Below are 57,671 nucleotides of genomic sequence, written 5' to 3'. Positions count from 1 at the left end.
TTTGATATTTCTCTGGCTCATTAAAAGCTCAGATGGATTTGGAGGGATAGGTCCTGAAGTGGCAACATCAAGATTAGGAATTCTCGTTTTATTGATAATCTGATCTATTCCTACTTCTCCGGTCAGGTAGTTTGAGATACCATATTTATTATCAATCTTAAAATCACCAAAGATTTTTGGTTTTCTAAGGTCCATACCCAACAGGATTGTTTTTTTATCACTTAATCCTATAACAGACGCCAAATTGATAGAAATATAGGTTTTTCCTTCTCCTCCAATGGATGATGTGATCAAAATAACTTTTCCTTTTTTATTTTCATTATCCATCAGGAATCTCATATTTGCTCTTATTCCCCTGAAGGCTTCTGAAACAGATGATTTTGGCTGATCCAGCACGGTAAGCATATTTTCATTGCTGTTATTCCCGATCACTCCAAGAAGCGGGATTTTGGTAGCACTCAGAAGTTCTTTGATATTTCTGATTTTATTATCAAACGCTTCACCAATAAAGATAAACAATAACGGAAGCAGCAGCATTCCTGAGATAATAGCTGTCTTAGCCAGCTTTACATTAGGTCCGATAGGCCTCTGTCCCAGATTTTTAGCAGGGTCAATCACTGTAATATCGGATTGATTGGTAGCCATTCTCATCTGAGTATCACTCTGTCTGCCCAGTAAGCTGTTGTATGTGGCCTCAATCATATTATATCCTCTCTCTGCATCGAGATATTTTCTTTCTTTTTCAGGATAAGAAGCTAAATCTGAGTTGGCTCCTGAAATCTCACGGTCAATTTTATTAATTTCGTCGTAATATCTGTTATAATAGCCTCTTAAACTATTGGATGAGCCCATTCTTGCTTCATCAATCAGTCTGTTGATTTCTCTCATAGGCTCTGATGAAGGCTTATAAATGGTAGCCATTTCCGCTTTTGGCATATAAAGCTTTAAGCTCTGAAACCGTTGCGGAGAATATTCCATCTTCAAAACCGGCAGCATTGGTTCCAATCATTTTATCAAAATTCTGAGACTGCAGTGTGTTCTTGATATTGTTCAGGGAATTGATTTTGCTTATAATATCTGCTTTCTTAGCTTCCAGCTCTTTTATTTTTTCAAGAGATTTTTCATCCCTGTCCTTAATATTATAAAGCTTTTCTGAAGTTTTCAAATAATTCAGCACATTCGCACTTGAATCAAGTTTTTTACGAATGTTGGCAAGATTTTCTTTTAAAAAGATATCTGTATTCTTATTGACAACATTTTTGTCAGCCAATCTCTTTTTTGTAGTTCTGCAACAGACTTATTAAGGAAATTAACTGTACTGTTAAGGTTATACCCTTGTTTAGTAATAATCATGATAGACCTGATTTCTTTATCAAAATCCACTCCTGTAGTAGAGATAATCTCATTCACACTCTCATTTACTGAGTTCAAACTTACAATGATATTGTCCAGTTGAATTTTAGTAGGAACAGGATTTTGGAGCAGCCTGAATCTCAGGTTAGGAGCATTGTACCACTCATTGACTTTAATAATTTTATCAGCCGGCCTGCTATAAGAGTTGATACTCTGAAAGCCTTCAACTTCATAATTATATAAATTGGTAGATTCTCCTTCTTCCGGTAAAACCACCTGATATGCCCCATTACCTTTTGGTATCAGGGTAATAGGATAATTGATCTGCTGAAGGTGTTTTTTATCAATCTGAAGAAAAACAGGTGAATCATTTTTATCCAGATAGGTAGATTTTATAAGTCCCTTTGTAGAATAGTTTACAAAAAGGTCTAGTTCTTTTACCAGAAATTCGTTATGTGTTCTGGATAAAAGCATTTTCTTCAGATAAAGACCATCCTGATTTCCGGTGTCTCCCCAAATAAAATTGATGGATTGGTTAGACTGTGTTGGTAGGAACTCAGAACCTTTACTGGAAGTACTTAAAGACAAATCAGATGCATAAATGTTCTGTGCATAGTATTTACTGTAAATCCATGCAATGGCATAGCCGATAAAAAACATGAGTACAAACCAGTACCAGTTTTTAAGGATTCTTCTTAAAAAGTGCTCTAAATCAAATAATGCAAACGACCCATACTTTTCTTTCTGAGAATTGCTCTTCTCTGCAGCGGTTACTCTTTCTGGAATCATGGCTAAAGATTTTTAAGAAGTAAATAAATAGACAATGCTGTAGTAATTACCGAAACTCCCGTAGTTAAAGTCTGAATAGGATCTTTTCCGAATCCATTCAAGCTTTTTGCTCTTGTGTTCAGATAGATTTCATCTCCGTTCTGTACATAATAGAAAGGAGAGTTCATAAGATCTTCACGGGTAAGGTCTATTTTAGCAATTTTGATTCCTTCCGGAAGTTTTCTGTGAATAACGATTTCTTTTCTGTCTATCGTTCTGTTCAGCCCGCCATTAATGGCTAAAGCTTCGGTAATGGTTAGTGTGTTTTTGTGAACTACTTTTTCTCCTGAAAGACCGGTAGTTTCCACATCACCAAGGATATAAAACGTAATACCATCTGTATTCAGACGTACTTCAGATTTACCTTCCTGGAAATTTTCATTTACTTTTTCCTGAATTTCTTTAGTAATATCATCTAATGTTCTTCCTTCGGCTTTTACATATCCGATACCAAAAACATTGATTTCACCATTGGCGTCAACTTTCAGACCATTGAAATAAAAATTTATATTCCCGCCTCTGCTTCCTCCGCCATTTCCGCTCACTCCTGTTGCACTACCTCCAGTTATTGCAGGGCTGGCTGCACCTCCACCTCCAATACCTCCGGAGGTATTGTAAGAGGAGTAAAATTGTGCGGCATCTCCTTTGGGAGTGGTCACAATATTAAGGTTAAGTATATCGTTTTTGGTAATCCTGTACACAGGGATGTTGTAGGGAACAAGACCTTCTTCATTAATTACAAGACTCTCACTCGGCTGCAAGTATCTTACATCCTTTGTGGTAATACATGAGGTAACTAAAAGAGGGAATATTAAAAATAAATATTTAAAGTTTTTCATCATATATAATATTATTTACAAAAGTAATATTTAATTGTTAATTTTTGTTATTTCTCAGTCGATATAGCAAATCCGGCAGATAAGCGCCCAAAAAGCCCAGTGAAAGCACTACCAATAATAAAATATTGACATTAATGTGTCTCAGATAATACGCTACGGCAACAATCATCAGATAGTAAAGAATAATATAAAAAGTAGACCTTCTGTGGGTAAGATTCAGCTTCAGCAGCTTATGGTGAATATGGTTTTTATCAGCATCAAACGGTGATTTTTTGTTGTAAAGCCTGATCATAATCACATTTAATGTATCTACAATCGGAAGGATGAGAATGGCAACTGCAACCACCGGAGCAGACTGAAGGTGATACCTTGGTACATCCACCAGATTTTTATCGATGAAAATATCTATAAAACAAATAGAGGTAAAGGCCAGCAAAAAGCCAAGCAGCATAGATCCGGTGTCACCCATAAATATTTTACGGGTCCGGTAATTTGACAAATTATAGTATAAAAATGCCAGTACAGTCCCGATAATAACAACAGACAGCACTACCAGCGGATAATTATATTCTCCTAAACGGTAGTAGCTTATTCCAAACAAAGCGCTGCAGATGACAGAATATCCGCCTGCCAGGCCGTCTATCCCGTCAATCAGGTTGAAAGCATTAATCAGGATAATAAACGTTATGATACTGAAGATCACACTTACAAAATATTCCAGCTCATACACTCCCAATATCCCAAATAAGCTTCTAATTCTGATATCTGATCCGATAACGATCAATGCAGATACAACAATCTGCGCTACAAGCTTTTTATAAGCCCTCATAACCACAATATCATCCATTACTCCGACATAAAGCAGAATAATTAGTGAGGCAAACAAAAACTTATAGAGATCAAATAACTCATAAGCAAAAATGGAAGCACAGATTCCTATGGAATAAAAAATGGCGATTCCTCCCAGATTGGGAATCTCTCTAAGATGCGAACTTCTTATTCCAGGCTCATCCATCAGGTTTTTTCTTCTGGAGATCTTGACAATGGTAGGAATAGAGAAAAATGTAATTAAAAAGGAGAAAACGAAACCCAGCCCTATTTTTACGTAGAAAATAGGTATTCCCGATCCGCTTAAGAACAATTCAAAGTTTTTCATTCTTTTCTTATTCAGCACTTGCATTTCTTCAATAAAACTTATAATGCAGGACTTATAAGGTCTTCATTATCATTTCTACTGGGCGAAATAACAGTACTTACATTTGTGTTTACTAAATTAATTTTCTTATCAACCTTTTCTGTCCGGCAAAAAATAACAGATAAAAAATCTTTTTCTTCAACGGCAAAGATAAAAGATAATTCTTACCAAAACGACTATACTTCAATATATCTTGAATTTTTATTTGTCTTTCCTTCATAAAAAGAGCCAATTGATCAGACATATTATAAAATATCCCTTCTTCTTTCACAAACGCCAGATAGGCCAGAAACGAATAAACCCCTTCAAAAATCTGAAAATTTTTCAATTCTTCTTTTTATGGGAATATGGGGATTCTCTGAATACCTTTTCTACGTCGGAGACTGCTTTAAGCATGTCAAGCCCTTTTTCCGTATGGGTTTTTGTAATGGAATCGGTACGTTCAAGGTACTGATAATGGAAATTCTGGGTTTGTGCTATGGTTTCACATTCCAGCAAAAGTTGCGGAATAAGCTGGATGTCTTCAAAATGAACGCCTTTTTTAAATCTTTTCTGTTTAAAAAGTTCTTTTTTGAACAGCTTGTTGCATGCAAAATAACTGATATCTGCAAATACTGAAAAGTTCTCTTCAAGAGCTATCTTTTCAGGCATATTGGGAAGCTGAGTGAGCTTTTGGACAACCTTGCCGTTCTCATCCACTTTCTGGATATTTGCGATCACCATTTTAGCATTATGCTTTTCTGCTAAAAGAAGCATTTCCTCAAACATAGTTTCAGTAACATAATCATCACTGTCTACAAAACCTATGTAATCACCTGTTGCTCTGTCGATCCCGAAATTACGGGCATCGCTTAAACCTCCGTTTTCCTTGGCATACGCTTTTATTTTCTCCGGATACTTTTGCGCATATCCTTCAATAATTTTTTCAGAGTTATCCTTACTTCCATCGTTCACTACAATAATTTCAATATCCGGAAGGCTCTGCTTCACCAGAGAGTCAAGACATTTTGTCAAATAATTTTCGACATTGTAAACGGGAACGATAATGGATACTCTTGAGGGAACATTTGTCATACATTAAATTTTCGTCAGTCTTGCATTCAGCCATCCTTTTTTAGCTTCATCAAAATCTTTTCTGGAACAGGGAATACAGTTTTCTATATTTTCATCATCACCAAAATACCATAAATTACTGAAAGTATCACGCTTGAATGCATATTGCCTGTCATCTATCAACACATAGAACAGCTCATAGTTCCTTTCTTTCGGATGGGAATGCTGGATATTGATCCCTTCAATCAGATACCATAACATTTGTGCTAAAAGCTGGTGATTCAGCTGGTTTTCCGAATAAATATTATAATTAAAAATTCCTACGGACTTCAGATTTTCACTCAATCCTATTTCTTTCATGTAGGCGCAGATTTCCCTTCTGTTCAATCCATTTACCTGCGGATTCATTGAGAAAGGTTCGCTAAAGCTTTCGATAGCGTCACAGTTTACAGTTACCAGATCTGCTTTTCTGAAGAAAGGCTCTGTCTTTTCTGTGGAATTCATCATTTCAGCCAGTCTGATAATATCAAATTCTACTTCTTTGATCAGCCTTACGGAATCCATTTCGTTCAGATGTTTCTGATAACCTAAGTGATGATAATTTTTAATGGAGAAATTTTTGGCTCCGAAAATTTTGCTTAAAAAGTATGCTCATTGATCGCTTCTCCCTGCTGAAGGGAAATGATGTTGCTGATCTGGGTATAATTGATACTTTTCTTGTGAAAATTCAATGCTGAAAATAGTGAAAAGGCAAAATCGTTGGACCCACCGATAATCACCGGAATAGCTCTTTTATAATGACATGCCGACAGAACTTCCTGTAAGATGTAATGGGTATCCTGAACAGACTTCCCGGATACCAGATCTCCAAGATCTACCACAGGAATTTCGAAATCCATCTGTGAAAGCTTATAAAATTCTTTTCTCACAGCCGTAAAATCCTGAACCTCAGCATCACCTCCGGCACCTCTGTAATCTGACACAAACAGAAGAACAATACTGTCTTCTCTGATATCTTTAGTAATCCGACTTCCTATCTGCCAGCTTTCGGTTTTGAAATTTCTTGGTGAAATGATAAAGTCTTCGAAATCCATATTTTAATTTGAATGTAATAATTGATTAATTGCTTGATGAAACAAACATACAAAAAACATAGAAACTGAGTAAGACATGGATGCTTTTGTTCATAAAAAAAGCCGTCAACTGATGTTAACGGCTTTATATCATTATTTTACATTTACTTTTTCTTGGCTGCCGGCTTTTTGGCGGCAGTTGTCTTCTTCGCAGCGGTTGCTTTTTTGGCAGCTGGTTTTTCTTTTCGGCAAAGGCTTTCGGATCCTGATCTGTAATCCATTTTTTCACCTCATCTAAAGAAAGTTCTTTCAATTCCTCAGCTTCATATTTTGTATCGTCTGCTTTTTTCGGAATTTTGAACATGGCTTTTCCAAATTTGATGAATGGCCCCCATCTTCCGTTTTCAATGGAAATTTTTTCTTTTTCCCACTGCTGGATGTATCGGTTGGCTTCTTTTTCAAGCTTGGCATCAATCAGTTCATTGATATCGCTTTGAGAAAGATTTTCAAAATCGTATTTCTTCGGAACATTCACGAAAATATCCCTGTACTTGATAAATGGTCCGAATCTTCCTGTTCCTTTTGTTACAGGTTCACCTTTATAAGTAGCAATAGGAGCATCAGCAATTTCTTTTCACTGATAATTTCCTCAGCACGCTTCTGATCTACAGAAAGCGGATCTTCACCTTTAGGGATACTGATATACGTTTCTCCCCATTTTACATAAGGTCCAAATCTGCCTACCCCTACAGAAACCGGCTGTCCGTCAACTGCATTTAAATCGAAAGGTAATTTAAACAGTTCCAGAGCCTCTTCAAAAGTAATGGTTGCAATATTCTGACCTGCCATCAGGGATGCGAAGATCGGTTTTCCTCATCATCCGTTTCTCCGATCTGGATCATCGCCCCGAATCTTCCGATTCTTGCATGTACATTTTTACCGGTCTTAGGATCTACTCCCAATAGCCTGTCTCCTGTTGCACGGTCTGCATTTTCTTCTACATCTTCAATCCTCGGGTGGAATTTTGAGTAGAAATTCGTCATCATTTCTTTCCACTTCTGATCACCACTGGCAATTTCGTCAAAGCTTTCTTCAACTCTTGCCGTGAAGCCGTAATCAAGGATTTCCCTGAAATTATCCGTAAGGAAATCATTAACAACTTCACCGATATCTGTAGGAACGAATTTATTTTTATCGCCTCCGAATTTTTCCTCAAGAACTACTTTTTTGATCTTGTCTTTTACCAAAGACATTTTGATCACTTCACGGGTCTGTGGCTCGATTTCTCTTTTATCCACATACTCCCTGTTCTGGATAGTCTGAATAGTAGGTGCATAGGTAGATGGTCTACCAATCCCTAATTCTTCAAGTTTTCTTACCAATCCGGCTTCAGTATATCTTGCACTCGGTCTTGTGAACTTTTCAGTAGCAGTAATGGTTTTGTAGCTTAATACTTCTCCTACGCTTACTTTCGGCAGCAACTTATCGTTATTTTCTTCATCATCATCTTCAGTCTTCACAATTCCGTACGCTTTCAGGAAACCGTCAAATATAATCACCTCTCCCTGTGCCTCAAAATGATGTGGTAAAGATGTATTTCCAATTTCAATTACTGTCTTCTCGATCTTGGCGTTGGCCATCTGAGAAGCAAGTGTCCTTCTGTATATTAACTGATACAGCTTATTCAGCTGAGCATCTCCTATGCTTTTCACTCCAAAATCTGTAGGGCGGATGGCTTCGTGCGCTTCCTGTGCTGAAGCAGATTTTGTAGTATAGTTTCTTGGAGAAGAATATTCTGATCCGTATTCTGAGATAATTTGTTTTTTAGCGCCTTCAATAGCTTCCTGAGAAAGGTTTACTGAGTCTGTTCTCATATAGGTAATAAACCCTTCTTCATACAGCCTCTGCGCCAGACGCATGGTATTGGTCACGTTATATCCAAGCCTTGAAGAAGCTTCCTGCTGTAATGTAGAGGTTGTGAAAGGTGCTGAAGCAGAACGTGTACCCGGTTTGGTTTCAACATTCAGAACTTTAAATTCTGTGGTTTTTGCCTGCTCCAGGAATTTTTCTGCTTCTTCTTCTTTTTCAAAATCTTTCTTCAGCTTGGCAGCAATTTCCTGCTCTGTTTTATTTAAAAAGATACCGTCAAGTTTAAAGCTTGCTTTCGGAATGAATTCACGGATCTCTTTTTCTCTTTCAACGATTAATCTTACGGCTACAGATTGTACTCTACCTGCAGACAGTCCTGGTTTTACTTTTTTCCATAAAACGGGTGACATTTCAAAACCTACGATCCTGTCCAGCACACGTCTTGCCTGCTGTGCATTTACCAGGTTCTGATCAATATCTCTCGGATTGTCAATTGCTTTTAGAATGGCGTTTTTGGTAATCTCATGGAAAACAATTCTTTTTCTGTTTTCAGGCTTTAGTTTCAGCTCATCCGCAAGATGCCATGCAATAGCTTCTCCCTCGCGGTCCTCATCGGAAGCGAGCCATACCATATCCGCTTTCTTTACGGCAGCTTTTAATTCGGTTACCAATTTCTTTTTGTCTGCTGAAACTTCGTAATCAGGACTGAAAGTAGCAAGGTCTATCCCCATTCCTTTTTTAGGGAGATCCCGGATATGCCCGAAACTGGATTTCACTTCAAAATCCTTTCCTAAATATTTCTGAATAGTTTTTGCTTTTGCCGGGGACTCTACGATTACTAAATTTTTCGACATTCTAACTAAAAATTTTTGCAAAAGTAAAGCTTTTTTATTATATACTTTTTGTTAAACGGGTTTAATTTACTAATCCGAATGCTTTACACCTTCTTTTAATACCTGTTTTCTGAAGAAATAAGTCTTTTGTAGTATAGGTTTTAGACTATTATACAAATCTCTGCAGATCATGATATAGAATTTTTCACCAGCCGTAATAGACGTAAGAAATATCTTCGTGGTGGCAACAAGCGGAACAAAAGGCATTGCCCCCTTTTTATTTATTTAAAACCTTATCGTTTTATAATTTTAACAGTTGCTTCTGAATTATTGATTCTTATCAGATATACGCCTGCATTTAAAGATGAAAGATCTGTCTGGTTATTGATAAACTGTCCTGATTTTACAAGCTGTCCCAGGGCATTAAAAATTTGAAAATCGTACTCTTTATTTTCTGTAGCTTTTATATAAAGAATATTGGACACAGGGCTGGGATACAGGGAGATCTTGTTATCGGCAGTTTTAAGTACGGCATTTTCAGTACTTAATGTAGGGCCGTTTGGTATGACGGTAGTCCTTGAAGCCGGTCCTTCTTCATTGCCATTGGCATCATATTCTATTTTTACACATCGGCATCCTGTTCCGAAATAGGGGTCATTATTGTCATGAAAAACTATCAGTCTATTGGTTGTAGGAGCCGCATCAAATAAAACATTGACTGATCTTCCCAGATAATTGGAATTTAAAGCGGCCGTCCAGACAGCCGGATATTGATAGTTGAGCACATTAAATGTTCCCTGTGCTGACTGATTTGCCGTCACACTTCTGAATCCTCTTGATCCGGAATCAGGATAATTTCCTAAAGGATATGCTGGATTATTAAAGATATATCCTACTGTAGCATTGGCAGCGTTTTTCACCCTTGTCCCCAGGTAATCAGTGGCAATACTGTATGACGTTGCTACATTTTTATCTTTTTTATACCAGGGAGTCTGTCCGAAATCTGCACCTGAAACCAAAGCCACATTGGTAAGGTCAGGAATTCTCCATCCTTCAGGGCAAGGATCGAAAGGGGATTTTTTACCTCCTCTGCCCCATCTGTCCGGCGCTAAGTTAGGTTCTGTTGCAAGCCAGTCTGTTCCGCTGGTATAATTAGGTGTCGTGCTGTTATAAGGTGCAAAAGTACTGGGAATCATGTACACCAAAGGGTTTTTCACAGAATAGGATAATATTCTGGAGATTTTGTCTACCGGTTTATCGGCAGCCTGTACATTTGATGCTGCAGCATAGGTATTGTAAGGGACAATATAACTTCCTGAAAGATTATTATAGTCAGTCGGATTAAGCGTACTGTATGTAACCGTTCCATTGTCTGCAGCTGCTCCTAAAAACACATTGTAGAAGCTTCTGTTATCTGCATACTGAAACACAGGAATAGGGTCCTTTCTTCCCCATTGATAATGCAAACCGGTAGAGGCACGGATTTTTAAAAGTTCATCAGCGGTAGGAGCCTGCGGGTTGGCAACAGCAGGAAAAACATCTACAGCTCCGAGATTCCGATCCATAAAAGTCGTCTGGAAAACCACATCAGCTTTATTTACATAATTTACATAGTTTGTAACTGCTGCCGGGGCCTCGGTAGTATAGGTGTAAGATCCCACAGGAGAATCCGTCACCCAGATATGCCAGCTCCAATATACAGGTGATGATATACTTCCGTTATGGAGTGTTACAACCGCATTTCCACTTTCATTGGGGGCAATTTCCACAGCTATTTTAGAATTGGCAATATCCTGCAGCGATGAAGGTGAAGGATTCACCACTGTAATTTTACTGACAAGGCCTGGATTGGTAGTCCAAAGGACATTCCCTTTTAAACTATTAAAACTTGAAGGATTTAATATTTCAGCGTTATTCAGTAATTGACTTTGTACAGAGAAGGCCTTGCTGACCGGAATCACGACAGTAGTAATAGTTCCGCTTTTTACAATCTGGTATGTATTCGGATTATTGAATCCTTCTTTATATTCTGTAGCTGCAGGCAGATATTCCGTTGGAAAATCATAGTCATTGATCGTGTAAAGAGGATCTTTTATACATCTGCAGCCATTTGCATCCGAAGTGTACATTATGGACATAGGAAAGTAATAATAGCGTCCTTTAATATTAGGATAGTTTGCATCCGGGATATCAGGCTGTGTTTTATCCGGAATCATGGAAAGTCCTCTGACAGTAACGGCCGGAGAGGCATCAAACTGCCGGGCCATGGTAGCCGTCCAAAGTGCAGTGTGATGCTGGTCAGTATACTGGCCCTGGTGGGCTCCTCTGATAAGCTGTCCGTTTCCCGGGAAGATCCCCATATTGTATCCTCCGACAGCTGAAAGATCAAAACCCCAGTTGGGATAAATTTTAAATCCCGTCATGAAGGCAGGAACTCCTGCATTGGTAGGTTTTATAATGTGGTATTTATTGGTCTCAAAAACATTTTTCGCCATATTGGTCCTCACTCCGAAAGGTGAAAAGTCTATTCTGATATCGTCCACATAGGATGAAGAAGCCAGGTTGGCAACCAGCATAGAAGGGATTCGCCATCCGTTGGGACACGGGTCATAAGGAGATTTATCCCTGTAAGGTTTTGCTTTGTCATCGGTATTGTAAACGGCTTCTATTTTCCCCTGTGCATTATCAGACCAGAGATTAAGTTCTGAAAGCCTGTTGGTGGGTAAGGCTGTGGATTTTCCAAACCAATTGACAGGAAGGTTGAGATTATTGTTGTAGTACGCCTGGCCGGAGTTGTCATCTTTGTTCACATAAATAAGGCTTAAAGGATTTTTTACAGAAAGCCTTATATTATTGGTTACTTCCGCTGCAGAAAGCAGAACGAATTTCCTGAGATCATCAATACTTACAGCATTGGTCATATTCTTTGCTCCTCTATGTCTTATTCTGCCTATAGATCCTGAGGCTTCATAAAAATCATTTCCTCTTGTAACTAAGGGAGGAATAGGATCTTTTCTTCCCCACTGATAAAGAAGTCCAATGCTTCGGTTCCAGTCTGATGCAGTGATCGAACTTGTAACTGCTCCAAGGTTTCTATCCATCCATTTCCAGTCGGAATCTGGAATAACTTCAGTGGTTCCGTCTGATTTCATTCTCTTAATATTACTGAAACTTCTGTAAGTGGAACCGTTTGTAGGATCATCAGTCACCCAGATATGCCAGCTCCAATAAATTTCTCCATTTACTTTGAAAGCAATGACCGCATTTCCTTTTTTTGTTTTATTGACCGGGACTTTTATTTTGGCTTCCTGCCCGGTTCCCGTTATTTCCAGCATATAGTTTACTCCCGATTTTATAAGTCCATGAACATCTTCCCATAAAACATCCGCTGTTACAACACCAGCCGGAATACCGCTCCCGTTAAGGTATCCGCCGCCTTCCCACATTGCATACGCTTTTTTTACAGGAACCAGCAATCCCTCACTGTTCTGACCGGGGTCAAAAATGTAACTGTTAGGAGCTTTTTTCCAATCCGGAAGGAATAATTTTGCCAATTCGGGTAACGGTCTGGCGAGTGAGTCCGTATTTTTAGCCATCCATACTGCTTTAATATGCCCAGTTGAGGAAAGGCTTTCTCTGACATTCCCTTTAGAACAGATTCCCAATGATATCAGACAGAAGACTGCCGCTAATTTTTCAGCTAACCTTTTCATACCTTATAATTTAGTGTTATTACCCAAATACAATTTTTAAGCCTATTTCAATAAAAAGAGATTTATTTTATAAATAAAAACAACATATTTAAATTATGTTATTAATAATTCAAAACAAAACTAGCAAACAGTACAAACATGAACAAGCCTTTCACAAAAAAAAGACAGCCTAATGACTGTCTTTGTAATTAATATATTTTAATTTTCAAATTCTATGGGAGGACATAGTTCTGATAACGCTCTATTGAAAATCGTCCTGCTTTGATATTGTTAAAGATAGCAAAGACGACAAAATTGAACACGACCAGTGAAATAATAAATGCATAAATCATGTTTTTTACTTTTCCTGAAACCACATACATTGCATTTGGAATAATAACATAGGCGAATCCGATGAAAGCTCCCGCAAGTCTTGACGAGAATATAGGGTTATTTCTGAAGATAAAGTAAAGGCAGATTCCGGCTACAGCATAGTTTCTATGATATTCGTAATAAGGATACAGCTCTTTCATCTTGGTATCAAAAGCGAAAAGGAAGAAAGTAAGAATAGCCATCATCACCTCAGGAATTCCGATACCTCCGTTCAATCGTTCTACCGTCTGATCCATATATCCGTTAAATCCTTCTACCAGGGTACTGTCAGAAGCCATTCCATCTAAGAAACTACCAAAACTTCTGTATATCTCAAATGGAGATAAAAAGACAGAGCCTACAATCATAATCAGCATCACTGTCTTATTAATCGGAACACGTGCCAGCCAATACATAGGGAGGAATAAATAACACACACTGTGTATACCTGATCCTATGAATATAAAAAATAAGTAATGCCAGAGTTTCCTTTCTTTAATATACCGTATGGCAAAGTAAACGATAAAAGTACCTAAATTCTGTCTGATCTGCCCGCTTTCTCCAATAAAGAAGTTGGGAATAAACATAAAAAGAGTAAAGGTAAAAGGATAAAAAGTATTATCTTCCGTATACTCTACTTTAAAGATCATTGCAAAAATAGCAATGACCAGCGTAAGCATATAAAAAGGAGCATCAAAGATATTCAGAAGAATTTTATTAATCAGGGTATACAGCCATTCCACATCCAGAGTTTCCGTTCCTTCCATATGGAGCATCTTCATAAAGATACTGTAATAGCTTTTGGTATCAGAGTAAATATAAATTCCTTTATAACTTCCGTAATCCGGGCCCACATCTTTTCTAAGACCAACAATAATGATAAAATAAACAGCAAGGAACCAGAACCATTTTTTATCAACCTTCTTACCATACACTTCCTGAACACTGAAGAACAGCATATAGAGGATTGCAACTAAATAATATGGATGTAGTAAACTCATGCTAAATCTCTGATGTTTTTTTAAACTGATGATATGCTGTGATTATCCCGGTCAGAATTAAAGGCAGAAACAGCCTCACCTCCCAATACAGCCCTACTAAAGTAATCATAAGAAGATAAGGAATGGAGAAGAAAAATACTTCCCGAAAACACTCCTGTTCTCCGGTGCTGTACAAAGCTTATATATAAAATAAATCACAATTAATGCAAACACCAATCCCGCAAGGTTGAAAGGGCTGGAAAAGTTTCTGTTGATATAAAAACCTTCCACAAATGTAGTCTCCTCCTGCACAAGTACAGCCCTCAATCCCAGATAAGGAATCAGAAAAGCAACGACCAATGGTATTATTTTCCGGATAATCTGATAGTTCCCTTTTTTCAGCTCGTCAATTTGAAAAAAAACAGCAGCAAAAAAAGCAATATTCAGACAGGCAGTTTCTCTTACCAGGGTAGAGATTGCAATTAAGCCGATAAGAATAAAAAAGAAAATATTTTTTCCGGTATCTGAATATTTCAGGGTCAGATAAACACCTGCAAGATAACAGAAGAGCGCTATAGTATCACAGTTTGTAGGGGCATACTGTGTTATTACAATAAAAAAACAGATAGAAGATGGATGATTCTTCTTGCATTAAGATTCAGAAGAAGACCTGTTGATTTCAGCTGAAAAACAGCATTCAAAATCAAGGAACATAAAATAAAGAAAACACTATTCATCAGGAAGAGGCCATGATAAAGGGCGTTCCATTCTTTGACAGAAAATCTTTAAAAAAAGAAAGAGGGCCGTTGATGAGGCAGTACATCAGATCCGTCATCTGGACACTCAGATAATTGGGAATCACTCTGTAAGCATATACCGAGGAAAACAAAAAGTCAGGCGTTTTTTCTGATGTTTTAAGTCTTGTATAAGAGGATTCAAATCCATAATAAGACATCGCAAACAACAGAAGCGGAAGTACTATTACAAATAGAAATCCGTTTATTTTTTCATCATTTCTTTTCAACATATCTAAAACAGATTCTTATTTTTTAATAATAATTGTGGTTTAAAATACATTTTTCAAAAGGGAACTTTTGCAAAAGTAGAATATTTTTGAATCTTCCTAGAATATTTTATTGATTTTCAGTCAAAACTTATTGCTAAATATTTTGAACTAATGCTTAAAAAATTAAATTTGCAGACTTGATTTAAATGCAATGCATCGCTTTTTTATATTTTTATATTATCTGATTTCCAAAAATAAAATTCTATCTGTACTGACAGCCATAGGAATTGCCGTTTTGTGCATTTTCTTTGCGTCAAAGATCAATTTTGAAGAGGATATCAATCAGATCATTCCTAAAAATGAAAAGTCGGATCTTACAGCAAAGGTTCTTAAACAGCTTAATTTTTCTGATAAGATTATTGTCATTATCGAGAACAAATCCAGCGAAGACAGCTTCCAGCTTTCTGAAACGGCAGATACTTTTCTGAAAAAAATTGAGCCTTTACAGAAATACATCGGTTCTGTTCAGGGCAAAGTGAATGATAATGAGATTTCAGAGACCTTTGATTTTGTCAATCAGAACCTTCCGCTCTTCCTTAATGAAAATGACTATAAGGAGATTAATCAGAAACTACAAAAAGACAGCATTGCCAAACAGGTAGAGAATAATTACATCTCACTGGTTTCTCCCACAAGTCTTGTCACTAAAGAGTTTATTAGAAAAGATCCTTTGGGACTTACTTTTTAGGAATTAAAAAATTAAATGCTTTAAACATCAGCAAAGACTTCAAACTTGAAGACAGCTATATTGTAACCAAAGACGGCAAAAATCTCCTGCTTTTCATTGATCCTAAAAACAAAAGCAATGATACGAAAGCCAATGAAGCATTTGTAGATCAGCTCAACTCTATCAAAGACGGCATCAATAAGCAGTTCAAAGGAAAAACAGAAATCAGCTATTTCGGCTCTCCTGTAATTGCAGTGGCCAATGCAAAACAGATCAAAAAAGACATCCAGAATACAGTTGTCATTTCTATGACAGTTCTTTTGATTCTTCTGATCTATTATTTCAGGAATTTCTTTACTCCCATTATTGTATTTCTTCCCACCGTATTTTCTGTACTGCTGGCCTTATTGGTTCTTTATTTCATTAAGGACAAAATCTCAGCCATCTCATTAAGTGTGGGAGCCATTCTGATCGGGATCACGATAGATTACGCCCTGCATATTCTTACTCATTACAAGCATAACAATAATATTGAAGAGCTTTATAAAGAGATTACCCAACCGATCATATTAAGCAGTGTAACAACAGCCGTTTCATTCTTATGCCTGGTTTTTGTACGTTCTGAAGCATTGAAGGACTTGGGACTTTTGCAGCCATTACCGTTATTCTTTCTTCAGTTACAGCATTGATTATCGTTCCCCAGCTTTATAAACCAAAAGAAAAGGGAGAGCATCCGAATACCAACTTTATTGACAAGATCGGCTCTTATCCGTACGAGAAAAACAAGCCTTTGATCATAGGGTGCTCTGTTATTATTCTGGCCTGCCTGTTTGGATTCAGACATGTAGGATTTAATGAAGACATTGGTGATCTGAATTACATTCCGAAAGAATTAAAAATCAGTGAAGCAAAGCTGCAGAAGCTTTCCGACATCACTTCAAAATCTATTTATACGATTTCTTACGGAAATTCTGAAGAAGATGCATTAAGCAGAAACTCAGAACTAAGCAGCTTCCTTGAAAAAGAGAAGAAAGAAGGCAAGATTTTAAGCTATAATTCGATCGGAAGTGTTGTCCTTTCAGAAAAAGATCAACAGAAAAAGATTGATGAATGGAATCGTTTCTGGAATGAGGAAAAGAAAAGCCGGGCCATTTCTGAACTGATCAGTAACGGAAATAAATTGGGTTTCAACAGTTCTGCATTTGACAATTTCAATGAAGTTCTGCATAAAGATTATTCCGTATTAAACCTGAAGGATTACCAAAAAGTGAAAGCGCTTCAGATTTCAGAATTCATGAGCAGCGAAAATGGTTTTTATACCGTTTCGAATGTTGTAAAAGTAAACGAAAATAAAAGGGATGCTTTTATCAAAGATATCGAAAAGAAGCATGATGCTATTGCTATTGACCGCCAGCAGATGAATGAAAATTTCCTTGGACTGCTGAAAAGAGATTTCAATACCCTGATCAATTATTCTCTTCTTGCGATCATTTTAACCATTATTGTTTTTTTCAGAAATTTTGAATTAACAGTGCTTACCATGTTCCCGATTGTTTTAACAGGGGTTGTAACAGCCGGAATACTTTATTTTCTGGGACTGGAGCTGAATATTTTCAGCACTGTAGTGTGCACACTGGTTTTTGGGGTTGGTGATGACTTTAGTATTTTCCTTACCCAGGCCATGCAGAAAGAACACACCACAGGAAAAAATGAACTGCCCACCTATAGAATTTCTATTATCCTTGCCGTTTTCACAACCATCCTTTCCATTGGCTCCCTGATTTTCGCCAAACATCCGGCCCTGCATTCCCTGGCTTTGGTTGCTTTAATCGGAATGTTCTCAGTTATCATTATTACCTCTACCCTATATCCGTTCTGGTTCAGACTGCTGATTACCAACAGAGCCCAAAAAGGACTTTCACCGATTACTTTCAGGCTGTTCATATGGTCTGTATTCTCATTCCTGTATTACGGAATTGGCGGATTGCTGTTTTCCGCTTTCGGCAGCGTCTTTGTCAAAAATTCCAAAGGAAAGACCCTGAATATTATCAAAATTATTTTAGCCAGATTTTTAACTTCTGTTCTTTATTCTAATCCTTTTGTAAAGAAGAAGGTCATTAAAAATCCGTCAGAAAATTTCAGTAATCCGGCCGTGATCATTGCCAACCATACATCCTTCCTGGATACACTGGCCATTGCAATGACGACCCATAAAATCATCTATCTGGTAAATGACTGGGTGTACCAGTCTCCTATTTTTGGAAAGCTGGTAAGAGCTCTTGGATTTTACCCCGTTTCACAGGGAATTGAAAATGGAATGGAAAAGCTGAAGGAAAAAGTTGAACAAGGATATTCATTAGTGGTTTTCCCCGAAGCAGAACGTTCTTATACCAATGACATCAAAAGATTTCATAAAGGAGCATTTTACCTTGCAGAACAGTTCGGCCTGGATATTCTTCCCATCTACATTCACGGAAACTCTGAAGTTCTGCCAAAAGGAGACTTTATTATCTATGATGGCAGCATCACGGTAAAAGTAGGCAACAGAATCAGCAAAGATGATATGAGTTTTGGTAAAAACTATTCTGAAAGAACCAAAAAAATCAATGCTTACTTTAGAGAAGAGTTTGCGAAACTTCGGGAAGAGATTGAGGATGAAAATTATTTTAAGAAGAAATTATTCCTGAGTTACCTGTACAAAGACAGTGAAGTGGTAAAAGAAGTAAAAGAGGATTTCAATACCAACAAATCGGTATATTTTGAACTTAACAAGCATATTTCCAATGACGCCAGCATCCTTCATATGACTGATGATTTTGGACAAAAAGATGTTTTATTAACATTGTATCAGGCAGGCAGAAGAATTTTCTCTATGATCCGGAATGATGAAAAGAGGGAAACCGCCGCACACAGCTATCTGGTAAAAAAGAAAAATACATTATATAAAAGACCTTTCTGAGATCAATAAGAAAATTGACATTCTTCTTATATCAGATGAACATTTTACAATGAATGACCTTCCGGAACTTCCTGAAACCATCATTTTTGTAAATACAAAAAACACCTGGTCAGGAAGTGAAAATTATACACTGAAATTCAGTTCCGAATCCATAAAAGTATTTAAATCTACCTAATAAATATGAAAAACATATTTTTGTAAACCCTAAAGAAAACTAATGAAGAAAAATATACTTGTCATATATTATTCACAAACCGGCCAACTCGAAGATATTGTGAAAAACATCGCCAGGCCTTTTGAAGCTCAAAAGGAGAAATATGATGTTACCTATTATAATATTAAGCTGAAGGAAGACTTTCCGTTTCCCTGGCCAAGTGATGTTTTTTTCAACACTTTCCCCGAATCCTATCTGCAGATTCCAAAAGAAATCTATCCTCCTTCAGAAGAAGTCCTCAATAAAAAGTATGATCTTATCCTGTTCGGGTATCAGGTATGGTATCTCACACCATCCATTCCTGTTATTTCATTCTTAAAAAGCGGGTACGCAGGCCGTATCCTTAGAGATACTCCTGTTGTAACCATTTCCGGAACCAGAAATATGTGGATGCTTTCCCAGGAAAAACTAAAAGTATACTTAAGAGATCTGCAGGCAAAACTTGTCGGAAATATAGCACTGGTAGACAGACATGACAATTATACCAGCGTGCTGACCATTCTCAGATGGCTTACCACAGGACAGAAAGAAAAATCAGGAATGCTTCCGGCAGCCGGTGTTTCTGATGAAGAAATTGCAGGTTCTGTAAAGTATGGCGAGATTATTGAAAGACACTTCAATAACAATGATCTGATTAATCTGCAGCCGGATCTTGTTAAAAACGGAGCCATTGAGATCCGTGCGTTCCTGGTGCGTGTAGAGAAGGTAGGAAACAAAATTTTCACAGTATGGTCTAATCTGATTATCAAGAAAAAGAGAAACGTCCATTGCTGATAAAATTCTTTAAGGTATATTTGATGGCCGCGATATGGATTATCTCACCTGTCGTTTTGGTATTACACCTTCTTACAACCCCTATATTTTGGTTTAAAAGACAAAAACAAAAAAGATATTTACAAGGAATTAATTTAAAATAGAATGTACGACGTATTTATAACAAAAGCATCAAAATACTTACCCAATGAGCCGGTAGCGAATGATGAAATGGAGACTTATCTTGGGCTTATCAATGATGCGCCATCCAAAGCAAAATCACTTATCCTAAGAAATAATAAAATCACAACAAGATACTACGCTTTAGATAAGGAAGGAAATCCTACACACACTAATGCGCAGCTTACAGCAAAAGCAATCGAAGGCCTTTTTGATGAAAATTTCAAGAAGGAAAACATGAAGTTATTATCCGTAGGAACCACTTCACCAGACCAGATCCAGCCATCACACGCTTCTATGGTTCATGGTGAACTGAACATCGGAAAATCTATTGAAATTAATACTTCAACAGGTCTTTGCAACTCAGGAATGAATGCTCTGAATTATGGATTCCTTTCTGTAAAAGCAGGTGTACAGGAAAATGCCGTATGTGCAGGTTCCGAAAGAATGTCTGCATGGATGACTGCTGATAAATTCAACCACGAGGCTGAAAATTTAAAACTGCTCGAAGAAAGACCTATCATCGCTTTCAAAAGAGAATTCCTGAGATGGATGCTTTCCGATGGAGCGGGAGCTTTCCTGCTGGAAAATAAGCCAAGAGAAAACAGCACTTCCTTAAAGATAGAATTCATTGATTTCTATTCATATGCACATGAAATTGAGGCATGCATGTATGCCGGATGTGATAAACTTGAAGACGGAAGCCTGAAATCATGGGCAGATTACCCATCTGATGAATGGCTGAAGCAATCTATTTTTGCCATCAAACAGGACACTAAAATTCTGGATAAATATATTCTTGTAAAAGGAGCTGAAAGTTTAAGATCTTCTTTTGACAAACATAATTTGGATCCTGAAAAAGTTGACCACGTACTGGCTCATATTTCTTCAGGATATTTCAAAGACGGACTGAAAGAAGAATTTGCTAAAAAAGGAATGGACTTCCCTGCAGAAAAATGGTTCTACAACCTCTCAGAGGTAGGAAACATCGGTGCAGGATCTATCTTTATCGCCCTTGAAGAACTGATGAACTCCGGGAAACTGAAAAAGGAGAAAAAGTACTTCTTTGTGTTCCTGAAAGCGGAAGATTCGCCTATTCTTGTGCCTTATTAACAGTTTGCTAATGGAAAACAGACTCCCCACATCGGACAAAGATTTTGTAGAAAGCCTGATTCCACAAAGACATCCTTTTGTGATGGTACATGAATTGACTGAGTATTCTGAAAATCATCTCCTGTCAGGTTTTGAAATCAAAGAAGATAACCTCTTTATCCAGGATGGATTATTTCAGGCATCAGGACTTATTGAGCATCAGGCCCAAAGCGTTGCTTTACATACAGGATATAAATATTACCTTCTTGGAAAAGACGCTCCTACCGGATATATAGGAGCCATCAAGTCTTTTGAAGCTGAAAAACTGCCTAAAATTGGCGATCAGCTGAAGTCTGAAGTAACGATCCTTAATGAAGTAATGGGAGTAACCCTTGTAGATATTGTGACCAAACTGAACGGTGAAGTGATTGCAAAATCTCAAATGAAAACCGCTGTAAAATAAACTGTAATGGAAATAAAGGAAGAAAATATCATCAATATACACAACTTTTTACCGCATCGTGAACCGATGCTTATGGCAGATTATATCCTGGAGCTGACCAAAGAAAAGGTAGTGACTTCCTTTGAAATCAAAGAAGATAATATATTTGTTCACAATAATGAATTTGTTGAAGCCGGATTAATTGAAAACCTGGCCCAAACCTGCTCATCGATCCTTGGACAAAGCTTCTTTGAAAATCCTGAAGCAGATACAAAAGTGATCGGGTTCATTACCAATATCAAGAAGATTGAGGTCTTTGCTCTTCCAAAGGTGAATGACAAAATTATCTCCAAGGCCTCACTTATATCGCAGTTTGAGAATATCTGCCACATATTCTGTGAAACATTCAATCATGATGAATTATTGATCAGAGCAGAAATCAACCTGTTTATTCAGGAAGTAAAGTCGTAAATTACATTCCAATATATAATATAAAGCTGTACAAAACGTACAGCTTTTTTAGAATGGTCTATGGTTAAATTTCATTTTTTTTAATTTGTGAATATTTGAGCAATTCATGTAGGGCATTAGTGTTTAAAAATCAATACCTTTCATTGAAGTAATTATAAAATCTTACATTAAAAATATTCATTATTATTTATTTCAACCCCAACAAAAACACACTCAAAACCACTGATAATCAAATCAATACCATTCATTAAATATCATCAGGAAATGAATTATTTCACGTGAAACATTTTATAAATCCGTGGAACACTTATTGCTAAAAGATTTCTAATACATACTCTGATCAGAGGGAATAACCCCTTCAGATTTAATATGATTTACATATAATGTATTTTCACTATTTTAGCCACCTGATTAAAAGAATCAAAAAACAGGTGAACCATTTCTCATCTGGAATCTAAAAAGTAACATTATTTAGATGAAAAAACAAGACCTGCCTCAAGACGAAAGTAACCTGAAATCCGCCAACATGACTGAAGTCCTGTATGTGACGGATGAAAATGACAATTACACGACAGCAAACAGTACAGGCTGGGATGCCAAGAAAGCTGCTCTGGATGAATCGATGGAACTTATTCATGAAAGAATTGAGGAAGCAAAGAAAAATGTTGCCAATAATACTGTAAGCCCCATTGTTTATTTCATGGAACTGAATAAAATGGATATTGCCGTTCTTGCTTCATATGCAGGAATGTGGCAATGGAGGGTAAAAAGACATTTTAAACCAAAAGTATTTAAAACACTAAGCGAAACTGCACTGAAAAAATATGCCGATGCATTCGGAATTTCAGTGGATGAATTAAAAAACTTCGACGGGAAATAATGAAGCAAGGCTTCGTTTCACCTATGAAAAAGATACGATCAGCAAAATGAAATTAAACTTTGAACACCATCAGACTGCACATTGCGAAAACGGTGTTGCTTCTAATCTACTGCTCAACAAAGGCCTTAAACTAAGTGAACCCATGATCTTTGGGATCGGTTCCGGACTGTTTTTTGTCTATCTTCCTTTTTTAAAGGTAAATTTTGCTCCGGGCTTCAGCTACCGCCCAATGCCGGGTGCCATTTTCAGTAAAGCAGCCAAAAGATTAGGAATTAAAATTAAAAGAGAAAAATTCTCAAACCCTAAGGATGCCCAGAAAGCGCTCGAAAGAAATCTGGAACAAAATATACCTACAGGGCTTCAGGTAGGTGTTTTCAATCTTACATACTTTCCTGAAGAATATAAATTCCACTTCAATGCCCACAACCTGGTGGTTTATGGAAAAGAAGACGGAAAATTCCTGATCAGCGACCCGGTAATGGATTATACGACATCCCTTTCCGAGGCAGAACTGGAAAAAGTAAGATACGCAAAAGGAGCACTTCCTCCGAAAGGGCACATGTACTACCCTGTTTATATCCCTGAAAATGTGAATCTTGAAGAAGCCATTAAAAAGGGAATCAAAGACACCTGCAAAAATATGCTGGCTCCGGTACCGCTTATCGGGGTAAAGGCTATGAGATGGGTAGCGAAAAGCATCCCGAAATGGGCAGAAAAGAAAGGAACAAAAGTAACCAACCATTATCTGGGACAGCTGATCAGAATGCAGGAAGAAATCGGAACCGGAGGTGGCGGGTTTAGATTTATCTATGGGGCATTCCTTCAGGAAGCTGCTGTTATTCTTAAAAATGATGAGTTAAAAGAGCTATCCAAAGAAATAACTGCTATTGGTGACCTTTGGAGAGATTTTGCCGTAGATATTGCACGTGTTTATAAAAACAGAAACTCGAAAAGCAATATCTACAATGAACTTTCAAAAACAATGCTGCATATTGCAGACCTGGAAGAAGCTTTCTATAAAAAACTGAGAAAAGCGATCTGATATGGCGGAAAATATGATTGAAATCAAAAACTTATATAAGAAATACAAGAATTCTGAAGATTTCTCTGTAAATGATATCACATTGAATATCAGCAAAAATGAAATCTATGGAATTCTGGGGCCTAACGGTGCCGGGAAAACAACATTAATTTCCATGCTTTCCGGACTGATAAAGCCTACATCAGGCCAGTTTACCATTAACGGACTGTCTCCGCAGAAAGATGGTTTCAAAATCAGACAGATCATAGGAATTGTTCCACAGGAATATGCATTATATCCTACGCTTACCGCAAAAGAAAATCTGATGTTCTTCGGAAGCCTTTATGGTTTAAAGCATAATCAGCTCAAAAAAGCGATTGATGAGTCTTTGGAAATTATGGGCCTTTCAAAATTTGCCAACAAGCAGGTAGGACAATTCTCAGGTGGAATGAAACGCCGCTGCAACCTCATCGCAGGAACGCTTCACAATCCCAAAGTTCTCTTTCTTGATGAACCGACTGTAGGGGTTGATGTTCAGTCAAAAAAAGCGATTATTGATTATCTTCTAGATTTAAATAAACAGGGAACGTGTATCATCTATACTTCTCACCACCTTTCAGAAGCGGAAGAATTCTGTACTAAGATTGCCATCATTGATCATGGAAAAATCCACGCTGTAGGAACACCTGAAGAACTGGTGAACAGAGTCGCAAGCGCTGAAAACCTTGAAGATGTTTTCATTTCATTAACCGGAAAAGAACTAAGAGATGTTGTTGTATAAACTGTGGAGAAGCTTTATCAAAGAAATCCTTCTGCTGAAAAGAGATATCGGAGGTATCGTCATCATTTTTGTGATGCCGCTGCTTTTGATTGTAACCATTACCCTTATTCAGGATTCTACCTTTAAAAACCTTGAAGGATCAAAGATTCCGATCATTTTTATTGATAATGACAAGTCTGAAGTTTCAAAGAATATCAAAGCAGAACTGGAAAACAGTAAGACATTCCAGCTGCTGACTAACTTCAATGAAAAATCTGCACAGGATGCCGTTTTTTCAGGGGACTATCAGATGGCGATCGTCATTCCTGATCATTTAACGAAAGATTTAAATTCCAATATTGATTCTAAGGTTCAGACCATTGTAAGCTCGTTCGGGCTCGAAGGAGATTCTGCAAAGGTAAAAACTGCTGCTCCTAAGGCTAAAGAAATTCACTTATACTTTGACCCGGCAACCAATGCAGGATTCAAAAACTCAGTGATGAATTCCGTCAACAAAATGGTTTTCGAAATTGAAAATAAAAAGATTTATAAAGCATTTCAGGATCAGCTGGGAACTACAGAAAATCTTGACGAAAATAAAAACCTGATCAGCTTTAAAGAAATCACCCCGAAAAAAGGCGAAATGGATGTTATGCCAAATTCCGTTCAGCACAACGTTCCTGCCTGGACTCTTTTTGCGATATTCTTTATTGTAGTTCCTTTATCCATCAATCTGGTAAAAGAAAAAGCCAGGGAACAAGCGTAAGAGCAAGAATAAGCCCTACTCTGTATTTTGTACATATTTTAGGAAAAACATGTACTTATCTTATTATCTGTATCATTCAGTTTTTACTGATGGTGGCCGTAGGAATTTATCTTTTTCCTTATATGGATCTTCCGGCTCTTTGATGTATCCGGAAAAATGTTTCAGCTTATTATTGTAACATTGTTTGCCGGATTGGCAGCTATCGGATTCGGTGTGCTGTTGGGAACGATTGCAGATACACAGGAGCAGTCTGCCCCTTTCGGAGCAACTTCCGTAGTGGTTCTTGCCGCCGTAGGAGGAATCTGGGTTCCCGTATTTTTAATGCCGGAATTCATGCAGACCATAGCGAAATTTTCTCCTATGAACTGGGGACTGAATGCTTACTATGATATTATTTTAAGAAACAGCGGCATCGGTGGAATTGCCAAAGAACTGGTCTTACTGTTCTTATTTTACCTTGCCACAGTAGCTGTTTCCCTATTTTACGAAAAGAAACAAAATGCAGTCTAAAGAAAATATATTAACCTGTACTGAAGAAGTAAGAGTCCGGTTCAATGAAACAGATCCGCTGGGAATAGTCTGGCATGGGCATTATATCGTATATTTTGAAGACGGAAGAGAAGCTTTCGGCCGTCAGCATGGCCTTACCTATCTTGATATTCAGAATGCCGGATATGTAACACCGATTGTAAAAAGTACCTGCGAGCATTTTCTTCCTTTAAAATACGGGGAAACATTCAGAATTGTGACCACTTTTATCAATTCTGTTTCAGCCAAGCTGATCTACAGGTATGAGCTTTTTAACCAGGAAGACCAATTGGTGTGCAGTGGTGAAACCATCCAGGTATTTCTTGACAGCAACGGAAACTTATGCCTGTATAATCCGGAATTTTTTCAAAACTGGAAAGATAAAATGGGGCTATTATGAGGAAGGATATTTATATCACAGATTACAATTGTGTAACCCCTTTAGGATTCAATGTAGATTCCAACTGGGATGCACTTGTGGAAGGAAAATCAGGCGTTGCTTTACATAAAATCACAGGCAGTCAGGATGCTTTTATACTTCCATGATAGATTCTGATCAACTTCATGAAGAGTTCAGCAGAATCTTCGGCGACGCTCAGAATAACAATCACAATTTTACAAGACTGGAAAAAATGCTTCTTTTAAGCCTGCAGCCTCTTGTTGAAAAACATACCTTATCAGAAGACACGGCTTTTATCCTTTCTACAACAAAAGGAAATATCAGCCTGCTAAAAAACCAGTCTGAGTTGCCGGAAGGCGTTTACTTATCAAAACTGGCACAAAAAATAGCCAATTTTTTCGGATTCAAAACGAAACCTGTGGTGGTTTCCAATGCCTGTGTTTCAGGAGTAATGGCCATTGCAACAGCTAAAAATATGATTCAGGCAGGAAAGTATAAAGATGCTTTTGTAATTGCGGGAGATGAACTTTCTGAATTTGTTATTTCAGGATTCAACTCGTTTCAGGCCATTGGTTCCGGGCCATGTAAGCCTTATGATAAAAACAGGGATGGAATCAACATCGGTGAAGCGGCAGCAGCTGTGTATATCACTTCATGTCTTTACGAAGAACAGAGTAACGAAGCAATCTCACAAAACGAAAAATTCAGGTTTAAAATTCTGGGGGATTCTGCAGTCAATGATGCCAATCATATTTCCGGGCCTTCAAGAACAGGAGATGGCTTATATGCCAGTATTAAAAATGCTATGACAGAAGCAAATGTTTCGGCTGAACAGATTGATTTTATTTCTGCTCACGGAACAGCGACTTTATATAACGATGAAATGGAGGCCATTGCCTTTAACAGAATGGGACTTCAAAACATTCCTCTCAACAGTATGAAAGGCTATTACGGACATTGTCTGGGTGCATCAGGTCTCCTTGAAAGCATTATTTCTATGGAAAGTGCCCTTCACAGCACCTTACTTCCATCAAAGAACTTTGAGGAAACGGGAATAACCAAACCTTTGAATATTATCAAGGAAAACCAGACTGCAGAAGTAAAATACATACTGAAGACAGCTTCAGGGTTCGGTGGCTGTAACGCAGCTGTTGTGCTGGAAAAATGTTAAATTGAACATGATGAAGAAAACAAACATCTGTACCATAGAACATTCAAAAATAACCGTTGACGGAAATATTATTTTTGAAAGCCAAAGCGAAACCTTTCAGGAATTTGCCAAAGAAGCCTACAGAAGCTTAGACCTCAGCTATCCGAAATTTCACAAAATGGATAACCTGAGTAAGCTGGCTTTTCTTTCTGCTGAAAATATTCTGAAAGAGGATGACCACACCAGAACAGCTATTGTTTTTGCCAACAGATCTTCCAGTCTGGACACCGATTTCAAATACCAGGAAAGCATCAACGACGCTGACAACTACTATCCGAGTCCTGCAGTTTTTGTATATACTTTACCTAACATCTGTGTTGGTGAAATCAGCATTAAACATAAAATGCAGACGGAAAATGCTTTTTTCGTTTTGGACGAATTTGATGAAAATTTTTTAAACGATTACTCCGAACAGATTCTCAGATCCGGAAAGGCTGACAAAGTATTGTGCGGCTGGGTAGAATTGTATCAGGAAAATTACAAAGCTTTTGTATATTTGCTCACATTATAATTTAACAATGTACCAATCTGAAAATGTACCAATGCTAAAGGCAATAACAACTATTGGTAAACTGGTACATTGATATATTGTTACATTAAAATAATATTTATGGAAAACTTAAAAACGGAATTGAAGCACAAAATTATCGAAGTTCTTAATCTTGAAGACGTATCTGTGGAAGAAATCAAAGATGCTGATCCATTATTCGGAGGCGGATTGGGACTGGATTCTATTGATGCTTTGGAACTGATCGTTCTTCTTGATAAAGATTACGGAATAAAATTAGCTGATCCTAAAAAAGGAAAGGAAATTTTCCAATCTATCGATACGATGGCTGCATTCATCGAGAACAACAGAACAAAATAAATGAATGTAACAATCTAACAGGGTATCAATATAGCAATTATTGGTATTGTTAGATTGTTGCATTGTTATATGATTTAATACCATGAGTCAAAAAATTGCCATAACGGGAATGGGCATCATTTCCTCCATCGGAAACAATGTGGAGGAAAATTTTATTTCATTACAATCCGCAAAACATGGGATTTCAGATATCGAAATGTTTGAAACCCGTCACGCCGGATTCATTAAAACGGGTGAAATAAAATTATCCAATGAAGAGCTTGTACAGAAACTCCATCTTGATGAAGACAACAACGTCACAAGAACTTTTTACTGGGTATGATTGCTGCGAAAGAAGCTGTAGAAAGTGCAGGAATTTCAGATATCAATGGTTACAGAACCGGCTTGATTTCGTCTACCAGTGTAGGCGGGATGGATATCACTGAAAAGTACTTCTACTCTTACGAAGACTTCCCCGAAAAGCAAAAATATATTGACGCACACGATGCCGGAAATTCCTCATTGGCCATTGCCGGTTACTTAGGATTAAAAGGCATGGTTTCTACCATCAGTACTGCCTGCTCATCAGCTGCCAATGCTATTATGATGGGTGCAAAACTGATTAAAAGCGGTGTATTGGACCGTGTGATTGTTGGCGGAGCAGATTCTCTTTCAAAGTTTACGTTGAATGGTTTCAATACCCTGATGATTCTTACAGATTCCTACAATACTCCTTTTGACAACAACAGAAAAGGACTGAACCTGGAGAAGCAGCAGCTTTCTTAGTGCTTGAGTCCGAAGAAGTGGTCAGAAAAGAAAATAAAAAAGTCCTGGCTTATCTTTCAGGATATGGAAATGCCAATGATGCCCACCATCAGACCGCTTCTTCAGAAAACGGACAGGGTGCATTTTTAGCTATGCAGCAGGCTTTGAAAATCTCCGGTCTGGAAAAAGAAAATATAGACTATATCAACGTTCACGGAACAGCAACTCCTAATAATGATTTATCAGAAGGTATTGCCATGATCAGAATCTTTGGAGAAAACATGGTTCCTGAATTCAGTTCTACAAAAGCATTTACAGGACATACCCTGGCTGCTGCAGCAGGAATTGAAGCTGTATTTTCAATTTTAGCCCTGCAGAACAACGTTATCTTCCCTAACCTGAATTTTAAAACGAAAATGGAAGAGTTTGATCTTACTCCGGTAACCGAACTGAAAGAAAAGAACATTAATCATGTACTTTCCAATTCATTCGGATTCGGAGGAAACTGTTCCACACTAATTTTTTCAAAATCATGAGTACAGTATACATCAACAGTGCATCCTGTATCTCCGTTCAGGACACTTTAAACGAAAATATCCTTCAGAACCTTCAACCTGAGAATTCTTCAAACGTCCTTAAGGCTATAGAACCCAATTACAGGGAGTTTATTCCGCCTGCCATGATCAGAAGAATGTCCAAAACAGTAAAAATGAGTTCTGTAGCCTCACATTATGCACTGAAAGAAGCCGGAATTGAAAAGCCGGATGCCATTATTGTAGGAACCGGAATGGGCTGCTCACAGGATTCCGAAAAGTTCCTGAAAAACGTGATTGACAATCATGAAGAGTTTCTTACTCCTACTTTTTTCATCCAGTCTACCCATAACACGGTAGCAGGACAGATTGCTCTGGGCTTACAATGTCATGCTTACAACTTTACCTATGTAAATACTTCTTCTTCGCTGGAGTTTTCATTACTGGATGCCAAACTTCAGATTAATGACGGAGAAGCAGAAAATGTTCTTGTAGGTTCTACAGATGAGCAGACTGACAGAACAATGGAGCTTTACTGTTTAAATAACACCATAAAAAAAGAAGCAGATCTTCCCGCTGATTATCTGCATTCCACCACCAACGGAGTGATCTGGGGTGAAGGAGCCAGCTTTTTTGTTATAGGTAAAGATAAAACTGAAAATTCTTATGCCCAGCTTAAGAATATCCATATCAGCAACAAAGTTGAATTGAATGAAGTACAGGATTTTATCCGGAATTTTTTAGCCAAGAACAGCCTTTCAACTGGTGCTATTGATGCTGTTATTTTAGGATTCAGCGGGGATGCAGATTCAGATACTCACTATACAAAAGCGATGGATATCTTTCCGGATTCCGCACAGCTGTATTACAAGCATCTGAGTGGAGAGTTCAATACCGCAAGTGGTTTTTCAATCTTTATGGCCTGTCATATCCTTAAAGAACAGCAGATTCCGGAAGTGATGATGGTTAACGCAAAGAAAAAGAAAACGTAAAGAACGTTCTTCTTTATAATCATCTGGGAGGTGATGATCACAGTCTGGTATTATTGGAAAAGGCATAATTGTTGAAATTGAAATTATACGGTCTATTTGTCATTCAGAGCACAGACAAAAGGTCTGCGAACAAGGTTCTGAAGTGAAGCGTGGAATCTAAATTAGAAATTAGTCTGACTCCTACGGAGTGACAATGGTATACAATAAATATTACGGCTATAAAACTTGTAATAAAACAACCGTCAATGAAACACTATCCATTCATCCTGTTCTATCTTTTCTGTAACGTTTTTATTTATGCGTTCCATGGGAGTTTTTGGGTATATCTTTTTTGCTTTTTTGCTTTTTCTGCAGTAGTCGTCTGGGGTTCTTTTGATATTGAACTGGGATATTTTGTCAACAGTATCACCCATAAACGTACCCGAATTAAGGAAATTGCCCTTACTTTTGATGACGGACCTACTGAATTTACCCCTAAGTTTTTAGACCTGCTTAAAGAACATCAGGTAAAAGCCACCTTTTTCTGTATCGGGAAACAGATTGAAAAATATCCTGAGACATTTCAGAGAATTATTGCAGAAGGCCATACAATTGGAAATCATACCCTTTCACATTCCGGTTCCACAGGCTTTTTATCCACATCAAAAATGATTGAGGAAATTAAACGATGTGATGAAGTTATGAAAAATGCAGGCAATATCAGCACTGACCTTTACAGGCCACCATTCGGAGTGACCAATCCCAATATTGCGAAAGCGATCAGGAGAACCCGTAAAGTAAGCATCGGATGGAATGTACGTTCTCTGGACACCATCATTGACGATGAAAAGAAAATCTACAACAGAATAACCAAAGGCCTGAAAAAAGGCAGTATTATCCTCCTTCATGACACTTCGGAAAAGACCTTTCGCGTGCTGGCCAATTTATTAGTATTTTTGGAGGATAAAAAATATTCAACTTTTACTGTTGATACAGTTTTAAATTCAAATAGAAATGATTAAAAATATTGCTTTCGGAGCATTTTTACTGGTTTCAGGATTCTTTTCTGCCCAGAATACGGCAATGTCAGGAGCTGAAGCTAAAGCATTTGTGTCGAAGGTTTCTTCAGACACCAAAGAGATTAAAACTTTACAGAGTGATTTTACCCAGACCAAAAAGATGGATTTTCTGGATAAAAGTATTGTGACCTACGGCCGAATGTCGCTGCAGACACCCAATATGCTGAGCTGGAAGTATACAAAACCCTATCAGTACAGTATTGTTTTTAAAAGCAATAAGATCTACATCAATGATCAGGGGAAAAAGTCGTCTGTAGATGCGAAGAGCAAAACATTTGAAAAAATCAATAAGCTGATAGTGGGAAGTTCCAACGGAACGATGTTCAATGATCCTGAGTTTACCGTAACCTATTTTAAGAATGGGAATTACAATGTGGCGAAGTTTGTTCCTAAAACAACCCAATTGCTGAAATACATCAAACAGATCGAGTTGTATTTCCCTAAAAGCCAGTCTACAGTTTCCCAGGTAAATATGACTGAAGCTTCCGGAGATACCACAAATATTGTCTTCAAAAACACCAAGATCAATGCCTCCATTCCTGCGTCAGAGTTTTCTTTATAGCCTGATTCTGATCCTGGCTGTTTCCTGTAAAACCTATAGGTTAACAGAAGCAAAACCTGTTTCATCTTCTGAAAGAATGGTGGAAAACTTATATTTCTTCCGGTGAAGATTACGTTTATAAATGCCAGATGGATATTTATAAAAACCATGTGAGCGGTATTCTGATTATCAAAAAGCTGAATGAAACGACGCATCGTGTTGCTTTAACGTCAGATTTTGGGAATAAGCTGATTGATTTTGAAGTTTCAGACCATGATTTCAAACTGAATTATGTACTTCCTGATCTGGATAAAAAAATTGTCATCAACTTTCTGAAAAATGATTTCCAGCAGCTGCTGAAAAGACAATATCCGGTAAGCGAAAGCTTTGAGAATGAAAATGCTAAGATTTATCTTTCCAAAACTGATAATAAAATCTACTATTTATTCTTTAACAAAGAAAATAATTTGCTAAAACAGATTGTTTACACGAAAAATAACAATGAAAAAATCGATTTTACTTTTGATGCAAAAAAACCTATCTTCGCGGATAGCTTACAGCTGCAGCACAAGGACTTTAAAATCAATATAAAACTATTTCAAATAACTGAAACGGAATAATTTCCTCAGGAAAACTGCCCAAAATGAATGTAGCTTTCCGGAAAGAAACTGATGATATATTTAATCTAAAAAATAAGATCATGCAAACCATTCTTACAGACTTTTATACTTTAACATCATACGAGAAGACAGAGGACGGAAAGTTTACTGCTCATATCCATCTTAATAAAGACCACGATATTTTCAAAGGTCATTTCCCTGGAAATCCTGTCACTCCCGGTGTTTGTATGATGCAGATCATCAAAGAACTTACGGAGGAATTTACCGGTTCAAAATTATTCTTAAAAACAGCATCGAATGTAAAATTCATGGCAATCATCAATCCTTTTGAAACTCCGGATTTACAGCTCCAGCTTGATATTAATGAAGATAATGAGGATGTTAAAGTAAAAAACACAACTTCTTTTGGCGAGACTATTGCATTGAAATTGTCTGTAAGCTACAAAAAAATATCATCATGAAACTAATCTTATCATTCATAGCAGCATTTGTTTTTTCTTTCAATCTGACCTTGAAACGCTGAGAAACAGCTATGCTAAGGCTAACGAATCCAATACCAATACCCAAAACTTTATTGATACTGCGGAAAAACAATCCGGTTCTGATGCTGTAACTGCCGGATATAAAGCAGCAGCAAAGATTATGGAGGCGAAAATTGCCAAAAGCAACAGAAAAGCTCTGGTAAAGACAGGCGCTACAAGTCTTGAAGGCATTATTAAAAGTAATCCTAACAATGCAGAGCTTCGTCTGATCAGAATGAGTGTTCAGGAAAATATTCCAAAGATCGTAGGATACCGCGGGAGCCTGAAGGATGATAAAGCTTTCCTGCTGAATAATTACAGCAAACAGAATACAGCTCTGAAGGGCTATATCAAAAGGTTTGCAATGCAGTCTAAAACTATTACAGAAGCTGAAAGAGCCACTTTAAAATAAAAAAATGTCCCTTGCTGAAGTACAAAATGCAATTTCTGAAAAGAAAATATGTGTTTTAATACCTACCTACAATAATGAAAAAACCCTGAAGAGGGTAATTGACGGTGTTCTTAACTACACCGAAAGTATTATTGTGGTCAATGATGGCTCCACGGATTCTACGCCACACATTCTTGCTCAATATCCTCAGATTACGGTAATCTCTTTACCGGAGAACAAAGGAAAAGGAAACGGGCTTAAAACAGGCTTCAGGGCCGCAAAGAAGTCAGGGTTTGATTATGCCATTACCATTGATTCCGACGGACAGCATTATCCGGATGATATTCCGGTATTTGTAGAAGCTCTTCTTCAGGAAAAAGAAGACGTTCTCCTGATTGGAAACAGGAATATGTCTCAGGATGGCATTCCGAAGAAAAGCAGTTTCGGAAACCGTTTTTCGAACTTTTGGTTCTGGTTTGAGACCGGTATAAAGCTGGAAGACACGCAGTCCGGCTACAGGCTTTATCCTTTGCATAACATTCCAAATAAATATTTTACCCCTAAGTTTGAATTTGAAATCGAAATCATTGTAAGAACTGCATGGAGGCATGTTCCGGTAAAGAATGTTCCGATCAGGGTTTTGTATGACCCTTCAGAACGGGTTTCCCATTTCAGGCCTTTCAAAGATTTTACCAGAATCAGTATTCTGAATACAATTCTGGTGACGATTACTTTATTTTATATTATTCCGAGAAACTTCGTGAATAATTTCAAAAAAAAAGCTTTAAAAGATTCATACAGGAAGATGTCTTAGAAAGTGACGGGAGCAACCGTACAAAAGCATTTTCCATTGCATTGGGAGTATTTATAGGGCTTTCTCCATTCTGGGGATTCCAGACCCTTCTTGTGATCAGTTTGTCTGTGCTTTTCAAGCTCAATAAAGTCCTTGCATTTGTAGCCTCCAATGTGAGCCTTCCTCCTTTTATTCCTTTTATTATTGCTGCCTCTCTGTTTCTGGGGGCTCCATTTGTGAGTGGAGACAGTGATATCTTAAACCAGGATTTAAATTTCGAGCTGATCAAAAACAATCTGCTGCAATACGTTATCGGCAGTTTTATCTTAAGCACTACTTTTTCTGCGATTGCAGGAATAACTTCTTTTTATTTTTGAATAAAGTAAGCCCGGAAAGCAATTAAAAAGCCTGAAACAAAATTCCAGGCTCATAAGATCAATGATCCAATTTTATATTTATTTGAGGATAAAATCTGTCAGGTCTACCAAAAACTGCTCATCTACTTTTCCTTTTATTTCGTAGTCTTTTGGAGAAGGTTTACCGAGCCTGCAATAAACAGATGGCTTAATTCAGGATAAAATTTAAAAACTGCTGCCTTGTTATTTTTCAGGGTTTGTTTCCAAAGATTGAAATCTTTCTCAGTTACCTGGTAATCTCTTCCTCCCTGTACAAACAGCATGGGTGCCTTGATTTTTTTCACTTCATTAAGTTGATTGTAATCCTTCAAATATTTCCAATACGCTGCAGACTGACCTAAAGGAAGTTCTGATGTAGGTGATTTAAAATTAAATTGGGATGAGTTTAAAAAGGCAACCTGCTTTTTTATTTCCTGAACAGCTTCTGCCGGAACATTCGCCTGGTCCAGAGAATGAAGGTATTCGTACTGCTCCACTAACAGATCCTGCAAGGGCCTTGCATTCCCGGCCATAAAAACATATTTCGAAACCTGAGCCTTTTCTGCAATTTTTGGCATCAGATAGGCTCCCTGGCTGTGTCCAAGGATAACAATCTCATATCCTTTATACTCAGGATTATTTTTGAAATAAAGAGCAGCATTTACCGCATCATTAATGGTTTCATCTTCTACCGTAGATTTCTCGTTGAATGTTTCAGGGTAGGAATAGATCCTTTTATCATACCGGTAAGAAGCAATTCCGTGGTTGAAAAGATATTCGGCGATATCTTTAAAAGGTTTGTTTTCTCCTATTGTTTCGTCTCTGTCATGGGATCCCGAACCATGCACAAAAATCACCAGTCTCTTTTATTATTGGAAGGGGGAACCAGAAGTGTACCTTTAAGTTCAACAGCATCACTCTTTATCCTGAGCTCTGTTTTCTCATCTCGTTTTTCAAATGTTTTATGAGGAACCAGGAAGAAGCCCAGCAGTTTATTGTTCTCTCCAAAGGTAAGCTGGATATCCAGTTTTGTCTTTTCAAATTCGGTGTAGTAATAATAAATATTCCCTTCGTTATTCACTTCAAGGATATTTTTCAGTCCTCCAACCTGGACCTGAAGCTGTTCCGGAATCGCTTTAAGCTGCTCCACAGGAATCTGGCCCGCTACCGAAGGATCAAAATAAGAATGTGCTTTTTCTATATTTTTATCCACCAGTAAAGCTTTAATAAAAGTATTTCCAATCTCTTTTCTGTCCTGAGAAAAAGAGAATAAAAAGCATACGACAAAGAACAGGGTCAAAAATTTTTTCATAAATTAATTATTTAAAAACCACATCCGAAAATGAAAGTGGCGTCATCATTATGGTAACAAATATCGCAATAATTACCAGAGCCAGCTGTGTGATATGATATGTTTTTTCTCTTTCATTTTCATTGTTTTCAAAAGTAAACTTTATCTTATCCGGCTTTCTGATAATCAACCAGATAAAAATAAGGACAGCCAGGTTCATCAGCACCGGAAATACCAGAAATATTTTACTTCCGTAGTTGTCTTTCATATTTCCATACCCATGAATTGGAATGGTGGCAGGTATCGAATTGTAGACTGTACACAGGTACGCGGAATAGCAGATGATAATGACAAAAGGAACGCAGAACAGCAGCTTTATATATTTTGGGATCATTTCAGTTTGTTTAAAGTTTTCTTCAGGTATTTTTCTACATTTTTCCTGTCCGGAACCGTTGTAATTTCTTTCGTCAATGCTTTTTCAAATGCAATTTTTGCCTGTGAATATTCTTTTTGCTAAAATAATATTTTCCGGATTGATAATACACCAGCCAGAAGTCAGGATTCATGGCCTGATAGGAAGGAATAACATCATCTCCCAACAGTGTATTTTTATCATCGGCAGCCTCATTGATTTCTTTCCCATACATTTTAGACAGCTCATAGTTTTGGAATTCCTCAGAATCTGAGAAGGGGTCTCTTTTAATATTGAGTTCTGTTTTAGCCCGGAGACTTTGCGGTAACGGATTTCCTGAAAAATTTCATTCAGGTCATAGCAGACAAATTCCCCCAGCTGATAGGGATTGAAGAAACCCAGACCAGTCTTTTCTGAGGCGAAAAGATAACAGCATGATGTGCCAGAAGCTGATTGAGTGCTTTTTCATTGCCATAACCAATCGGTTTATCTTTTAAGCCCGATCTGTTCCTTAAAATGGAAGCCATTTTTTCCGGAGTGATCTTTTTCTCCTCCTGCAAAAGTTCCTGCAGTTTTTCATACCTGTATTTTGAATGGCTTTCTTCGATATGTTTCTGATTTCTTTTGTCATCCTTATAGGCATCCGACTGAAAATGATTGGTGCAGAGAACCCTGCTGGTATTCTTCACTTTGTATACTCCGAAATTTTTAGGTGAGACCTCAATAATTACGGCATTTTTGTCTGCAGCACTTCCAACAAGAATAGATTCTGAAACGAAAACTTTCCTTTTTTTAGCAATATCAATCGCTTCATCTATATTTTTAGCATACTGAAGAATTTCTCTTGTAACAAGGGAGATAGGAGTCTTTGCCGTCAAAGGAATTTTTGATTTTCCGGCATTAATCGTTACGGTGATGCCTTCTTTATTCATCCCGGAAACCACACCGATCATTCCCGGCCAGCTTACCGACATGTAAGGAATTCCTTCTTCCGGCTGAACAAATTCTACCAGTTTATTTTTTGCAAAATCATCTCCCACATAAAATCGAAATTTCTTCCAATCAGAAGATCTCCGTCCTCCGTATTTTCATTCCATACAGCAAGAGACGTACAGCCTACCATGGCCAGATCCTGCATTGCATGCCCGATATCGTGGGCTCCGTGCAGGTAAAGGTTTCTTAAATATTTGGGAGCAATAAAATCATACCGGTCAGATGAGTATTGTGACAAGCCGTATAATTCGGCCTGATAATCTTCTCTGACATTGAGGTACATTTTTCTGTTGTACCATTTTAAAAACCCCTTAAGAGTCTTTGTTTAAATTTTGATGGAACGAATCCTTCCACTTTTGAGAAAAAAGATTTCTTCCTGCTTCTGCATCAGCCTCTGCGTCAGTGCACCATTATTATAGCCAAGTTGCAAAGGATTTCCTTTGATGTAAAGCTCCCAGAGCTGCTGCTTATTTTTGGTAAGATAATTTTGATTGTAACTGAAAGTGCTGTCGTTGATTCTGTTTACTTCAGGAACCTCTAATGAGTATTGCTTTACGTCAGGAATATGATGAACAGACTTTGAAATTCCGCAGGATGTAAGTGAAAAACAAAGGGTAAGATAAAGAAGCGTTCTTTTACAGGATGAATATATGGTATTAGTTTTTTCACTTTTAGTTTTTATTAATCATTTGTGTCAACCTCATATCTATTATATCTTTTCCAAGAATCTCCGCACAGGTATTAAAAGCTCCGATGGTTACTCCTAAAATCCCGTGCATATTAACAGACTGTCCTGTCAGAAACAGATTATCAATTTTGGTACGGGGGAAACCATTGTTTTAAGAGGATTTTCAGAACTTTTCATGTATCCGTACATATTTCCTTCAAAGTTTCCTATATAGTCCCTGTAAGATAACGGAGAAGAAGTGTATATTGTTTTGATGGCATGCCTTATGTTAGGAATTTTCTTTTCCAGCGCATCCAGCATTTTCTCGGTCTTTTTCAAGCTTAAATTTTTCATAAGCTTCACCTCTTTCATGTTCATCTGCTACGGTATTGAAAGTATTTTCCCATTCTTTCACCTCCTCAAAATCCATATAGGAAATAGCGGTGAGGCTTTCTGCAAAATCAGGGTAATGTTTTGAAGGCGTGGATGAGAGCATATAGGTTTCCGGCCATGATTCTTTTTGGTATTGGCATGCATTCCACACCAGGTCTTCTGATGAGTAGTGATATCTGTTGTAATTAAAATTCGGAAGGCTGTGAGGTTTTAAAACCAGATAAACACTAAAGCAGGATGAAACCGGCTTCCAGCTTAAAACTCTGTTCAGAAAGGATTTCTTTAATCTTTCTTCGCCTATCAGCTTAATGGTGGAACGGATCTCAATATTGGAAATAAATTGTTTTGCGGCATATTCTTTTCCTGTCTTTGTTTTTACGGACGTCAATGCATTATTTTCATTAAAGACAAATTCAGAAACCTCAGAATGTTTGTGTACTTCTGCCCCATATTCGCGAAGTTTTCTGATCAGAAGCTTAGAAATCTGGCTGCCTCCTTTTACACATTTGTAGGCACTCTGGATATAAGAGTTTACTGTTAAGGCATGTACATAAAAAGGTACATTTTCAGAGTCTCCGGCATATAAAAAATTGGAACCCAGCAGAACCGACTGAAGTTTTTTGTTATGGGTAACAGATTCAATGAATCTTTTGGTATTGAGGTGCAGGATTTCTTCGTTGTAATGGTCTTTCCCTACCACATGATATCTTGGAAACTGGCTGCAGACGTATTGAATCTCTTCGCAGTAGTTCTCAAGGTTTTCTTTTTCTTCGGGAAAGTATCTGGAAAGCTGCTCCACAAAATTCTGATAGCCCTGTGCGTGCGGATATTCTGTTTCATCATCACCGAAACTGATTCTGTCATACCCGTCTTCATCCATCAGCTGAAGCTCAAGATGATCCATAATTTCCAGGTAGGAAAAGAACTGATTCAGATTCTGCCCTTTGGATAAGCCTCCGAGATAATGGACTCCTGTATCAAAAATAAGCTTATCTCTTGAAAAGGTCTGCAGATTTCCTCCGTATTGGTTATTTTTCTCAAGAACGCATACTTTCATACCTTCTTTCGCCAAAATAAGAGCCGAAACAAGACCTCCCAATCCGCTGCCGATTACAAGTATGTCATATTCTTTCTTCAAAAGAGAATGTGCTTTAATATAATTAAGAAACAGGGAATTTAAGATATTTAAAGCTTACTTTGTGCGGTAAGCAAAGAAAATTTATCCGGAAATATTTTTTAATCATCTTAATTCTCGGTACATCTTAATGGTTTTAGTTTTTCGTTAGTTTTTACGGAATAAAAATAGAAAAATTAATCAACATCATCCCAAAAATCAAAATAATTGAACCATTGAAGGGGGTATTTTTTTACCATAGCTTCAAGATTCTGTACATAAGACTGTAAAAGCCCCTGCGAATCACGGTTTTGATATTCTGAGCAATCCTGGCGTAAAGATGATAATGAAGATTATTTTCTTTCATCACATAAACATAGACAACAGGCACTCCCAATCTTGAGGCAATCAAAAACGGGCCAGCCGGAAATTTTGCGCTTTTCCCAACAGTTCTGCTTCCAGATATTTGGATCCCTCAAAATACCGGTCTCCGGTAAAACAGATCAGTTCATTTTCGGATAAAGCCTTGTTGATCTCAAAGATATGCGACATATCGTCTTTAACATAAATGAACTTGATGTTACTCTTCTTTACAGCAACACTTTCCAGATATTCTTTTATCACCGTCACTTCCTGATCTGTGGTCACCAGATTGATCTGGCAGTCGAAGTCGATATCCGCAAAGAAGTGTTCTGCAATTTCAAAATTACCGATATGCGCACTGATCAGTACGCCTCCTTTTTTAGCTGCTAAAAGGTTTCTGAGGTTTTCAATACCGTCAAATTCATAGGTGTATTTTTCTCTGAGTCCGGCAGAGATCGCTGTTTTATCAATCAGAACTTTTCCGAAGGTAAAATAGCTTTTAAAGATGGAAGCTTTAGATTTCCAGTATCCGTAATTCAGCCTTTTCCGGAAGTAATAAAGAATATATTGGTTGCTTTTTTCTGAAACAGAGAATAATAAGCTGCTACAAAATAAAGCACTCCGTATGAACTTCTGATTCCGATATTTCTAATACACCAGACGAATATCCTGTATCCGAGCACTGTTCCTTTAGATTTACCTTTCCACTTGTTCATAATCCAGTTTAATATAACAGAGAACCAATGTAATCATACCTTGTTGTGTTCATTACTGAAGCACTGTGATATTATTACATTGGCACATTTTATAGAATAAAGATTGACTCAATAACTAAGCGTTTTTTTCAGCAATCTTATGTTCAATCGTTGTATAGAAATCATCAAATGTTACCATTTTCTTGAAATCTGCTTCTCCTAATTTCACCCCGAAATTGGATTCGATCACGACTACCATGTCGATATAATCCAGGCTGTCCAAGCCCAGTGTATTTTTAAGGTTGGCATCATTACTGATTTCGTCTCCGTCTACCTCGAATTCGTTTACCAGAAAATCATTAACGATAGCAACAATTTTTTCCCTTTCCATGTTTTTAATCAAATTTTTTAACTATTAGTGCAGAATTGGTTCCCCCAAACCCAAAAGAATTCGACAAAAATACATCAATTTTTTGATTTTGTTTTGTGACCAAATTTATCTTTTGTGCCTCATTATCAGGATTTTCCAGATTAATATTCGGAGCAACGAAATCATTCTGCATCATCAGAATGGAGTAGATAACTTCACTTGCACCCGCCATCCAGCATTCATGTCCGGTCATGGATTTGGTAGAACTTACCGGAACCTCGCTACCGAAAATTTCATAAATAGCTTTTGCCTCATTGGCATCACCAATCGGGGTAGAAGTTGCATGAGCATTGATATAATCGATATCTGAAGCGTTTAATCCTGACTGCTTTAATGCTCTGTCCATGGCCAGAGCAGGGCCGTCTACATTCGGTGTGGAGATATGACCTCCATTTGAAGAAAAACCATAACCGATAATTTCAGCAATAATGGATACTCCTCTTCTTTGAGCGGATTCTAAGCTTTCCACAATCAAGGTGGCTGCACCTCCACTTGGAATCAGCCCGTCTCTTCCTGAATCGAAAGGTCTGGAAGCTTTTGCAGGCTCATCTTCTCTGACTGAGAATACTCCCAGTCCGTCAAAGCTCGCCATGGAATATTTGTTGGTTTCCTGAGCTCCTCCACAGATGATCATGTCCTGAAAACCATTTTTGATCATCATATAAGCCAGTCCCAATGAGTGCGAACCGCTTGCACACGCTGCACTGATGGTAAGATTGATCCCTTTCAGCTTAAAGATCGTAGAAAGGTTCATGGTTACCGTTGAGTTCATTGATTTAAAGATCGCTCCCGATCCCATCAATGTTGTATCTTTTTTTCCCTTGCAATATCGATAGATTCTACAACAGCCTGGGAAACGCTGTCATTTCCGTATAAGATTCCCACTTCATGGGCATCCAGGAATTCTTCGTCCAGATTCGCCTGCTTCAATGCATCAATGGTAGCCAGATAGGCATATTCGCTTTCTTCTCCCATGCTGACACGCTGGCGCCTGTTCAAAAGATTTTTAAGATCCGGTTTTGGAACCACACCAGTAAGACCTGATCTGAAACCAAATTCTTTCTGTCCTGATCTAAAACAATACCGGATTTTCCTTGATATAGGGATTCCCTGACCTCTTCTAAAGACGTCCCGATGCAGGAATAAATTCCCATCCCGGTAATTACAACCCTATTTTCCATTTGTTTATATTGAATTTAACAATGTATCAGTCTAGCCATGTAACAATATTTTCATTAAGATCAATCAACATTGGTACACCGATACATTGGTATATTGTTAGATTATTTATGAGTAAATTCCTCCGTTAATATTAATCACTTCCCCTGTAATGTAGGATGATTTTTTAGATGCTAAAAATGCGACAAGATCTGCCACTTCTTCTGCTTCTCCGAATCTGTTGGCCGGGATCATTGCTTTCAGCTCTTCTTCATTGAATTCCTGAGTCATATCTGTTTTGATAAAACCTGGAGCTACCGCATTTACGGTAACATTTCTTTTGGCAACTTCCTGTGCAAGGGCTTTTGTAGCACCTACCAAAGCTCCTTTTGCGGCCGAGTAATTCGTCTGGCCGGCTGTTCCTTTTACTCCGGATACTGAAACCATATTGATGATTCGTCCGTATTTGTTGCGAAGCAGCTTTTGGATAAAGAAATTGGTCACATTGAAAAATCCGTCCAGACTTGTATTGATTACACTGTTCCAGTCTTCTTTCTGCATCCACATAAAGAGACCGTCTCTTGTGATTCCCGCATTATTGACAATCACTTCTACTACTGCATCAGGATTTCTCTCCTGCCATGCTGTTAAAACAGCCTGTGTTTCTTCGGTATTCCCTACATCAAATTTAAGGATTTCTCCCGTAGCCCCAAGTTCTTCCACTTTAGCCAATGTTTCTTTGGCTGCGGTTTCGTTTGAAGCGTAGTTGATAAGGATGTGATAGTTTTTCTCTTCAGCCAGTTTTATACAGATTGCCCTCCCGATCCCTCTGGAGCCTCCTGTTACAATTGCACATTTCATGCGTTAGTGTTTATATCGTTTTTAGTTTTTTTAATTGATGCCGGATATCTATTTTAGAGACAATCCATAACAGCTAATAGTTACATTCCTTTCAGATATTTCTTTACTTCTTCCAGATACGGATACATCACCATATCGTCTGAGAAGGCAGGAATAATTTTTCTGATTTCGTCATACAATTCTTTTGTAGATGATGAAACCTTATCCTGGAATCCAAGATATTCAATAGCCTGAATGATGGTAATCGCTTCAATGGCCAATACTTCAAAAGCATTTTCAATTACTTTTCTGCAAATCACTGCTGCATTGGTTCCCATACTAACGATATCCTGATTATCATTATTGTTCGGAATACTGTGAACATACATAGAATTTGACAGCATCTGACTTTCTGCCGTAGTGGAAGTTGCTGTAAACTGCACGCCCTGCATCCCGAAATTGAAACCTAATTTACCCAAATTTACAAAAGGCGGCAAAATTTCATTGATCTTGGCATTCAGAAGATAGTTCAACTGTCTCTCAGCGAGCATTGTCAATTTGGTAACCACAATTTTAAGCTTGTCCATTTCCAGGGAAATGTAATCTCCATGGAAGTTTCCTCCATGGTAAACATGCTGATCTTCAACATTGATAATCGGGTTATCATTCGCTGAATTGATCTCATTTTCAAGAACTTTTTCCGTATATTCCAGCGTGTCCAGTACCGGACCTAAGATCTGAGGAACACATCTTAAAGAATAATATTCCTGAACTTTCTCCTTAAATACTTTTTCCTGCTCTTCAAAGTGTGTATAAAGATGATCTTCTCTTTTTCTGATCAGTTTACTGTCCGCCAGATGAGCACGCATTCTTTCTGCCACTTTCTGCTGGCCGTAATGCCTTTTTGTTCCGTTCAATGCTTCTGACAGGTGATCATCATAAGCCTGTACAATTTCATTGATTGCACACGAAAGTCTAAGGGAAATATCTGTCAGCTGATTGGCTTTATAAGCATTTACAATACCGATTCCGGACATTACGGAAGTTCCGTTCATCAAAGCAAGACCTTCCCGGATCTCTACTTTTATCGGTTCTAAGCCTTCTGTTTCAAAGACCTCTTTGGTTGATTTTCTTTCTCCTTTATAAAATACTTCTCCTTCTCCGATCAGGACCAAAGCCAGATGGGCAAGCTGAACAAGGTCTCCGCTTGCTCCTACCCCTCCGTGTTCAAATATCAGTGGAATAATATCCCTGTTGATGAGCTCCTGAAGAAGGTAAATTACAGACTGGTGTACTCCTGAATTTCCCAGTGACAAGGTATTCAGTCTCGCCAGCATACATGCTTTTACCTCTTCCGCAGGTAAAGGATTTCCGATACCTGAAGAATGGCTTCTGATCAGGTTATACTGGAGCTGGTGTGTATCTTCGTCACTGATCTTGAACTGAGCCATCGGGCCGAAGCCAGTGTTCACACCGTATATTACTTTATTTTTTGAAAACTCTTTTAAAAACTGAAAACTTTTATCCACTCTTGATAAAAGCGATTCATCCAGTTCTATTTTTTCATTCTCAATGATAATTTTTTGAAAGTCTTTCAGTTCTAAAAAGTTATTTATTTTCATCAATTAAAAGTAATAGTTGATAATTTTGTAAAATATTAATTATTTGTCACTAATTTTGCGGCAAAGATAAAAGTTATTATTAAAATAAAAAATCAAAGATGAGCAAAGAATTTGTTGACGTTCTTGTAATCGGAGCCGGACCTTCCGGATGCGTGTCTTCTTCATACTTAAAGAAGAATAACGTCAACGTGAAAGTAGTCGAAAAAACAAAATTTCCCAGACTGGTAGTGGGAGAAAGCTTAATTCCGAGGGTAATGGACCACTTTGACGAGGCCGGACTTTTCCCTGCATTGGACAAAATGGGCTTTGAAAAGAAGCTTGGTGCGCGTTTTCTTCGCGGTGACGAAATCTGCATTTTTGATTTCAGCAACAAATTCGGGGAAGGCTGGGACTGGACATGGCAGGTTCCCAGAGCTGATTTTGACAATACGCTTGCTCAGGAAGTGATTAATAAAGGAATTGATCTTGAATTTGAGACTGAAGTTATTGATATTAAGTTTGACGGAACAGATTCTGTGACTACAGTAAGAAATAAAGATGGAGAAACGAAAGAGATCCACGCTAAATTTGTTATCGATTCCAGCGGTTATGGAAGAGTATTGCCCCGTTTACTGGACCTTGAAAAACCTTCAAAACTATCTCCCCACTCTGCTATTTTCTCTCATGTACATGACATTAACAGAGAGCCTGGAGAGGAAGGAACTTTAATTTCTTTTGACATCATCGAAACAGAAGTATGGCTTTGGGTCATTCCTTTTTCTAACGGAAACACAAGTTTAGGGATTGTAGGCCCTACTGAATATATTGACAAGTTATCTGAAAACGGAGATACCACTGAAGCCTTAAAAAAGCAATCTCTCTTTCCGATTATTATGTAAAGCGTTTCGGGAATGTAGATTTCCTTTTTGAACCAAGACATTTGAAAGATTATTCCTGCTCGGTAAAAAGTTTATTTGGAGACGGATTTGCTTTAACGGGAAATGCATCTGAATTCCTTGATCCTGTTTTCTCTTCAGGAATGGCTTTTGCCACAGAATCAGGAATGCTGGCCGCCAAACTTGCCTTGAGACAGCTTAATGGAGAAAAAATTGACTGGCAGAAGGAATACACAGACTATATTTTATATGGAGTGGATGTTTTCACTACCTATGTAAAAGAGTGGTATACCGGAAATCTTCAGGAGTTATTCTTTCATCAGCCGGAAAATCCTGATGTAAAGAAAAAGATATGTGCAGTTTTAGCGGGTTATGTCTGGAACAAAGACAATCCTTTCGTAAAGAAACATGATACAGTGATTAAAAATCTTGCGAACCTCATCAAACTGGAAAAACAGGAACAACAAAATCAAGCATAAAAAAACGGTCTGAAAATTCAGACCGTTTTTTGTTATTTTAAAGATTTTTTGATTTCTCTTCCCAAATACCTTCCGGCAGATTCATAAGCTGATGCTATTCTTCCATACTCCATTACAAATTCTTTATTTTGCACAAATTTATCAAACTTTTTAAGTTCTATTTCAGCTAAAACTGTAGAAGGATTATTGGTTTCCACCAGTTTTATTTTCCCGGTTATTTCGGCAGTCATTGCTGTAATTCCGGCATGCCAGCCAGGAAAAATCCAATTTGTCTCTACCAACAGGGTATATTTTGCGGCTGCATCTTTTTTAAATGAAATATTTTTGTAAGTTTTATTCAGTCCTTTTGCGAAATAATCCACATAATATTCCTTTTTGTATTTTTCCCATTCTTCAATCCATTTTTTCCAGGCTTCTTCGCCTCTTTTAGGATTTTCAATAACTTGTTTTTTTCTGTTTTCAAGGTACTGAGCTTCTGTAATATTTTCTTTCATAAATAATACATTCTCAAATTTTACCTCAACATTTACTTCGGTCTGATCTTTCAAAACCCCCAGACTTCCGGCAACTATTTTCATTTTCTCTTGTCCGAAAGCTGTTGTCATTATAACTAAAAAGACCAGCAATAATAATTTTTTCATAGGGTATTAGCTTTTATTTTAAGAACCCAAAGATATTATAAAAGAAAGTTCTATTGACTCTTTATTTTAAATTTTATCTCAAATCAATAAAAGTAATAGGTTTCCTGCTGCTTGGATTAAAAACTGTTTTAGACAGAATATCAAAATCAATAATTTCAATTTTCGGGCTTACTCTTAGTTTGGCCCGGAAGTGATCTCTTACTTCATTTACAAAGGTTTCATGCTCTTCTTCTGTGCTTAATTTGATGATAATTTCATCTAGTCCAATTTCGTTGGCCTGAATAACAATCTGATAGCATAAGATATTGTTGAAATCATTCAGGATATCATTCATTGCCGGTGGATACAATGTTGTTCCCTTATATTTGATCATCTGCTGTTTCCTTCCTATCACAGGTCCTAACCTCATCGTATTTCTTCCGCACTGACATGGCTCATGGTGAGCTTTTACAATATCTCCTGTTTTAAATCTTAATAAAGGAATGGCTTCCACCCCTAAAGTTGTAATGGTAAGCTCCCCGCTCTCTCCTTCTTTTATGGGATTGCCTTCATCATCCAGAATTTCTGTGATGATCAGCTCCGGATGGTGATGTCCTCCGATCTGGAACTCACATTCTGTAAAAGCGGTGCTCATCTCAGTAGAAGCATAGGTGGAAAAAAGTTTGATATCCCACTTTTCTTTGATCTTCTGTGAAAGGATATTATCTGTAAAATCCTGATTTTTGATACTTTCTCCAATACATACGGCTCCATACACGCTTGAATTTTTATAATCCAACCCATGTTTTTCGGCATAGTCAATCATTTTCAAAAGAAAAGAAGGCACTGTAATCAGGTATTTCGGTTTGTATCTGAAAATAGAATCCCACTGCAGTTCAGGAATTCCCGGTCCCATTCTCACCACGCTTGCCCCCATTTTTCTTAAGCCTAAAAAATAAGCAAGTCCTGCCATAAAACGTTTGTCGATGGTTGTAATCATCTGCACAACATCTCCTTTCTGAATTCCTGCACAGGCAAATGATATGGCTTCATTGTAAGCAAGTCTTTCAAGATCACCATCAGACAATCCGAATGTCACAGGATCTCCCAATGTTCCGGAAGTGGTACTGTAATCAACAATTTTATCAGGTGCTATGCAGAAAAAATCATGATTATGCTGCTGAAGATCATTCTTTGTGGTGGTAGGAATCTTCTGAAGATCTTCCAACGTAAGAATATCGGCAATATTAATATTATTTTCTTTAAACAGCTTCTTATAAAAAGGCGAATGGCTTTCCAGGTAAACCAAAAGCTCATGAAGTTTTTCTTCCTGAAATTTTTTGATTTCCTGAATCCCTGCTTTCTCAATTGACGGATGAAATTCCAATGATTTTAATTTTTAAAAAGCAAATTTATTTAAAATTACATGATTGTAAGATGTATTCATGTAAAATGTATTCAAGATTTCTACCATAGCTTTTATCTCCGGAAGGCAAAGGTCTGTATGTTTGTATTTCCAGCAGTATTGATGGTGGTTACTTTTAAAGTATGAGAACCGGACCCTTTTGGACATTTTTCATCAAAGACATACACAAAATCATCTTTTACACGGGCAAATCTCAGCCATATTCCGTCCAGTTCAGCCCGGAATGAAACAATATCTCCCACTTTTGCGGTTCCCTTTAGTCTCAAAGAGCTGCTGCTGATCAAAGCACCCTCATTCCAACCTGGCGAAACGGATGGCAAAGTATTATCAATCACCAACTGCGCTGTACCCAATCTGTTGAACTGTCCTTCTGCCCGGTCAGCATTCCATTTTGCTTTTACGAAATCTTTATCACTCCCGTAATCAAGAATAATAACAGCTTTGTCTTTTTCTGTACTGGATAATTTTCTGTTGGGATCTATTTTCAAAATATATTCATCATGAACCGGAATATATGGATTATGTAAAACAATACTGTTCGAAGCCGCATCCGGATGAGCGGATGTTTTTTCATAGGCATTGAAATTTACAGCATCATAGAACGCATTTTTACTGAAAATGATTTCTGCATTTTCGGTTGTAAGCATTTTTCCTTCATTAGGCACAACTGTTTTACCTGAAGATGCAATTCCTGTTCCTGCATTGCTCAACTGGACTTTGGTGGCTAGCCTGCTGGTATTACCTTTTACATCCTTTACAACAATTTCGATATTGTGAACATCTTCATCCTGAAGATTGATAATTCCTGAAAGATCAGACACACTATAATTTTGCAGTTTCATCCCCGGCAAAGCAGACAAATGCTGAATCCCCATTTTGTCTCTGATGAATTTCGTATAATCGATACAACCGTTGATATATCGGGTATCATCATAATGTACTTTATCAATTTTAAAACTGTACATCAGCTTACCATCCATCAATAGTTCTGCATTATAAATCCCAAGATTAAATCCCTGATTGGCTTTATCCACAGCCTTAATTCCGAAACTTATCTTCGGTGAACTGACTCTTATAACATCTGCAGTGTAAATACCTCCTACTTTTTCACTGCAATTCCGTTCGCTCCTGGCTCATATGTACTGAATCTGCGGTCATACCAATACAATCCACTGATAATGGGAGCTACAGAATCCGGAATATTAAATCCAAACAATAAAGGGTTAAGACATTCTTCCGTTTTGGTATCTCTTATTTCGAAATGCAGGTGCGGACCAGCAGATCCTCCGGTATTTCCACTCAATGCAATCTGTTGTCCTTTTTCTACCGGAAACTGTCCGGGCTGAAAAGTAATATCCTGTTCCCACTTTTCGTCTTTGTACTGCTTTTCCTTTACAAATTCATCGAGCTTACCAAAGTATTTATTCAGGTGAGCATATACTGTGGTATAACCGTTGGGATGAGTGATGTATATTGCATTACCAAAACCATATCTTTCTACCTTTATCCTGCTTACATAGCCTTCTGCCGCAGCTAGAACCGGTAAATTTTCCTGACTGTTGGTTCTTAAGTCCAGCCCCATATGAAAATGGTTCGTCCTGATAGCACCAAAATTAGCCGCCAACTGCATGGGAATATTCAGCGGGTTACGGAAATAGTTTTGAGGGTAATTATTCTGGGCGTTTATGATGATTGTACAGATAAAACAGATAGCAGCCATCAGTTTGGAGAAGATTTTCATACAGCATTTGGGTTTATAGGTCTACTTAAATGTACAAAATTCCGGCCAACAAGAGGTTGCTGCACCAGCATTCTTAAGATCTTTGTGAACTTTGCGCAATCATTAGGCTTTGGCTAAAGCCGTTGGATTTGCCTTTTATTATTTAAGCGGGCTAAAGCCCGCTCCTATTGAATACATTTACGCTAAATTTTATATAAAAAACACCCAGAAAAATTCACATATTCACCATTCACCATTCACTTTTACCTTACATTTTATTTATATTTCTGAAATTGAACTTTTTAATAGATGATATCAAAATAAAACATATATTATAAACCGACAAATTTTAGTAAATTTGCAGACTTAATTAATCAACGATATTGAGATATTTACAATGAGCCAATTTAAAGAATACAAAAACCTCAACCTTATTGACGTAGCAGAGAATGTAGCGGAATTTTGGAAACAAAATAAAACTTTCAATAAGAGTGTTGAGATTCGTCAGGGAAATCCTGAGTTTGTTTTTTATGAAGGTCCGCCTTCAGCAAACGGTATGCCCGGAATTCACCACGTAATGGCAAGAGCATTGAAAGATATTTTTTGCCGTTACCAGACCCAAAACGGGAAACAGGTTTTCCGTAAAGCAGGCTGGGATACGCATGGTCTTCCTGTGGAACTGGGTGTAGAAAAAGAATTAGGAATCACGAAAGAAGATATTGGCAAAAAAATCTCTATTGAAGACTATAACAAAGCTTGTCGTGAAGCCGTAATGCGTTATACCGATGTCTGGAATAACCTTACGGAAAAAATCGGATATTGGGTAGACCTTGATGATCCGTACATCACGTACAAGTCAAAATATATGGAAACGGTTTGGTGGCTGTTGAAGCAATTGTATGATAAAAACTTATTGTACAAAGGTTACACGATCCAGCCTTACTCTCCAAAAGCGGGAACAGGACTTTCTTCTCACGAGCTTAACCAGCCTGGGACATATCGTGATGTTTCGGACACAACGGTTGTGGCTCAGTTTAAAGTGAAAAAAGACTCTTCAGCATTGTTCAACGATGTTGACGGGGATGTTCATATCCTTGCATGGACGACAACTCCGTGGACACTTCCATCCAATACTGCTCTTACTGTAGGAAGAGATATTGAATATGTTTTGGTTAAAACCTTCAATCAATATACATTTGAACCTGTAACTGTAGTTTTATCAAGCGCTCTTTTACCTAAAGTCTTCGGTAAAAAATATGCAGAAGGTACAGATGAGGATTTTGCCAACTATACTCCGGAAACCAAAGTAATTCCTTTCAGAATATTAAAAGAATTTACAGGGGAAAAACTTGTTGATACGAGATATGAGCAGTTAGTTCCTTGGTTTACACCTAATGACAATCCTGAGAATGCATTCAGAGTAATCTTAGGGGATTTCGTAACGACAGAGGACGGTACCGGTATCGTACACACAGCGCCTACTTTTGGTGCGGATGATGCGAGAGTTGCTAAAATGGCTCAGCCTGAGATTCCTCCCATGTTGGTAAAAGATGAAAATGACAACCTTGTACCATTGGTAGATTTACAGGGTAGATTCATCAAAGGGGAAAATGTTCCAGAGGTGTTTTCAGGAAAATATATCAAAAACGAATATTACGATGAAGGAACAGCGCCTGAGAAATCATGGGATGTGGAACTTGCGATCCTGTTGAAAACGGAGAACAAGGCCTTCAAAGTAGAGAAATATGTCCACTCTTATCCACACTGCTGGAGAACAGATAAACCGGTATTGTACTATCCGCTGGATTCATGGTTTGTGAAAATGACCGCTGTAAAAGACAGACTGGTTAACCTGAACAAAGAAATCAACTGGAAACCCAAAGCTACCGGAGAAGGACGTTTTGCCAACTGGCTGGAAAATGTAAACGACTGGAACTTATCCCGTTCAAGATATTGGGGTATCCCGTTACCGATCTGGAGAACAGATGATCTGAAAGAAGAAAAAATCATAGGTTCTGTAGAAGAACTTTATAACGAAATCGAGAAATCAATTGCAGCAGGACTGATGGCCGAAAACCCGTTCAAAGGTTTCATCATCGGAAATATGGCAGAGTCTAACTATGAGCTTGTAGATCTTCACAAAAACGTGGTTGACAAAGTGGTATTGGTTTCTGACTCAGGAAAAGCAATGAAGCGTGAAAGCGACCTGATCGACGTTTGGTTCGATTCAGGGTCTATGCCTTATGCACAGTTGCATTATCCTTTTGAAAACAAAGAATTAATTGACAATAATAAAGCATTCCCGGCTGACTTCATTGCGGAAGGTGTTGACCAGACCCGTGGATGGTTCTATACGCTTCACGCGATCGGAACTGCAGTGTTTGATTCAGTTGCTTACAAAAATGTAATGAGTAACGGTCTTGTTCTGGATAAGAACGGACAAAAGATGTCAAAACGTTTAGGAAATGCTGTAGATCCATTCGAAACACTTGCAGTTTACGGACCGGATGCTACCCGTTGGTATATGATCTCCAATGCCAACCCTTGGGAAAACCTGAAGTTTGATATTGAAGGAATCGATGAAGTAAGAAGAAAGTTCTTTGGAACCCTTTACAATACGTATTCATTCTTTGCTCTGTATGCAAATGTTGACGGATTCAATTATTCGGAAAAAGAAGTGGAAAACCGTCCTGAAATCGACAGATGGATCCTTTCTGAGCTGAACCTTCTGATCAAGGAAGTAAAAGCATTCTATGAAGACTATGAACCGACAAGAGTAGCAAGAGCAATCAGCACTTTTGTGAATGACAACCTGAGTAACTGGTACGTAAGACTGTGCAGAAGACGTTTCTGGAAAGGAGAATATTCTGATGACAAAATCTCTGCTTATCAGACTTTATACACTTGTCTTGAAACAGTAGCCAAGCTTTCCGCTCCTATTGCTCCGTTCTTTATGGATCAATTGTATCAGGACCTGAATAAAGTAACAGGAAAAGAAAACTGTGAATCTGTACACCTTACAGATTTTCCGGTAGCTGATGAAAGCTTAATCGATCAGGATCTGGTTGAAAAAACACATCTGGCTCAGAACATTACAAGCATGGTCTTCTCTCTGAGAAAGAAAGAGAATGTAAAAGTTCGTCAGCCGCTACAGAAAGTATTGGTTCCTGTATTGGATTCTAAAACAGAAGAACAGATTCTAGCTGTTGCAGACCTGATCAAGCAGGAAGTGAACGTAAAAGAATTACAGTTAATCAATGCGGAAGAAGCATCGCATTTAATTGTTAAACAGATAAAACCCAACTTCAAAGCGCTTGGTCCTAAATTAGGAAAAGACATGAAGCTGGTAGGTGCAGAGATTGCTAATCTTAGTGCAGAACAGATTGCCGTTCTTGAAAAGGAAGGAAAAACAGATGTTCAGGGATATGAAATTACCCTTGATGATGTAGAGATTTCTACCAAAGATATCCCGGGATGGACAGTAACTTCTGACGGAAAAACAACTGTGGCATTAGATTTGACGTTAACCGATGAGTTAAAATCTGAAGGAATCGCAAGAGAGTTCATCAACAGAATTCAAAACCTGCGAAAAGACAAAGACTTTGAACTGACAGACAAAATTTCAATTGCATTGGAAGAAAGCTCTCCTTTCTTGAATGATATTAAGAAAAATGAGGAATATATTTCTTCTGAAGTCTTGTCAAATAAAATAGAAATTGTATCTTCACTTTCAAATTTTAACGAAATCGAAATAGATGAGGTTAATTTTAAGATAAATATTGAAAAAATTAACATGTAGTTATTGTATTTCAAATTCCATTTCATAATTTTATTAAAAAGAGAAAGAATATGTCAGACGAAAGAGTTAGATACAGCGATGCTGATTTACAGGAATTTAAAGCGATCATTAAAGAAAAAATAGAAAAAGCAGAAAAAGATCTTCAGCTTATCCGAGAAAGTTTCATCAACGACCAGAATAACGGAACGGATGATACGTCTCCTACTTTCAAGGCTTTTGAAGAAGGAGCAGAAACGTTAAGCAAAGAGCAGAATTCTATTTTGGCAGGAAGACAGGAAAAATTCGTGCGTGACCTTAAAAATGCTTTGATCAGAATCGAAAACAAAACGTACGGTGTTTGCAGAGTGACAGGAAAATTGATTCCTAAGGAAAGACTTCTGGCTGTTCCTCATGCTACGCTGAGCATCGAAGCGAAAAATATGCAGAAATAGCCGTAAGGTTTGTAAAATAATATTGGGTTTATATTGTATTCAAGGATACTTTATAAACCTAATTTTTAATGTATACCCATGAGCGAATTATTAATTTTGGGCGTTATCATCGCAGCAGTATTGTTGTTTGTCAACAGGACATGGATCAAAAACAGATTTTTCCTGATCCGCAGAAAAACTATACTATTGATGACAAATTCAATGCTGATAAACGTGAACGGGAGAAAGAAATCGACAGACTTCTGAGCAAAATGGGCAAAAACGGAGTGAATGATCTCTCTGAAAAAGACAGAAAGAGACTCGATGAGCTGTCTAAAATGTAACAATTAAATAAAAGAAATGGAATCTATCATAGTACATCCTAAAAATTCTATGGAACTGAGTGCACTGAAAAGTGTTCTGAAGGAAATGGGCATTAAATTTGAAAAAGCTCACGTTAAAAGCTCGTTTAACGGACAGAAAGTAGTCAAGAAAGCAAGCGACAACAAAAATGTAAAGCCGGCAGCAAAGCCTTCAAAACCTAAAGGACAGTAATGAAAAAGATTTTAGCGATAACCTTTTTAGTGTTGTTAATTGACCAGGCTTCAAAAATTTATATTAAAACTCATTTTGGGCTAGGTGACAGTGTTTCTGTTTTTCCGGGTTTCAAACTTACTTTTGTTGAGAATCCAGGAATGGCTTACGGATTTCATTTCGGAGGTATTATCGGAAAATATTTTCTTGTTATCCTAAGAATTTTCCTGATCGGAGGAATGCTGTATATGTTTAAAAAATGGTTAAAAGAAGGAGCATCCAACTACCTTCTGATTCCAATGGCCATCATTTTTGCAGGGGCTATCGGGAACCTTATTGACGGAATGTTTTACGGAATGATCTTCGACAGCGGGAGTATCTATGATGCAAGTGTTGACAGATGGCTTGATTACGGTGGAGTTTCTAAACTTGTTCCTTTTGGACATGGATATTCTTCGTTTATGAAAGGATGTGTAGTAGATATGCTGCACTTCCCGCTGGTAGACTGGTATGTGCCTGAAAGCTGGCCTTTGATAGGCGGAAAACACATTGAGTTCTTCAAGTATATTTTCAATGTTGCCGATTCTGCGATTACCGTGGGAGCAGCATTCTTATTGATATTCAGAAAAAAAGCTTTCCCGAACGGTCTGGAGTTTTAAAATGACATATTTTCGGATGAAAAAATAATCAAAAATATTTTTAAAATTTTCCTGCTTCTTCTGGTTGCAGGAATTATTTTTATTGCCTGGGCAAATTACAGCATTAAAAAAGACAGCGAATCCTTCATTTCTTATAATATTGCTGATCTGCCTGAAGCAAAAACAGGTTTATTGCTGGGAACCGGGAAACTCCTGAACAACGGACAGCCAAATGCTTATTTCTACAACAGAATAAAAGCTGCAGGTGATGTATACAAAAGCGGAAAAATACAATACATTATTGTCAGTGGTGATAACAGTACCAAGGATTATAATGAACCTGAAGATATGCAGCTTGCCTTGATACAGGAAGGAGTTCCAAAGGATAAAATTATTTTGGACCATGCGGGATTCAGGACACTGGATTCTGTAGTAAGAGCCAAGGATATTTTCAGCCAGACCAGACTCATCATCATTTCTCAGAAGTTCCATAATGAAAGAGCCGTTTTTCTGGCCAGAAAAAATGGGATGGAAGCCTTTGGGTACAATGCAGCTGATGTAAATAAATATGCAGGGTTAAAGACTAATATGAGAGAGTATGCAGCCAAAGCTAAGGCCTATTGGGATCTGCTTTTCGGAGTAGAACCGAAATTCGGAGGGGAGAAGATTATGATTCCTTGATTTTTTCCCACAGATTGCAGAAATCGTCACAGATGATTGAGAAAAGAGAGATGATTATTCCGGATGGATAGATTTTGGCTAAAGGCAATGGATGGATGTTGAATTAAGCTGGCCGGGCTGAGCCCACCCCTATTGAATTTTAATAACAACATCTTTTATCTTTTATCTTTTATCTTTTATCTTCGTTATTCCCGGCAAACCTCGTAAATTTGCTATTCATTAATTTTTAAATATAAATTGTAAACAAATGTCAAGAATTCTTACCGGCATTCAAGCCACCGGAACACCCCATCTTGGAAATTTATTAGGGGCTATTATTCCTGCGATCGAACTATCCAAGCAGGAAGGAAATGAATCATTTTTATTTATTGCGAATCTTCACACACTTACACAGATTAAGGATGCGCAGACTTTAAGACAAAATACCTACGAGATTGCTGCGGCTTGGCTTGCTTGTGGGCTGGATACTGAAAAAACATATTTCTACAGACAAAGCGATATCGCTGAAACCTGTGAACTTTCTTGGCATTTATCATGTTTTTTTCCTTATCAAAGATTAACATTGGCCCATTCATTCAAGGATAAGGCAGACAGGCTTCAGGATGTGAATGCAGGTTTGTTTACTTACCCTATTCTGATGGCTGCGGATATTTTGCTGTATGATGCAGAGATTGTTCCTGTTGGAAAAGACCAGCTTCAGCACCTGGAGTTCGCCAGAGATGTCGCGTCAAGATTCAACAATCAGATGGGTGAAGTTCTTGTATTGCCACAGTCTGAACTTCAGGAAGACACCAAATATGTTCCCGGGACAGATGGTCAGAAAATGTCAAAATCCAGAGGAAATATCATCAATATTTTCTTACCGGAAAAGGAACTTAAAAAACAGGTAATGAGCATTGAAACGGATTCAAAAGCTTTAGAAGACCCTAAAGATCCTGAAACGGATAAAGTTTTTGCTATTTACCAGCTGATTGCTACTCCTGAACAAACCGAGGAATTAAGAGCCAAATATCTTGCCGGAAACTTCGGATACGGACATGCTAAAAAGGAATTGCTGGATCTGATTCTGGTACGTTTTGAGAAGGAAAGAGAAACGTTCAATTATTATATGAATAATCTTGATGAGCTTGAAGCAAAGCTTCAGCAGGGCGCTGAGAAAACCAGACCTATTGCTCAGGAAACCCTTAAAAGAGTAAGAACAAGCTTAGGATTTTAATGCTAAGTTTTTTATCATAAGAAAGCCTTTCGTTTTGAAAGGCTTTTCTATATAATATAGCTGCTGTTATTTTTAGTGAGAATAAAGTAATGCATATGATCTGCATATTCATACTTAATTTCCCATCCCGGATACTGCCTGATAATAGTTTTAACGATAGACAGCCCCAATCCGGTAGAAGTATGATCTGACCCCTGCTTATAGAACCTGTTAAATATCCTTGCCGAATCCAGCGGCACAGAGCTTCCGCTGTTTTGAAATGTTATTCTGTTATTTTCAACGATAATATTTAGGGTTCCTTCTTCATTATTGTATTTGACTGCATTCTTAAGAAGATTAGACA

47 protein-coding genes and 13 pseudogenes (1 of these 60 running past the window's edge) are annotated in these 57,671 nt (G+C 37.7%); 33 read left to right on the top strand and 27 right to left on the bottom strand.

The window, feature by feature from the left end:
* The 12 genes and pseudogenes from OWR28_RS03895 to OWR28_RS03840 all read right to left on the bottom strand — a co-directional run.
* A pseudogene (locus tag OWR28_RS03895) lies at positions 1 to 2,142 on the bottom strand (polysaccharide biosynthesis tyrosine autokinase) (it extends 360 nt beyond the left edge of the window).
* Between the two features lie 2 nt (positions 2,143 to 2,144).
* Complete coding sequence (locus OWR28_RS03890) at positions 2,145 to 3,023, bottom strand: polysaccharide biosynthesis/export family protein (RefSeq protein ID WP_332385565.1); 879 nt, start codon at positions 3,021 to 3,023, stop codon at positions 2,145 to 2,147.
* A gap of 34 nt (positions 3,024 to 3,057) precedes the next feature.
* Entirely contained in the window at positions 3,058 to 4,176 is a 1,119-nt protein-coding gene (locus OWR28_RS03885) for a glycosyltransferase family 4 protein (protein ID WP_332385564.1), read from the bottom strand.
* Positions 4,177 to 4,288: 112 nt separating this feature from the next.
* A pseudogene (locus tag OWR28_RS03880) lies at positions 4,289 to 5,289 on the bottom strand (glycosyltransferase family 2 protein).
* 3 nt (positions 5,290 to 5,292) lie between these two features.
* On the bottom strand, positions 5,293 to 5,832 hold the full coding sequence (locus OWR28_RS03875; RefSeq protein ID WP_332385563.1) for a hypothetical protein: 540 nt from the start codon (positions 5,830 to 5,832) through the stop codon (positions 5,293 to 5,295).
* Between the two features lie 74 nt (positions 5,833 to 5,906).
* A complete protein-coding gene (locus tag OWR28_RS03870; protein ID WP_332385562.1) occupies positions 5,907 to 6,362 on the bottom strand; it encodes a hypothetical protein in 456 nt (151 codons plus the stop codon).
* Between the two features lie 143 nt (positions 6,363 to 6,505).
* Positions 6,506 to 9,064: pseudogene (gene topA, locus OWR28_RS03865) on the bottom strand (type I DNA topoisomerase).
* A 69-nt stretch (positions 9,065 to 9,133) separates the two neighbouring features.
* A complete protein-coding gene (locus OWR28_RS03860; RefSeq protein WP_332385561.1) occupies positions 9,134 to 9,310 on the bottom strand; it encodes a hypothetical protein in 177 nt (58 codons plus the stop codon).
* Between the two features lie 26 nt (positions 9,311 to 9,336).
* Positions 9,337 to 12,756: a T9SS type A sorting domain-containing protein gene (locus OWR28_RS03855; protein WP_332385560.1), complete on the bottom strand. Its 3,420-nt coding sequence runs from the start codon at positions 12,754 to 12,756 to the stop codon at positions 9,337 to 9,339.
* A 212-nt stretch (positions 12,757 to 12,968) separates the two neighbouring features.
* Positions 12,969 to 14,108, bottom strand: a complete 1,140-nt coding sequence (locus tag OWR28_RS03850; RefSeq protein WP_332385559.1) for an EpsG family protein — start codon at positions 14,106 to 14,108, stop codon at positions 12,969 to 12,971.
* Between the two features lie 105 nt (positions 14,109 to 14,213).
* Positions 14,214 to 14,447 carry a hypothetical protein gene (locus tag OWR28_RS03845; RefSeq protein WP_332385558.1) on the bottom strand — a complete coding sequence of 78 codons (234 nt, stop codon included), beginning with the start codon at positions 14,445 to 14,447 and terminating at the stop codon, positions 14,214 to 14,216.
* Positions 14,448 to 14,823: 376 nt separating this feature from the next.
* The gene (locus OWR28_RS03840; RefSeq protein ID WP_332385557.1) at positions 14,824 to 15,114 is read right to left on the bottom strand and encodes a hypothetical protein; all 291 of its coding nucleotides are present in this window, start codon (positions 15,112 to 15,114) and stop codon (positions 14,824 to 14,826) included.
* A 190-nt stretch (positions 15,115 to 15,304) separates the two neighbouring features.
* On the opposite strand from OWR28_RS03840, the gene OWR28_RS03835 reads away from it, so the two are divergent.
* From OWR28_RS03835 to OWR28_RS03715, 25 genes and pseudogenes are all read left to right on the top strand, one after another.
* Positions 15,305 to 15,841: a hypothetical protein gene (locus tag OWR28_RS03835; RefSeq protein ID WP_332385556.1), complete on the top strand. Its 537-nt coding sequence runs from the start codon at positions 15,305 to 15,307 to the stop codon at positions 15,839 to 15,841.
* A gap of 2 nt (positions 15,842 to 15,843) precedes the next feature.
* Positions 15,844 to 16,509 carry an MMPL family transporter gene (locus tag OWR28_RS03830; protein WP_332385815.1) on the top strand — a complete coding sequence of 222 codons (666 nt, stop codon included), beginning with the start codon at positions 15,844 to 15,846 and terminating at the stop codon, positions 16,507 to 16,509.
* Positions 16,506 to 18,779: a 1-acyl-sn-glycerol-3-phosphate acyltransferase gene (locus OWR28_RS03825; protein ID WP_332385555.1), complete on the top strand. Its 2,274-nt coding sequence runs from the start codon at positions 16,506 to 16,508 to the stop codon at positions 18,777 to 18,779. Before OWR28_RS03830 ends, OWR28_RS03825 begins: the two co-directional genes overlap by 4 nt.
* Positions 18,780 to 18,828: 49 nt before the next feature.
* Entirely contained in the window at positions 18,829 to 18,954 is a 126-nt protein-coding gene (locus tag OWR28_RS03820) for a hypothetical protein (protein WP_332385554.1), read from the top strand.
* A 42-nt stretch (positions 18,955 to 18,996) separates the two neighbouring features.
* Positions 18,997 to 19,767: a dialkylrecorsinol condensing enzyme DarA gene (locus OWR28_RS03815; protein WP_332385553.1), complete on the top strand. Its 771-nt coding sequence runs from the start codon at positions 18,997 to 18,999 to the stop codon at positions 19,765 to 19,767.
* 144 nt (positions 19,768 to 19,911) lie between these two features.
* Positions 19,912 to 21,050, top strand: a pseudogene (darB, locus tag OWR28_RS03810) (dialkylresorcinol biosynthesis protein DarB).
* Positions 21,050 to 21,481 (top strand): hotdog family protein, encoded by a 432-nt coding sequence (locus OWR28_RS03805; RefSeq protein WP_332385552.1) that lies wholly within the window; start codon positions 21,050 to 21,052, stop codon positions 21,479 to 21,481. The pseudogene darB and the gene OWR28_RS03805 overlap by 1 nt, the downstream one beginning before the upstream one ends.
* A 6-nt stretch (positions 21,482 to 21,487) precedes the next feature.
* Entirely contained in the window at positions 21,488 to 21,931 is a 444-nt protein-coding gene (locus OWR28_RS03800; RefSeq protein WP_232723087.1) for a hotdog family protein, read from the top strand.
* Between the two features lie 475 nt (positions 21,932 to 22,406).
* Positions 22,407 to 22,811, top strand: coding sequence for a flexirubin biosynthesis protein DarG (gene DarG, locus OWR28_RS03795; RefSeq protein WP_332385551.1), 405 nt, complete (start codon positions 22,407 to 22,409; stop codon positions 22,809 to 22,811).
* 46 nt (positions 22,812 to 22,857) lie between these two features.
* Positions 22,858 to 23,853, top strand: coding sequence for a BtrH-related acyltransferase DarH (gene darH / locus OWR28_RS03790; protein WP_332385550.1), 996 nt, complete (start codon positions 22,858 to 22,860; stop codon positions 23,851 to 23,853).
* Positions 23,854 to 23,866: 13 nt separating this feature from the next.
* Positions 23,867 to 24,613, top strand: coding sequence for an ABC transporter ATP-binding protein (locus tag OWR28_RS03785; RefSeq protein ID WP_228445866.1), 747 nt, complete (start codon positions 23,867 to 23,869; stop codon positions 24,611 to 24,613).
* Positions 24,600 to 25,868: pseudogene (locus tag OWR28_RS03780) on the top strand (ABC transporter permease). Before OWR28_RS03785 ends, OWR28_RS03780 begins: the two are co-directional and overlap by 14 nt.
* Positions 25,858 to 26,286 carry an acyl-CoA thioesterase gene (locus tag OWR28_RS03775; RefSeq protein ID WP_332385549.1) on the top strand — a complete coding sequence of 143 codons (429 nt, stop codon included), beginning with the start codon at positions 25,858 to 25,860 and terminating at the stop codon, positions 26,284 to 26,286. The pseudogene OWR28_RS03780 and the gene OWR28_RS03775 overlap by 11 nt, the downstream one beginning before the upstream one ends.
* Positions 26,283 to 26,432, top strand: coding sequence for a hypothetical protein (locus tag OWR28_RS03770; protein WP_332385548.1), 150 nt, complete (start codon positions 26,283 to 26,285; stop codon positions 26,430 to 26,432). The genes OWR28_RS03775 and OWR28_RS03770 overlap by 4 nt, the downstream gene beginning before the upstream one ends.
* Positions 26,429 to 27,457 carry a beta-ketoacyl synthase N-terminal-like domain-containing protein gene (locus OWR28_RS03765; RefSeq protein WP_332385547.1) on the top strand — a complete coding sequence of 343 codons (1,029 nt, stop codon included), beginning with the start codon at positions 26,429 to 26,431 and terminating at the stop codon, positions 27,455 to 27,457. Before OWR28_RS03770 ends, OWR28_RS03765 begins: the two co-directional genes overlap by 4 nt.
* A gap of 10 nt (positions 27,458 to 27,467) precedes the next feature.
* Positions 27,468 to 28,007, top strand: a complete 540-nt coding sequence (locus OWR28_RS03760; RefSeq protein WP_332385814.1) for a 3-oxoacyl-ACP synthase — start codon at positions 27,468 to 27,470, stop codon at positions 28,005 to 28,007.
* 99 nt (positions 28,008 to 28,106) lie between these two features.
* Positions 28,107 to 28,364, top strand: a complete 258-nt coding sequence (locus OWR28_RS03755; protein WP_002983724.1) for a phosphopantetheine-binding protein — start codon at positions 28,107 to 28,109, stop codon at positions 28,362 to 28,364.
* Between the two features lie 82 nt (positions 28,365 to 28,446).
* Positions 28,447 to 29,644 (top strand): annotated as a pseudogene (locus OWR28_RS03750) (beta-ketoacyl-[acyl-carrier-protein] synthase family protein).
* Positions 29,641 to 30,633, top strand: a complete 993-nt coding sequence (locus tag OWR28_RS03745; RefSeq protein ID WP_332385546.1) for a beta-ketoacyl synthase N-terminal-like domain-containing protein — start codon at positions 29,641 to 29,643, stop codon at positions 30,631 to 30,633. Before OWR28_RS03750 ends, OWR28_RS03745 begins: the two are co-directional and overlap by 4 nt.
* Positions 30,634 to 30,878: 245 nt before the next feature.
* The gene (locus tag OWR28_RS03740; RefSeq protein WP_332385545.1) at positions 30,879 to 31,634 is read left to right on the top strand and encodes a polysaccharide deacetylase family protein; all 756 of its coding nucleotides are present in this window, start codon (positions 30,879 to 30,881) and stop codon (positions 31,632 to 31,634) included.
* Complete coding sequence (gene lolA2 / locus OWR28_RS03735) at positions 31,627 to 32,253, top strand: flexirubin biosynthesis/transport protein LolA2 (protein WP_332385544.1); 627 nt, start codon at positions 31,627 to 31,629, stop codon at positions 32,251 to 32,253. Before OWR28_RS03740 ends, lolA2 begins: the two co-directional genes overlap by 8 nt.
* A pseudogene (lolB2, locus tag OWR28_RS03730) lies at positions 32,219 to 32,852 on the top strand (flexirubin biosynthesis protein LolB2). The gene lolA2 and the pseudogene lolB2 overlap by 35 nt, the downstream one beginning before the upstream one ends.
* A gap of 80 nt (positions 32,853 to 32,932) precedes the next feature.
* Positions 32,933 to 33,313, top strand: coding sequence for an ApeI family dehydratase (locus tag OWR28_RS03725; RefSeq protein WP_332385542.1), 381 nt, complete (start codon positions 32,933 to 32,935; stop codon positions 33,311 to 33,313).
* Between the two features lie 181 nt (positions 33,314 to 33,494).
* Positions 33,495 to 33,785, top strand: a complete 291-nt coding sequence (locus tag OWR28_RS03720; protein WP_332385541.1) for a hypothetical protein — start codon at positions 33,495 to 33,497, stop codon at positions 33,783 to 33,785.
* A 4-nt stretch (positions 33,786 to 33,789) separates the two neighbouring features.
* Positions 33,790 to 34,934, top strand: a pseudogene (locus tag OWR28_RS03715) (DUF2062 domain-containing protein).
* A 134-nt stretch (positions 34,935 to 35,068) separates the two neighbouring features.
* Here the strand turns inward: OWR28_RS03715 and OWR28_RS03710 are convergent.
* From OWR28_RS03710 to flxA, 10 genes and pseudogenes are all read right to left on the bottom strand, one after another.
* Positions 35,069 to 35,809: an alpha/beta hydrolase gene (locus OWR28_RS03710; protein WP_332385540.1), complete on the bottom strand. Its 741-nt coding sequence runs from the start codon at positions 35,807 to 35,809 to the stop codon at positions 35,069 to 35,071.
* Positions 35,806 to 36,264 (bottom strand): DUF3887 domain-containing protein, encoded by a 459-nt coding sequence (locus OWR28_RS03705; protein WP_332385539.1) that lies wholly within the window; start codon positions 36,262 to 36,264, stop codon positions 35,806 to 35,808. The genes OWR28_RS03710 and OWR28_RS03705 overlap by 4 nt, the downstream gene beginning before the upstream one ends.
* A 7-nt stretch (positions 36,265 to 36,271) precedes the next feature.
* Positions 36,272 to 36,637, bottom strand: coding sequence for a hypothetical protein (locus tag OWR28_RS03700; RefSeq protein WP_332385538.1), 366 nt, complete (start codon positions 36,635 to 36,637; stop codon positions 36,272 to 36,274).
* Positions 36,634 to 38,300 (bottom strand): annotated as a pseudogene (locus OWR28_RS26785) (C45 family autoproteolytic acyltransferase/hydrolase). The gene OWR28_RS03700 and the pseudogene OWR28_RS26785 overlap by 4 nt, the downstream one beginning before the upstream one ends.
* 19 nt (positions 38,301 to 38,319) lie before the next feature.
* Positions 38,320 to 39,846: pseudogene (locus tag OWR28_RS03680) on the bottom strand (phytoene desaturase family protein).
* A 173-nt stretch (positions 39,847 to 40,019) separates the two neighbouring features.
* Positions 40,020 to 40,901: pseudogene (locus OWR28_RS03675) on the bottom strand (lysophospholipid acyltransferase family protein).
* A 115-nt stretch (positions 40,902 to 41,016) separates the two neighbouring features.
* Positions 41,017 to 41,271, bottom strand: a complete 255-nt coding sequence (locus OWR28_RS03670; protein WP_034692469.1) for an acyl carrier protein — start codon at positions 41,269 to 41,271, stop codon at positions 41,017 to 41,019.
* A 4-nt stretch (positions 41,272 to 41,275) separates the two neighbouring features.
* Positions 41,276 to 42,491, bottom strand: a pseudogene (locus tag OWR28_RS03665) (beta-ketoacyl-[acyl-carrier-protein] synthase family protein).
* 106 nt (positions 42,492 to 42,597) lie between these two features.
* On the bottom strand, positions 42,598 to 43,329 hold the full coding sequence (gene flxB / locus OWR28_RS03660; protein ID WP_332385534.1) for a flexirubin biosynthesis SDR family reductase FlxB: 732 nt from the start codon (positions 43,327 to 43,329) through the stop codon (positions 42,598 to 42,600).
* A gap of 80 nt (positions 43,330 to 43,409) precedes the next feature.
* A complete protein-coding gene (flxA, locus tag OWR28_RS03655; RefSeq protein WP_332385533.1) occupies positions 43,410 to 44,930 on the bottom strand; it encodes a flexirubin biosynthesis tyrosine ammonia-lyase FlxA in 1,521 nt (506 codons plus the stop codon).
* Positions 44,931 to 45,028: 98 nt separating this feature from the next.
* Between flxA and OWR28_RS03650 the strand changes: the two are divergent.
* Positions 45,029 to 46,284, top strand: a pseudogene (locus OWR28_RS03650) (NAD(P)/FAD-dependent oxidoreductase).
* A gap of 32 nt (positions 46,285 to 46,316) precedes the next feature.
* On the opposite strand, the gene OWR28_RS03645 reads toward OWR28_RS03650, so the two are convergent.
* The 4 genes from OWR28_RS03645 to OWR28_RS03630 all read right to left on the bottom strand — a co-directional run bounded on the left by OWR28_RS03645 (position 46,317) and on the right by OWR28_RS03630 (position 50,071).
* Entirely contained in the window at positions 46,317 to 46,925 is a 609-nt protein-coding gene (locus OWR28_RS03645; RefSeq protein WP_332385532.1) for a hypothetical protein, read from the bottom strand.
* Between the two features lie 73 nt (positions 46,926 to 46,998).
* Positions 46,999 to 48,291 carry a flexirubin biosynthesis putative acyl-CoA ligase FlxY gene (gene flxY, locus OWR28_RS03640; RefSeq protein WP_332385531.1) on the bottom strand — a complete coding sequence of 431 codons (1,293 nt, stop codon included), beginning with the start codon at positions 48,289 to 48,291 and terminating at the stop codon, positions 46,999 to 47,001.
* Positions 48,292 to 48,383: 92 nt separating this feature from the next.
* Entirely contained in the window at positions 48,384 to 49,364 is a 981-nt protein-coding gene (locus tag OWR28_RS03635) for a hypothetical protein (RefSeq protein ID WP_332385530.1), read from the bottom strand.
* Between the two features lie 65 nt (positions 49,365 to 49,429).
* Positions 49,430 to 50,071: a M23 family metallopeptidase gene (locus OWR28_RS03630; RefSeq protein WP_332385529.1), complete on the bottom strand. Its 642-nt coding sequence runs from the start codon at positions 50,069 to 50,071 to the stop codon at positions 49,430 to 49,432.
* Positions 50,072 to 50,447: 376 nt separating this feature from the next.
* Here OWR28_RS03630 and ileS point away from each other — a divergent pair, with 376 nt between their 5' ends.
* From ileS to trpS, 7 genes are all read left to right on the top strand, one after another.
* Positions 50,448 to 53,849: an isoleucine--tRNA ligase gene (ileS, locus tag OWR28_RS03625; protein ID WP_332385528.1), complete on the top strand. Its 3,402-nt coding sequence runs from the start codon at positions 50,448 to 50,450 to the stop codon at positions 53,847 to 53,849.
* A gap of 50 nt (positions 53,850 to 53,899) precedes the next feature.
* Positions 53,900 to 54,280, top strand: coding sequence for a TraR/DksA family transcriptional regulator (locus OWR28_RS03620; RefSeq protein ID WP_002983772.1), 381 nt, complete (start codon positions 53,900 to 53,902; stop codon positions 54,278 to 54,280).
* 140 nt (positions 54,281 to 54,420) lie between these two features.
* Entirely contained in the window at positions 54,421 to 54,603 is a 183-nt protein-coding gene (locus tag OWR28_RS03615) for a DUF6576 domain-containing protein (protein ID WP_332385527.1), read from the top strand.
* A gap of 16 nt (positions 54,604 to 54,619) precedes the next feature.
* Positions 54,620 to 54,814: a DUF2683 family protein gene (locus tag OWR28_RS03610; protein WP_002983775.1), complete on the top strand. Its 195-nt coding sequence runs from the start codon at positions 54,620 to 54,622 to the stop codon at positions 54,812 to 54,814.
* Positions 54,814 to 55,452: a lipoprotein signal peptidase gene (locus OWR28_RS03605; RefSeq protein WP_002983777.1), complete on the top strand. Its 639-nt coding sequence runs from the start codon at positions 54,814 to 54,816 to the stop codon at positions 55,450 to 55,452. Before OWR28_RS03610 ends, OWR28_RS03605 begins: the two co-directional genes overlap by 1 nt.
* 6 nt (positions 55,453 to 55,458) lie before the next feature.
* The gene (locus OWR28_RS03600; protein WP_494168428.1) at positions 55,459 to 56,112 is read left to right on the top strand and encodes a SanA/YdcF family protein; all 654 of its coding nucleotides are present in this window, start codon (positions 55,459 to 55,461) and stop codon (positions 56,110 to 56,112) included.
* A gap of 247 nt (positions 56,113 to 56,359) precedes the next feature.
* Positions 56,360 to 57,328 carry a tryptophan--tRNA ligase gene (gene trpS, locus OWR28_RS03595; protein ID WP_332385526.1) on the top strand — a complete coding sequence of 323 codons (969 nt, stop codon included), beginning with the start codon at positions 56,360 to 56,362 and terminating at the stop codon, positions 57,326 to 57,328.
* Between the two features lie 47 nt (positions 57,329 to 57,375).
* Here the strand turns inward: trpS and OWR28_RS03590 are convergent.
* Positions 57,376 to 57,671: ATP-binding protein (locus OWR28_RS03590; RefSeq protein WP_332385525.1), on the bottom strand; the 296-nt coding region annotated here is incomplete at its 5' end.

It is taken from the genome of Chryseobacterium sp. 1B4 (assembly GCF_036631475.1).
Taxonomy (GTDB): domain Bacteria; phylum Bacteroidota; class Bacteroidia; order Flavobacteriales; family Weeksellaceae; genus Chryseobacterium.
The sequence above is the reverse complement of the archived record's forward strand: the minus strand, read 5'-3'. Positions and strand labels throughout refer to the sequence as shown.

Excerpts from the sequence above, each read along its gene's own strand:
- OWR28_RS03705 (WP_332385539.1), bottom strand. The coding sequence starts at position 36,264 with ATGAAAAAATTTTTGACCCTGTTCTTTGTCGTATGCTTTTTATTCTCT.
- OWR28_RS03875 (WP_332385563.1), bottom strand. The coding sequence starts at position 5,832 with ATGGATTCCGTAAGGCTGATCAAAGAAGTAGAATTTGATATTATCAGA.
- OWR28_RS03800 (WP_232723087.1), top strand. The coding sequence starts at position 21,488 with ATGGAAATAAAGGAAGAAAATATCATCAATATACACAACTTTTTACCG.
- flxB (WP_332385534.1), bottom strand. The coding sequence starts at position 43,329 with ATGAAATGTGCAATTGTAACAGGAGGCTCCAGAGGGATCGGGAGGGCA.
- OWR28_RS03620 (WP_002983772.1), top strand. The coding sequence starts at position 53,900 with ATGTCAGACGAAAGAGTTAGATACAGCGATGCTGATTTACAGGAATTT.
- OWR28_RS03755 (WP_002983724.1), top strand. The coding sequence starts at position 28,107 with ATGGAAAACTTAAAAACGGAATTGAAGCACAAAATTATCGAAGTTCTT.
- OWR28_RS03835 (WP_332385556.1), top strand. The coding sequence starts at position 15,305 with ATGCATCGCTTTTTTATATTTTTATATTATCTGATTTCCAAAAATAAA.
- OWR28_RS03645 (WP_332385532.1), bottom strand. The coding sequence starts at position 46,925 with ATGAAAAAATTATTATTGCTGGTCTTTTTAGTTATAATGACAACAGCT.
- OWR28_RS03605 (WP_002983777.1), top strand. The coding sequence starts at position 54,814 with ATGAAAAAGATTTTAGCGATAACCTTTTTAGTGTTGTTAATTGACCAG.
- OWR28_RS03775 (WP_332385549.1), top strand. The coding sequence starts at position 25,858 with ATGCAGTCTAAAGAAAATATATTAACCTGTACTGAAGAAGTAAGAGTC.
- DarG (WP_332385551.1), top strand. The coding sequence starts at position 22,407 with ATGAAAAAACAAGACCTGCCTCAAGACGAAAGTAACCTGAAATCCGCC.
- OWR28_RS03670 (WP_034692469.1), bottom strand. The coding sequence starts at position 41,271 with ATGGAAAGGGAAAAAATTGTTGCTATCGTTAATGATTTTCTGGTAAAC.
- OWR28_RS03855 (WP_332385560.1), bottom strand. The coding sequence starts at position 12,756 with ATGAAAAGGTTAGCTGAAAAATTAGCGGCAGTCTTCTGTCTGATATCA.
- OWR28_RS03745 (WP_332385546.1), top strand. The coding sequence starts at position 29,641 with ATGAGTACAGTATACATCAACAGTGCATCCTGTATCTCCGTTCAGGAC.
- trpS (WP_332385526.1), top strand. The coding sequence starts at position 56,360 with ATGTCAAGAATTCTTACCGGCATTCAAGCCACCGGAACACCCCATCTT.
- OWR28_RS03890 (WP_332385565.1), bottom strand. The coding sequence starts at position 3,023 with ATGATGAAAAACTTTAAATATTTATTTTTAATATTCCCTCTTTTAGTT.
- OWR28_RS03840 (WP_332385557.1), bottom strand. The coding sequence starts at position 15,114 with ATGTTGAAAAGAAATGATGAAAAAATAAACGGATTTCTATTTGTAATA.
- OWR28_RS03860 (WP_332385561.1), bottom strand. The coding sequence starts at position 9,310 with ATGCCTTTTGTTCCGCTTGTTGCCACCACGAAGATATTTCTTACGTCT.
- OWR28_RS03785 (WP_228445866.1), top strand. The coding sequence starts at position 23,867 with ATGATTGAAATCAAAAACTTATATAAGAAATACAAGAATTCTGAAGAT.
- OWR28_RS03615 (WP_332385527.1), top strand. The coding sequence starts at position 54,421 with ATGGATCAAAAACAGATTTTTCCTGATCCGCAGAAAAACTATACTATT.
- flxA (WP_332385533.1), bottom strand. The coding sequence starts at position 44,930 with ATGAAAATAAATAACTTTTTAGAACTGAAAGACTTTCAAAAAATTATC.
- OWR28_RS03885 (WP_332385564.1), bottom strand. The coding sequence starts at position 4,176 with ATGAAAAACTTTGAATTGTTCTTAAGCGGATCGGGAATACCTATTTTC.
- OWR28_RS03725 (WP_332385542.1), top strand. The coding sequence starts at position 32,933 with ATGCAAACCATTCTTACAGACTTTTATACTTTAACATCATACGAGAAG.
- lolA2 (WP_332385544.1), top strand. The coding sequence starts at position 31,627 with ATGATTAAAAATATTGCTTTCGGAGCATTTTTACTGGTTTCAGGATTC.
- OWR28_RS03760 (WP_332385814.1), top strand. The coding sequence starts at position 27,468 with ATGAAGAAAACAAACATCTGTACCATAGAACATTCAAAAATAACCGTT.
- OWR28_RS03770 (WP_332385548.1), top strand. The coding sequence starts at position 26,283 with ATGAGGAAGGATATTTATATCACAGATTACAATTGTGTAACCCCTTTA.
- OWR28_RS03815 (WP_332385553.1), top strand. The coding sequence starts at position 18,997 with ATGAAGAAAAATATACTTGTCATATATTATTCACAAACCGGCCAACTC.
- OWR28_RS03610 (WP_002983775.1), top strand. The coding sequence starts at position 54,620 with ATGGAATCTATCATAGTACATCCTAAAAATTCTATGGAACTGAGTGCA.
- OWR28_RS03740 (WP_332385545.1), top strand. The coding sequence starts at position 30,879 with ATGAAACACTATCCATTCATCCTGTTCTATCTTTTCTGTAACGTTTTT.
- OWR28_RS03805 (WP_332385552.1), top strand. The coding sequence starts at position 21,050 with ATGGAAAACAGACTCCCCACATCGGACAAAGATTTTGTAGAAAGCCTG.
- OWR28_RS03720 (WP_332385541.1), top strand. The coding sequence starts at position 33,495 with ATGGAGGCGAAAATTGCCAAAAGCAACAGAAAAGCTCTGGTAAAGACA.
- OWR28_RS03765 (WP_332385547.1), top strand. The coding sequence starts at position 26,429 with ATGATAGATTCTGATCAACTTCATGAAGAGTTCAGCAGAATCTTCGGC.
- OWR28_RS03700 (WP_332385538.1), bottom strand. The coding sequence starts at position 36,637 with ATGATCCCAAAATATATAAAGCTGCTGTTCTGCGTTCCTTTTGTCATT.
- ileS (WP_332385528.1), top strand. The coding sequence starts at position 50,448 with ATGAGCCAATTTAAAGAATACAAAAACCTCAACCTTATTGACGTAGCA.
- darH (WP_332385550.1), top strand. The coding sequence starts at position 22,858 with ATGAAATTAAACTTTGAACACCATCAGACTGCACATTGCGAAAACGGT.
- OWR28_RS03630 (WP_332385529.1), bottom strand. The coding sequence starts at position 50,071 with ATGAAAATCTTCTCCAAACTGATGGCTGCTATCTGTTTTATCTGTACA.
- OWR28_RS03870 (WP_332385562.1), bottom strand. The coding sequence starts at position 6,362 with ATGGATTTCGAAGACTTTATCATTTCACCAAGAAATTTCAAAACCGAA.
- OWR28_RS03820 (WP_332385554.1), top strand. The coding sequence starts at position 18,829 with ATGAATGACCTTCCGGAACTTCCTGAAACCATCATTTTTGTAAATACA.
- OWR28_RS03850 (WP_332385559.1), bottom strand. The coding sequence starts at position 14,108 with ATGAGTTTACTACATCCATATTATTTAGTTGCAATCCTCTATATGCTG.